General features: G+C 71.6%; 75 protein-coding genes and 1 other RNA gene. 65 read left to right on the forward strand and 11 right to left on the reverse strand.

Going from position 1 to position 53,322, the window contains the following annotated elements:
* Positions 1-87 precede the first annotated feature (87 nt).
* Positions 88-2,409 (reverse strand): immune inhibitor A domain-containing protein, encoded by a 2,322-nt coding sequence (locus ABC138_RS12500; protein WP_345913849.1) that lies wholly within the window; start codon positions 2,407-2,409, stop codon positions 88-90.
* A gap of 156 nt (positions 2,410-2,565) precedes the next feature.
* On the opposite strand from ABC138_RS12500, the gene panB reads away from it, so the two are divergent.
* Together panB and ABC138_RS12510 are read left to right on the forward strand one after the other, a co-directional pair.
* Complete coding sequence (gene panB, locus ABC138_RS12505; RefSeq protein ID WP_345913850.1) at positions 2,566-3,459, forward strand: 3-methyl-2-oxobutanoate hydroxymethyltransferase; 894 nt, start codon at positions 2,566-2,568, stop codon at positions 3,457-3,459.
* A 2-nt stretch (positions 3,460-3,461) separates the two neighbouring features.
* Positions 3,462-4,091 (forward strand): class I SAM-dependent methyltransferase, encoded by a 630-nt coding sequence (locus ABC138_RS12510; RefSeq protein ID WP_345913851.1) that lies wholly within the window; start codon positions 3,462-3,464, stop codon positions 4,089-4,091.
* Between the two features lie 56 nt (positions 4,092-4,147).
* Here ABC138_RS12510 and ABC138_RS12515 read toward each other — a convergent pair whose 3' ends face one another.
* The gene (locus tag ABC138_RS12515) at positions 4,148-4,345 is read right to left on the reverse strand and encodes a methionine aminopeptidase (RefSeq protein WP_345913852.1); all 198 of its coding nucleotides are present in this window, start codon (positions 4,343-4,345) and stop codon (positions 4,148-4,150) included.
* 79 nt (positions 4,346-4,424) lie between these two features.
* Between ABC138_RS12515 and map the strand changes: the two genes are divergently transcribed.
* The 4 genes from map (at position 4,425) to rnpB (ending at position 7,823) form a co-directional block, all read left to right on the forward strand.
* Entirely contained in the window at positions 4,425-5,288 is an 864-nt protein-coding gene (gene map / locus ABC138_RS12520; RefSeq protein WP_345913853.1) for a type I methionyl aminopeptidase, read from the forward strand.
* Positions 5,289-5,304: 16 nt separating this feature from the next.
* Positions 5,305-6,060, forward strand: coding sequence for an ROK family protein (locus tag ABC138_RS12525; RefSeq protein ID WP_345913855.1), 756 nt, complete (start codon positions 5,305-5,307; stop codon positions 6,058-6,060).
* 57 nt (positions 6,061-6,117) lie between these two features.
* Positions 6,118-7,377: an APC family permease gene (locus ABC138_RS12530; protein ID WP_345913856.1), complete on the forward strand. Its 1,260-nt coding sequence runs from the start codon at positions 6,118-6,120 to the stop codon at positions 7,375-7,377.
* 65 nt (positions 7,378-7,442) lie between these two features.
* Positions 7,443-7,823, forward strand: an RNA gene (gene rnpB, locus ABC138_RS12535) — RNase P RNA component class A.
* Between the two features lie 111 nt (positions 7,824-7,934).
* Here rnpB and ABC138_RS12540 read toward each other — a convergent pair.
* From ABC138_RS12540 to ABC138_RS12555, 4 genes are all read right to left on the reverse strand, one after another.
* Positions 7,935-9,071, reverse strand: a complete 1,137-nt coding sequence (locus tag ABC138_RS12540) for a site-specific integrase (protein ID WP_345913857.1) — start codon at positions 9,069-9,071, stop codon at positions 7,935-7,937.
* Between the two features lie 3 nt (positions 9,072-9,074).
* Positions 9,075-9,509 carry a hypothetical protein gene (locus tag ABC138_RS12545; RefSeq protein ID WP_345913858.1) on the reverse strand — a complete coding sequence of 145 codons (435 nt, stop codon included), beginning with the start codon at positions 9,507-9,509 and terminating at the stop codon, positions 9,075-9,077.
* A gap of 207 nt (positions 9,510-9,716) precedes the next feature.
* Positions 9,717-10,148, reverse strand: coding sequence for an ImmA/IrrE family metallo-endopeptidase (locus ABC138_RS12550; RefSeq protein WP_345913859.1), 432 nt, complete (start codon positions 10,146-10,148; stop codon positions 9,717-9,719).
* A gap of 38 nt (positions 10,149-10,186) precedes the next feature.
* Complete coding sequence (locus tag ABC138_RS12555) at positions 10,187-10,675, reverse strand: hypothetical protein (RefSeq protein ID WP_345913861.1); 489 nt, start codon at positions 10,673-10,675, stop codon at positions 10,187-10,189.
* A 269-nt stretch (positions 10,676-10,944) separates the two neighbouring features.
* On the opposite strand from ABC138_RS12555, the gene ABC138_RS12560 reads away from it, so the two are divergent.
* The 27 genes from ABC138_RS12560 to ABC138_RS12690 all read left to right on the forward strand — a co-directional run bounded on the left by ABC138_RS12560 (position 10,945) and on the right by ABC138_RS12690 (position 26,261).
* A complete protein-coding gene (locus tag ABC138_RS12560; protein WP_345913862.1) occupies positions 10,945-11,202 on the forward strand; it encodes a helix-turn-helix transcriptional regulator in 258 nt (85 codons plus the stop codon).
* The gene (locus tag ABC138_RS12565) at positions 11,202-11,399 is read left to right on the forward strand and encodes a hypothetical protein (RefSeq protein WP_345913863.1); all 198 of its coding nucleotides are present in this window, start codon (positions 11,202-11,204) and stop codon (positions 11,397-11,399) included. Before ABC138_RS12560 ends, ABC138_RS12565 begins: the two co-directional genes overlap by 1 nt.
* Before the next feature lie 78 nt (positions 11,400-11,477).
* Complete coding sequence (locus ABC138_RS12570; RefSeq protein WP_345913864.1) at positions 11,478-12,161, forward strand: hypothetical protein; 684 nt, start codon at positions 11,478-11,480, stop codon at positions 12,159-12,161.
* 3 nt (positions 12,162-12,164) lie between these two features.
* On the forward strand, positions 12,165-12,290 hold the full coding sequence (locus ABC138_RS12575; protein WP_345913865.1) for a hypothetical protein: 126 nt from the start codon (positions 12,165-12,167) through the stop codon (positions 12,288-12,290).
* 1 nt (position 12,291) lies between these two features.
* The gene (locus ABC138_RS12580) at positions 12,292-12,432 is read left to right on the forward strand and encodes a hypothetical protein (protein ID WP_345913866.1); all 141 of its coding nucleotides are present in this window, start codon (positions 12,292-12,294) and stop codon (positions 12,430-12,432) included.
* Positions 12,433-12,513: 81 nt separating this feature from the next.
* Entirely contained in the window at positions 12,514-13,449 is a 936-nt protein-coding gene (locus tag ABC138_RS12585; RefSeq protein WP_345913867.1) for a hypothetical protein, read from the forward strand.
* A 2-nt stretch (positions 13,450-13,451) separates the two neighbouring features.
* Entirely contained in the window at positions 13,452-14,531 is a 1,080-nt protein-coding gene (locus tag ABC138_RS12590; RefSeq protein ID WP_345913868.1) for a hypothetical protein, read from the forward strand.
* Entirely contained in the window at positions 14,528-15,295 is a 768-nt protein-coding gene (locus ABC138_RS12595; protein ID WP_345913869.1) for an exonuclease domain-containing protein, read from the forward strand. Before ABC138_RS12590 ends, ABC138_RS12595 begins: the two co-directional genes overlap by 4 nt.
* Positions 15,292-15,843: a single-stranded DNA-binding protein gene (locus ABC138_RS12600; protein WP_345913870.1), complete on the forward strand. Its 552-nt coding sequence runs from the start codon at positions 15,292-15,294 to the stop codon at positions 15,841-15,843. Before ABC138_RS12595 ends, ABC138_RS12600 begins: the two co-directional genes overlap by 4 nt.
* Positions 15,818-16,105 carry a hypothetical protein gene (locus tag ABC138_RS12605; protein WP_345913871.1) on the forward strand — a complete coding sequence of 96 codons (288 nt, stop codon included), beginning with the start codon at positions 15,818-15,820 and terminating at the stop codon, positions 16,103-16,105. The genes ABC138_RS12600 and ABC138_RS12605 overlap by 26 nt, the downstream gene beginning before the upstream one ends.
* A 102-nt stretch (positions 16,106-16,207) precedes the next feature.
* Positions 16,208-17,191, forward strand: coding sequence for a phage Gp37/Gp68 family protein (locus ABC138_RS12610; RefSeq protein ID WP_345913873.1), 984 nt, complete (start codon positions 16,208-16,210; stop codon positions 17,189-17,191).
* A 112-nt stretch (positions 17,192-17,303) separates the two neighbouring features.
* Positions 17,304-17,648 carry a hypothetical protein gene (locus ABC138_RS12615; RefSeq protein WP_345913875.1) on the forward strand — a complete coding sequence of 115 codons (345 nt, stop codon included), beginning with the start codon at positions 17,304-17,306 and terminating at the stop codon, positions 17,646-17,648.
* Positions 17,645-17,836 (forward strand): hypothetical protein, encoded by a 192-nt coding sequence (locus ABC138_RS12620; RefSeq protein ID WP_345913876.1) that lies wholly within the window; start codon positions 17,645-17,647, stop codon positions 17,834-17,836. Before ABC138_RS12615 ends, ABC138_RS12620 begins: the two co-directional genes overlap by 4 nt.
* Complete coding sequence (locus ABC138_RS12625; RefSeq protein ID WP_345913877.1) at positions 17,833-18,030, forward strand: hypothetical protein; 198 nt, start codon at positions 17,833-17,835, stop codon at positions 18,028-18,030. Before ABC138_RS12620 ends, ABC138_RS12625 begins: the two co-directional genes overlap by 4 nt.
* Positions 18,027-18,578, forward strand: a complete 552-nt coding sequence (locus ABC138_RS12630) for a crossover junction endodeoxyribonuclease RuvC (protein WP_345913878.1) — start codon at positions 18,027-18,029, stop codon at positions 18,576-18,578. Before ABC138_RS12625 ends, ABC138_RS12630 begins: the two co-directional genes overlap by 4 nt.
* Entirely contained in the window at positions 18,575-18,844 is a 270-nt protein-coding gene (locus ABC138_RS12635; RefSeq protein ID WP_345913879.1) for a hypothetical protein, read from the forward strand. Before ABC138_RS12630 ends, ABC138_RS12635 begins: the two co-directional genes overlap by 4 nt.
* Positions 18,841-19,806, forward strand: a complete 966-nt coding sequence (locus tag ABC138_RS12640) for a hypothetical protein (protein ID WP_345913880.1) — start codon at positions 18,841-18,843, stop codon at positions 19,804-19,806. Before ABC138_RS12635 ends, ABC138_RS12640 begins: the two co-directional genes overlap by 4 nt.
* Entirely contained in the window at positions 19,803-20,066 is a 264-nt protein-coding gene (locus ABC138_RS12645) for a hypothetical protein (RefSeq protein ID WP_345913881.1), read from the forward strand. The genes ABC138_RS12640 and ABC138_RS12645 overlap by 4 nt, the downstream gene beginning before the upstream one ends.
* Positions 20,063-20,440, forward strand: coding sequence for a hypothetical protein (locus tag ABC138_RS12650; RefSeq protein WP_345913882.1), 378 nt, complete (start codon positions 20,063-20,065; stop codon positions 20,438-20,440). The genes ABC138_RS12645 and ABC138_RS12650 overlap by 4 nt, the downstream gene beginning before the upstream one ends.
* A gap of 1 nt (position 20,441) precedes the next feature.
* Positions 20,442-20,810 carry a hypothetical protein gene (locus ABC138_RS12655; protein WP_345913883.1) on the forward strand — a complete coding sequence of 123 codons (369 nt, stop codon included), beginning with the start codon at positions 20,442-20,444 and terminating at the stop codon, positions 20,808-20,810.
* Positions 20,811-20,814: 4 nt separating this feature from the next.
* Entirely contained in the window at positions 20,815-21,639 is an 825-nt protein-coding gene (locus ABC138_RS12660; RefSeq protein WP_345913884.1) for a DUF2303 family protein, read from the forward strand.
* A gap of 94 nt (positions 21,640-21,733) precedes the next feature.
* Positions 21,734-23,287: a DnaB-like helicase N-terminal domain-containing protein gene (locus tag ABC138_RS12665; RefSeq protein ID WP_345913885.1), complete on the forward strand. Its 1,554-nt coding sequence runs from the start codon at positions 21,734-21,736 to the stop codon at positions 23,285-23,287.
* 209 nt (positions 23,288-23,496) lie between these two features.
* Positions 23,497-23,997, forward strand: a complete 501-nt coding sequence (locus ABC138_RS12670; protein WP_345913886.1) for a hypothetical protein — start codon at positions 23,497-23,499, stop codon at positions 23,995-23,997.
* Complete coding sequence (locus ABC138_RS12675; RefSeq protein WP_345913887.1) at positions 23,994-24,326, forward strand: hypothetical protein; 333 nt, start codon at positions 23,994-23,996, stop codon at positions 24,324-24,326. The genes ABC138_RS12670 and ABC138_RS12675 overlap by 4 nt, the downstream gene beginning before the upstream one ends.
* A gap of 172 nt (positions 24,327-24,498) precedes the next feature.
* On the forward strand, positions 24,499-25,131 hold the full coding sequence (locus tag ABC138_RS12680) for a hypothetical protein (RefSeq protein ID WP_345913888.1): 633 nt from the start codon (positions 24,499-24,501) through the stop codon (positions 25,129-25,131).
* Positions 25,128-25,517, forward strand: coding sequence for a hypothetical protein (locus ABC138_RS12685; protein ID WP_345913890.1), 390 nt, complete (start codon positions 25,128-25,130; stop codon positions 25,515-25,517). The genes ABC138_RS12680 and ABC138_RS12685 overlap by 4 nt, the downstream gene beginning before the upstream one ends.
* Before the next feature lie 3 nt (positions 25,518-25,520).
* Entirely contained in the window at positions 25,521-26,261 is a 741-nt protein-coding gene (locus ABC138_RS12690; protein ID WP_345913891.1) for a hypothetical protein, read from the forward strand.
* Between the two features lie 46 nt (positions 26,262-26,307).
* Here ABC138_RS12690 and ABC138_RS12695 read toward each other — a convergent pair whose 3' ends face one another.
* Positions 26,308-26,850: a hypothetical protein gene (locus tag ABC138_RS12695; RefSeq protein ID WP_345913892.1), complete on the reverse strand. Its 543-nt coding sequence runs from the start codon at positions 26,848-26,850 to the stop codon at positions 26,308-26,310.
* 43 nt (positions 26,851-26,893) lie between these two features.
* On the opposite strand from ABC138_RS12695, the gene terL reads away from it, so the two are divergent.
* Genes terL through ABC138_RS12710 form a run of 3 tightly spaced genes read left to right on the forward strand, consistent with a single transcriptional unit; the run spans position 26,894 to position 31,041 of the window.
* Complete coding sequence (gene terL / locus ABC138_RS12700; RefSeq protein WP_345913893.1) at positions 26,894-28,417, forward strand: phage terminase large subunit; 1,524 nt, start codon at positions 26,894-26,896, stop codon at positions 28,415-28,417.
* 18 nt (positions 28,418-28,435) lie between these two features.
* Entirely contained in the window at positions 28,436-29,971 is a 1,536-nt protein-coding gene (locus tag ABC138_RS12705; RefSeq protein WP_345913894.1) for a hypothetical protein, read from the forward strand.
* 5 nt (positions 29,972-29,976) lie between these two features.
* Positions 29,977-31,041: a phage minor head protein gene (locus ABC138_RS12710; RefSeq protein ID WP_345913895.1), complete on the forward strand. Its 1,065-nt coding sequence runs from the start codon at positions 29,977-29,979 to the stop codon at positions 31,039-31,041.
* Here ABC138_RS12710 and ABC138_RS12715 read toward each other — a convergent pair.
* Together ABC138_RS12715 and ABC138_RS12720 are read right to left on the reverse strand one after the other, a co-directional pair.
* Positions 31,038-31,208 (reverse strand): hypothetical protein, encoded by a 171-nt coding sequence (locus ABC138_RS12715; RefSeq protein WP_345913896.1) that lies wholly within the window; start codon positions 31,206-31,208, stop codon positions 31,038-31,040. The genes ABC138_RS12710 and ABC138_RS12715 overlap by 4 nt on opposite strands.
* Positions 31,198-31,389 carry a hypothetical protein gene (locus ABC138_RS12720; RefSeq protein ID WP_345913897.1) on the reverse strand — a complete coding sequence of 64 codons (192 nt, stop codon included), beginning with the start codon at positions 31,387-31,389 and terminating at the stop codon, positions 31,198-31,200. The genes ABC138_RS12715 and ABC138_RS12720 overlap by 11 nt, the downstream gene beginning before the upstream one ends.
* Positions 31,390-31,424: 35 nt before the next feature.
* Here ABC138_RS12720 and ABC138_RS12725 point away from each other — a divergent pair, with 35 nt between their 5' ends.
* The 27 genes from ABC138_RS12725 (at position 31,425) to ABC138_RS12855 (ending at position 51,597) form a co-directional block, all read left to right on the forward strand.
* Entirely contained in the window at positions 31,425-32,687 is a 1,263-nt protein-coding gene (locus ABC138_RS12725) for a hypothetical protein (protein WP_345913898.1), read from the forward strand.
* Positions 32,688-32,690: 3 nt separating this feature from the next.
* Positions 32,691-33,059: a hypothetical protein gene (locus ABC138_RS12730; protein WP_345913899.1), complete on the forward strand. Its 369-nt coding sequence runs from the start codon at positions 32,691-32,693 to the stop codon at positions 33,057-33,059.
* A gap of 14 nt (positions 33,060-33,073) precedes the next feature.
* Positions 33,074-34,174: a hypothetical protein gene (locus ABC138_RS12735; protein ID WP_345913900.1), complete on the forward strand. Its 1,101-nt coding sequence runs from the start codon at positions 33,074-33,076 to the stop codon at positions 34,172-34,174.
* A gap of 11 nt (positions 34,175-34,185) precedes the next feature.
* Positions 34,186-34,515, forward strand: coding sequence for a hypothetical protein (locus ABC138_RS12740; RefSeq protein WP_345913901.1), 330 nt, complete (start codon positions 34,186-34,188; stop codon positions 34,513-34,515).
* A 177-nt stretch (positions 34,516-34,692) separates the two neighbouring features.
* Positions 34,693-35,058 carry a hypothetical protein gene (locus ABC138_RS12745; RefSeq protein WP_345913902.1) on the forward strand — a complete coding sequence of 122 codons (366 nt, stop codon included), beginning with the start codon at positions 34,693-34,695 and terminating at the stop codon, positions 35,056-35,058.
* 2 nt (positions 35,059-35,060) lie between these two features.
* A complete protein-coding gene (locus ABC138_RS12750) occupies positions 35,061-35,534 on the forward strand; it encodes a DUF6093 family protein (protein ID WP_345913903.1) in 474 nt (157 codons plus the stop codon).
* Between the two features lie 89 nt (positions 35,535-35,623).
* The gene (locus tag ABC138_RS12755) at positions 35,624-36,004 is read left to right on the forward strand and encodes an HK97-gp10 family putative phage morphogenesis protein (protein ID WP_345913904.1); all 381 of its coding nucleotides are present in this window, start codon (positions 35,624-35,626) and stop codon (positions 36,002-36,004) included.
* Positions 36,001-36,519, forward strand: coding sequence for a hypothetical protein (locus ABC138_RS12760; protein WP_345913905.1), 519 nt, complete (start codon positions 36,001-36,003; stop codon positions 36,517-36,519). Before ABC138_RS12755 ends, ABC138_RS12760 begins: the two co-directional genes overlap by 4 nt.
* Positions 36,520-36,556: 37 nt before the next feature.
* Positions 36,557-36,874: a hypothetical protein gene (locus tag ABC138_RS12765; RefSeq protein ID WP_345913906.1), complete on the forward strand. Its 318-nt coding sequence runs from the start codon at positions 36,557-36,559 to the stop codon at positions 36,872-36,874.
* A 3-nt stretch (positions 36,875-36,877) separates the two neighbouring features.
* Complete coding sequence (locus ABC138_RS12770; protein WP_345913907.1) at positions 36,878-37,414, forward strand: hypothetical protein; 537 nt, start codon at positions 36,878-36,880, stop codon at positions 37,412-37,414.
* A gap of 121 nt (positions 37,415-37,535) precedes the next feature.
* The gene (locus ABC138_RS12775) at positions 37,536-38,189 is read left to right on the forward strand and encodes a hypothetical protein (RefSeq protein WP_345913908.1); all 654 of its coding nucleotides are present in this window, start codon (positions 37,536-37,538) and stop codon (positions 38,187-38,189) included.
* A 20-nt stretch (positions 38,190-38,209) separates the two neighbouring features.
* Positions 38,210-38,530, forward strand: a complete 321-nt coding sequence (locus ABC138_RS12780; RefSeq protein ID WP_345913909.1) for a hypothetical protein — start codon at positions 38,210-38,212, stop codon at positions 38,528-38,530.
* A 27-nt stretch (positions 38,531-38,557) separates the two neighbouring features.
* Positions 38,558-42,136 carry a phage tail tape measure protein gene (locus ABC138_RS12785; protein ID WP_345913910.1) on the forward strand — a complete coding sequence of 1,193 codons (3,579 nt, stop codon included), beginning with the start codon at positions 38,558-38,560 and terminating at the stop codon, positions 42,134-42,136.
* Entirely contained in the window at positions 42,133-42,579 is a 447-nt protein-coding gene (locus ABC138_RS12790) for a hypothetical protein (RefSeq protein ID WP_345913913.1), read from the forward strand. The genes ABC138_RS12785 and ABC138_RS12790 overlap by 4 nt, the downstream gene beginning before the upstream one ends.
* A 1-nt stretch (position 42,580) precedes the next feature.
* Positions 42,581-42,961, forward strand: coding sequence for a hypothetical protein (locus ABC138_RS12795; protein ID WP_345913915.1), 381 nt, complete (start codon positions 42,581-42,583; stop codon positions 42,959-42,961).
* A 25-nt stretch (positions 42,962-42,986) separates the two neighbouring features.
* Complete coding sequence (locus tag ABC138_RS12800) at positions 42,987-43,334, forward strand: hypothetical protein (RefSeq protein WP_345913916.1); 348 nt, start codon at positions 42,987-42,989, stop codon at positions 43,332-43,334.
* A 71-nt stretch (positions 43,335-43,405) separates the two neighbouring features.
* Positions 43,406-46,705, forward strand: coding sequence for a peptidoglycan-binding domain-containing protein (locus tag ABC138_RS12805; protein ID WP_345913918.1), 3,300 nt, complete (start codon positions 43,406-43,408; stop codon positions 46,703-46,705).
* A gap of 10 nt (positions 46,706-46,715) precedes the next feature.
* On the forward strand, positions 46,716-47,456 hold the full coding sequence (locus ABC138_RS12810; RefSeq protein WP_345913919.1) for a hypothetical protein: 741 nt from the start codon (positions 46,716-46,718) through the stop codon (positions 47,454-47,456).
* A 29-nt stretch (positions 47,457-47,485) separates the two neighbouring features.
* Positions 47,486-47,911 (forward strand): hypothetical protein, encoded by a 426-nt coding sequence (locus ABC138_RS12815; protein WP_345913920.1) that lies wholly within the window; start codon positions 47,486-47,488, stop codon positions 47,909-47,911.
* On the forward strand, positions 47,908-48,411 hold the full coding sequence (locus tag ABC138_RS12820) for a hypothetical protein (RefSeq protein ID WP_345913921.1): 504 nt from the start codon (positions 47,908-47,910) through the stop codon (positions 48,409-48,411). The genes ABC138_RS12815 and ABC138_RS12820 overlap by 4 nt, the downstream gene beginning before the upstream one ends.
* 3 nt (positions 48,412-48,414) lie before the next feature.
* Entirely contained in the window at positions 48,415-48,717 is a 303-nt protein-coding gene (locus tag ABC138_RS12825) for a hypothetical protein (RefSeq protein ID WP_345913922.1), read from the forward strand.
* Between the two features lie 76 nt (positions 48,718-48,793).
* Entirely contained in the window at positions 48,794-49,642 is an 849-nt protein-coding gene (locus tag ABC138_RS12830) for an N-acetylmuramoyl-L-alanine amidase (RefSeq protein WP_345913924.1), read from the forward strand.
* Entirely contained in the window at positions 49,639-49,797 is a 159-nt protein-coding gene (locus tag ABC138_RS12835; protein WP_345913925.1) for a hypothetical protein, read from the forward strand. The genes ABC138_RS12830 and ABC138_RS12835 overlap by 4 nt, the downstream gene beginning before the upstream one ends.
* A 2-nt stretch (positions 49,798-49,799) precedes the next feature.
* Entirely contained in the window at positions 49,800-50,006 is a 207-nt protein-coding gene (locus tag ABC138_RS12840; protein ID WP_345913927.1) for a hypothetical protein, read from the forward strand.
* A gap of 15 nt (positions 50,007-50,021) precedes the next feature.
* Positions 50,022-50,330 carry a hypothetical protein gene (locus ABC138_RS12845; RefSeq protein WP_345913928.1) on the forward strand — a complete coding sequence of 103 codons (309 nt, stop codon included), beginning with the start codon at positions 50,022-50,024 and terminating at the stop codon, positions 50,328-50,330.
* A gap of 201 nt (positions 50,331-50,531) precedes the next feature.
* Positions 50,532-50,771, forward strand: coding sequence for a hypothetical protein (locus ABC138_RS12850; RefSeq protein WP_345913929.1), 240 nt, complete (start codon positions 50,532-50,534; stop codon positions 50,769-50,771).
* 4 nt (positions 50,772-50,775) lie between these two features.
* Positions 50,776-51,597, forward strand: coding sequence for a DUF1524 domain-containing protein (locus ABC138_RS12855; RefSeq protein WP_345913930.1), 822 nt, complete (start codon positions 50,776-50,778; stop codon positions 51,595-51,597).
* Here ABC138_RS12855 and ABC138_RS12860 read toward each other — a convergent pair.
* Positions 51,594-51,941, reverse strand: a complete 348-nt coding sequence (locus tag ABC138_RS12860; protein WP_345913950.1) for a hypothetical protein — start codon at positions 51,939-51,941, stop codon at positions 51,594-51,596. The genes ABC138_RS12855 and ABC138_RS12860 overlap by 4 nt on opposite strands.
* 16 nt (positions 51,942-51,957) lie before the next feature.
* On the opposite strand from ABC138_RS12860, the gene ABC138_RS12865 reads away from it, so the two are divergent.
* Together ABC138_RS12865 and ABC138_RS12870 are read left to right on the forward strand one after the other, a co-directional pair.
* The gene (locus ABC138_RS12865; protein ID WP_345913947.1) at positions 51,958-52,149 is read left to right on the forward strand and encodes an excalibur calcium-binding domain-containing protein; all 192 of its coding nucleotides are present in this window, start codon (positions 51,958-51,960) and stop codon (positions 52,147-52,149) included.
* A gap of 10 nt (positions 52,150-52,159) precedes the next feature.
* Positions 52,160-52,528, forward strand: a complete 369-nt coding sequence (locus ABC138_RS12870) for a hypothetical protein (protein ID WP_345913931.1) — start codon at positions 52,160-52,162, stop codon at positions 52,526-52,528.
* Positions 52,529-52,734: 206 nt separating this feature from the next.
* Here the strand turns inward: ABC138_RS12870 and ABC138_RS12875 are convergent, their stop codons facing one another.
* The gene (locus tag ABC138_RS12875) at positions 52,735-53,319 is read right to left on the reverse strand and encodes a TMEM165/GDT1 family protein (protein WP_338537971.1); all 585 of its coding nucleotides are present in this window, start codon (positions 53,317-53,319) and stop codon (positions 52,735-52,737) included.
* Positions 53,320-53,322 lie beyond the last annotated feature (3 nt).

Here is a 53,322-nt window from a genome sequence, read left to right on the forward strand (position 1 = left end):
GGGGGGCCTGTGCGGGCACGCGCCGCGGGCCCGCCCGCCCCCGGTGAAGGGGGGACGGACGGGCCCGTGTGCGTCAGGCCGACGGCCTCACTCGCCGGCGCGGACGTCGAGCTTCATCTCGTCGCCGTGCTGCGCCTTGACCGTGATCCTCGTGCCGGACCCGGCGACCTTGGTCGAGCTCCACGGGTTGTCCGCGGACCAGTAGCGGTCCGGGTCGGAGTCGTCGAAGGTCGCGATGCCCTTGCTCGACGGCACCGTCTCGGCGATGCCGTTGTTGTGGAAGGTCACCGCGTCGGTGCGCTGCTTGCCGAAGGTGGCGTCGAAGGGCTGACGGCGGTTGCCGAGCAGCCGGCCGTTCTCGAAGGTGACCGGCGCCGGGCGGGCGTCGACCGGGAGGGCCAGCCCACCCCCGGGGTGGGAGCTGGTGTTGTTGTCCTTGTACTCGCCGTTGGCGAACCAGACGAGCAGACCGTCCTGGTAAGGGAACCGCTCGACCCAGTCCGGCCGGGTGGAGGCCCAGCCGAAGTTGTACGGACCGGTCTTGAGGTTCTCGTCGTAGCCGGAGTACACGCGGTTCTCCGCCAGGTAGTAGTCCTGGACGGCCTCGGTGGTCGACCCCGTCATCCGGGTGAACCCGTCGGCGGTCCAGCCGTTGTCACCCGACTCGACGTCGTCGGTGAGGACGGCCCGGCCGTCGACCGTGATGGTGATGTCGTCGATGAAGGCGCCGGTCTTGGCGAGTCCACCGTCGGTCTGGTAGCGCCAGCGGAAGAGGACCTTGTCGCCCGCGTAGGCAGTGAGGTCCGTGGTCTCCGCGTGCCAGGTCATGTCCTCGGTGTCGTCGGCCGCGAGCTCGGTCCACGTCGAGCCGCCGTCGGTGCTCACCTCGGTGTAGAGGAAGTCGTAGCCGGTCTCGATGTCGGTGGCCATCTGGGCCGTGACCGAGGCCGACGAGGCGCCGGTCAGGTCGATCTCGCGGGTGAGCGAGTTGTTGAGGTCGTCACCGGACCCGGACCACCACTCGTAGCTGCCGGAGTGCGGCGTGTTGTAGTCCGTGGTGACATCGCGCTCGGGGAGCACGACACCGAGGGCCTGCGGCAGCTTGGCGCTGTCCCGGTCGGCCGGGCCGAGGTCGACCTTGGCCCGCTCGCCGGGCTGCATGGCCTTGACGTCCAGCCAGCCGAGCTGCAGCTTCTCCCACGCGCCCATGTAGCCGGGGCTGGAGCCGATGTCCTCGGTGCCGTCACCCAGCCACGAGCCGCCCGACATCAGAGTCCAGAAGCCGGTGCCGTTGTCACCACCGGCCGTGTCGTACAGGTCCGGCAGGCCGAGGTCGTGGCCGAACTCGTGGGTGAAGACGCCGAGGCCACCGTTCTCGGGCTCGGTGGTGTAGTCACCGATCCAGATGCCGGAGTCGCCGAGGGGTACGCCGCCGAGCTTGTTCTGCTCCGGGCCGGCCTTGCCGAGGTTGTTGGAGAAGGCGTACCAGCGGTGGCTCCAGATGGCGTCCTCGCCCTCCGCGCCGCCCCCGGCCTCCTCCCCTTCGCCGGCGTGGATCGCCTGGAAGTGGTCGATGTACCCGTCGGGCTCGTTGAAGTCGCCGTCACCGTCGAAGTCGTACCGGTCCCAGACGTCGAACTGGGCCAGGTACTCCTTGATCTCGGCGTCGCTCTTGCCCTGGGCCTTCTGGTCGTCGTACCAGGCCTGGGCGGTGTCCTTGATGTAGTTCCAGTAGCCGTCGGCCTCGCTCGTGCCGTCGCCGGCGACGGGGTTGTGGCCGTATCGGGCCTCGTTGTACGGGACCCTCACCCAGTCGGAGACGTCGCCCGTGGTGAGGAAGCGGCCGTTGGACTGCTTGAGGTAGAAGTCCTTGAAGGACTCCTTGCCCTCGGCGAACATCAGGTCGGTGTAGTGCTCGCGGCCGAAGTCCTCGTCCCAGATCGTCGTGTTGTTCTCGGTGCGGTCGGGCTCGGGGATCGAGTTGTTGACCGGCCCGGGCGCGCCACCTGTCGCGGGCAGGGTCTGGTCGCCGAAATCGGTGAGGATCGTGAAGATCGAGGCCTCACGGTTGACGTCGTACTGCACGTACTTGGTGCGCGGGGGCTTCTTCGCCGTGCCCTTGGCGTGGCGCTCGGGGGCGTCCTCGCTCTTGACCTCGATGACCTTGGTGCCGTTCTTGGTCACGACCTTGGCCTCGCCGCGCATGAGCTGGTCGACCGCGGCCCGACGCAGCTCCCGCTGCGCGTCGCCGAGCGGGTTCGGCAGGTCGTCGGGCCGGGCCGTCGATGCGGCCCTGTCGTCGGGTGCCACGCCGGCCGTCGTCCCAGCGCTCGCCGACAGCGGGGCGAGGGTGAGGGCGAGGGCGCCAGCGGCGAGTCCGGACACGACATGGGTGTGGCGTCTCTTCACGGATCCTCCTGAGATGTTGTGGCGTCTGCCACAAGCGGTGAGCGCACTCAATCAAGATCTGACGGCACATGGGGGGGTTCGCAGGACTTCCTGAAGGAATCCTTACCCTCGCCGGGACGTCTCCGTGCCCGGGGCCCCGCGGCCTAGCATGTGGCCATGAGCTCGCCCTCCACGCCCGACGCCCCCACCCTCCCGGCCGACACGGCCGCCCCGTACGGCTCGGGGTCCGCCGCCGCACCCGCCGCCCCGCGCCGGCGGGTCCGCATCCCCCACCTGCAGGCCATGAAGGAGAAGGGCGAGCGCTGGGCGATGCTCACCGCCTACGACATGTATGCGGCACAGGTCTTCGACGAGGCCGGCATCCCCGTGCTGCTCGTCGGCGACTCCGCCGGCAACAACGTCTACGGGTACGAGACGACCGTCCCGGTCACGCTCGAGGAGATGATCCCGCTCACCCGGGCCGTCGCCGGCGCGGCCTCCAGCGCGCTCGTCGTGGCGGACCTCCCCTTCGGGACCTACCAGGCCTCCCCCGAGCAGGGCTACCTCTCCGCGGCCCGCCTCATGAAGGAAGGCCTGGCGCACGCGGTCAAGCTCGAGGGCGGCGTCGAGATGGCGCCGACGATCGAGCGGATGGCGAAGGGGGGCATCCCCGTCATGGCGCACATCGGCTTCACGCCGCAGAGCGAGCACACGCTCGGCGGGTACCGCGTCCAGGGTCGCGGCGACGCCGCCGACCGCCTCCTCGAGGACGCTCGCGCCGTGCAGGAGGCCGGCGCCTTCGCCGTCGTCATGGAGATGGTGCCGGCAGCGTCCGCGGCCGCCGTCACCCGTGAGCTGCGCATCCCGACCATCGGCATCGGCGCCGGTCCCGACTGCGACGCCCAGGTCCTCGTCTGGCAGGACATGGCCGGGCTGCGCTCGGGCCGGGCCCCCCGCTTCGTCAAGCGCTACGCCGACCTGTCCACCGTGCTGGGCGACGCGGCCCGCGCCTACGCCGCCGACGTCGCGGCCGGCAGCTTCCCCGCGACCGAGCACTCCTTCGAGAGCTGACGATGGCCACCGGCGAGCTGCCCGAGATCCGCACCCGGTGGTCGGAGGTGTCGGGAGGGATCGACGCGGCCTACGCCTACCAGCGGCGCTTCGACGAGCTGGCCGCCCAGGGCGTCGACCTGGACGGTGAGGCGCGTTTCGTCCACGCCCTCCACGCGCCCCCCGCCCGCATCCTCGACGCCGGGTGCGGGACGGGTCGCATCGCCTCCGCCCTCACCGCCCTCGGCCACGACGTCGTGGGTGTCGACGCCGACGGGGCGATGATCGAGGTGGCCCGTGAGCGCGACGACGTGACCCGCTTCGTGCACGCGGACCTCGCGACGCTGTGGCTCACCGCGCAGACCTTCGACGTCGTCGTCCTCGCGGGCAATGTCGTGCCCTTCCTCGCCGACGGGACCCTCGTCGACGTCCTGCGCCGCATGCGCGCGCACCTGGCCCCGGACGGCCGGCTGGTCTGCGGCTGGGCGCTGCCCGGCCACCAGCCGCCGGGTGCCGCCGCGGTGAGCGCCGAGGACTTCGAGCGCGCGGCCTTCGCCGCGGACCTCTCGCTCGTCACCCGCTACGCCTCGTGGGACGCGCAGCCGTGGCCCGGCGACGGGTCCTGGGCGCTCACGCTCCACCGTCCCCGCTGAGCGCGCGAAGGGAGCCGCCCCGGTCACCGGGGCGGCTCCCTTCGTCATGGTGCGGGTCAGGCGCCGGCGTCGCCGGTCTCCCACTCGCGGTCCTTGCGGTCCTGCTCGTCCCAGGCCTCCGTCTTGGCGCGGGCCGTGGCCAGCGCCGCCGCCGCCTCGGCCTCGGTCCCGTAGGGGCCCATGACGTCCTCGCCCTGGGAGCGGTTCTCGTCGGACTCGACCTGACCGGTCTCGATGTTGAACCAGTACGCCATCGTCTGCCGTCCTTCCTCGCGGGTCGCACCCGCAGACCGGAGCGCATCGGCCACGCTCTCGTTGCCTAGACTTCACCGCATGCACGCCCCCGTCGCAACCGTGACCCCCGGCGCCGTGTCCCCGCGCCGCCCCGTGCCGGCGGCGATCACGCGCCCCGAGTACGTCGACCGACCGGCTCCCGAGCCGTGGTCCGGCAGCGAGATCAAGGACCCGGAGACGATCGAGCGGATGCGCCACGCCTCGCGGGTCGCCGCCCAGGCCCTCGCCGCGGCCGGGGCCGCCGTCGCTCCCGGCGTCACGACGGAGGAGGTCGACCGGGTCGGCCACGAGTTCCTCCTCGACCACGGCGCCTACCCCTCGACGCTCGGCTACCGCGGCTTCCCCAAGTCGCTGTGCACGTCCGTCAACGAGGTCGTCTGCCACGGTATCCCCGACAGCCGGCCCCTCGAGGACGGCGATCTGGTCAACATCGACATCACCGCCTACGTCGGCGGCGTCCACGGCGACACCAACGCGACCTTCTTCGCCGGCGATCCGGACGAGGAGTCCCGGCTGCTCGTCGAGCGGACCCACGAGGCGATGATGCGCGGGATCAGGGCCGCGCTGCCCGGACGGCAGGTCAACGTCATCGGTCGGGTCATCGAGAAGTACGCCGAGCGCTTCGGCTACGGGGTCGTGCGCGACTACACCGGCCACGGCATCGGCAGCGCCTTCCACTCCGGGCTCGTCATCCCCCACTACGACGCGGCGCCGCAGTACGACACGGTCATCGAGCCGGGCATGACCTTCACGATCGAGCCCATGCTCAACCTCGGCACCCCGGACTGGGAGCTGTGGGACGACGGGTGGACGGTCGTGACGCGGGACCGTCGGCGGTCCGCGCAGTTCGAGCACACGATCCTGGTCACCGACTCCGGCAACGAGATCCTCACCCTCCCCTGAGCTGGAAGGCACGACGATGAGCAAGAAGTTCGACGCACTCGGCATCGACATCGGGGGATCGGGCATCAAGGGCGCCCCCGTCGACCTCGACAAGGGCGTCTTCACCGACGACCGGCTGAGGGTGGCCACCCCGGAGGAGTCCACCCCCGAGGCGGTGTGCGACGTCGTGGAGCAGATCGCCGAGCACTTCTCGGTCAAGACGTCGGTGCCCCTCGGCATCACCCTGCCGGCCGTCGTCACCCACGGGGTCGTGCGGACGGCCGCCAACATCGACAAGTCGTGGATCGACACGGATGCGCGCGCGCTCTTCGCCGACCGGCTCGGGCGCGAGGTGCACATCGTCAACGACGCGGACGCCGCGGGCGTCGCCGAGCGCCACCACGGTGCGGCGAAGGGGGTCGACGGCGTCGTGCTCGTGACGACCCTGGGCACCGGCATCGGCAGCGCCCTCCTCGTCGACGGCCACCTCGTGCCCAACACCGAGCTCGGGCACCTGGAGATCGAGGGGCACGACGCGGAGTCCCGCGCGGCCGAGTCGGTGCGCGAGCGCGACGCCCTCACCATGGAGCAGTGGGCCGAGCGGCTGCAGACGTACTACTCCCACCTGGAGTCGCTCTTCTGGCCCGACCTCATCGTCGTCGGCGGTGGCGTCAGCAAGCAGGCGGCGAGCTTCCTCCCGCTGCTGGACCTGCGCACCGAGATCGTCCCGGCCAGGTTGAAGAACAAGGCCGGCATCATCGGTGCCGCCCGTCTCGCGGCGCGGGGGAACTGAAGCCGCCACGGGACGCGTCACCTGCGGCGGCCACCGAGGGTGGGGCAGTCTGGAGCCATGACGACCGCACCGGGTGGGAGCACGGGCACGCTGCGGCGCGGCCTGGGGCTGCTCGATGCCGTGGGCATCGGGATCGCCGCGATGGTCGGCGCGGGGCTCTTCGTCGTCTTCGCCCCGGCGGCCGCTGCTGCCGGTGACGGCCTCCCCTTCGCCATCCTGCTGGCCGCGGCCATCGCCGTCGCCAACGCCGTCTCCTCCGCGCGCCTGGCCGCGGTCCACCCGCAGTCCGGGGGGACCTACGTCTACGGGCGCGAGCAGCTCGGGGTGCCGTGGGGGCACCTCGCGGGCTGGGCCTTCATCACCGGCAAGACCGCCTCGTGCGCCGCCATGGCGATGACGATCGGGGTCCATCTCTTCCCCGACGCGTCGAGGGTCGTGGCCGTCGTGACGGTGCTCGCCGTCCTCGCGCTCAACCTGCAGGGCGTGCAGCGCTCGGCCCGCGTCGCCCTGGCCATCGCGGTCGGCGTCCTCGCGCTCGTCGTGACCTTCGCCGTCGTGCTCCTCGTCAGCCCTCCTGCGCTGGCCGAGGCGCCGCTGGTCGACCCGGTGGTGCCCGGCGGCCCGGTCGGCATCGCCCAGGGCGCCGGGTTCCTGTTCTTCGCCTTCGCCGGGTACGCCCGCATGGCCACGCTCGGCGAGGAGGTCGCCGACCCGCGCCGGACGATCCCGCGGGCCATCGCCATCGCCCTGGGCATCGTGCTGGCCGTCTACGTCCTCGTCGCCGTCGCCCTGACCCAGGGCTTCGGCGTGGGGTGGCTCGCGGCCCGGCAGGCGCCGCTGGCCGAGGCCGCGGAGATCTCGGCGTGGCCCTGGCTCGGCCCGGCGCTGCGCATCGCCGCGGTCGTGGCCGCCGGCGGGGCGCTCCTCGCCCTCACCCTGGGGGTCTCGCGCACCGTCCTGGCCATGGCGCGGGACAGGCACCTGCCGCCCGTCCTCGCCCTGGTCGACGGTCCGCACGCGGTGCCGCGCCGGGCGGAGGCGGTGGTCACCGCCGTGGTCATCGTCCTCATCGTGCTCGGGGACCTCGACGGGGCGATCGGCTTCTCGAGCTTCTGCGTCCTCGTCTACTATGCGATCGCCAACGCCAGCGCGTGGACGCTCGAGGGGGGCTGGGTCCACCGGGTCATCCCGACGCTCGGCCTGCTGGGCTGCCTCGGCGTCGCCGTCCTCCTGCCGGTCCCCTCGGTGATCGCCGGCGTCGTCGTGCTGCTCGTCGGGGCGACGACCGGGTGGGTGCGGCACACGACCCGGGAGTGACGCCCGTCTTGGCTCGACCCACCCGGCGCGAAGGGTGCCGATGCACCCGTAGACTGCTCGGCGGATGAGTCGGCCGGACGGCTGCGTCACCACCTCGGTGGTGTCGAGGAAAGTCCGGGCTCCACAGGGCAGGGTGGTGGCCAACAGCCACCCGGGGTGACCCGCGGGACAGTGCCACAGAAAGCAGACCGCCACGACCGCCTCGGCGGTCGCGGTAAGGGTGAAACGGTGGTGCAAGAGACCACCAGCGATCCGGGTGACCGGATCGGCTCGGTAAACCCCACCCGGAGCAAGTCCAGACAGTGTGCGTCCGAGGGCGGCCCGCCCGAGCACACGGGTAGGACGCTGGAGGTCGTCGGCAACGGCGACCCGAGATGGATGGCCGTCACCCCGGCACCGGCGACGGTGCCGGGGGACAGAACCCGGCTTACAGGCCGACTCATCCCCCGCCGCCCGCCGATTGGCGGGCTTTCCCCCGGCATACCGGGGGAAACTGGGTAGTCACGGGACGTCACCGGGAGTCGCTAGAAGCCGCGAGATACGGACCAGACGCGGACCTAGGCGGCCTCGGACGGACCTGAGACGGACCCAGAAACCGCCCCGTGCGCACCCTCGATCGCTGCCAAGATCGACGACTGATCCGACGGCCACAGATGGGCATATGTACGCAGGGTCTCCGACGGGTCCGCGTGCCCCAACCGGTCCGCCACCGCCCGCGGCGACAGGCCCGCCGAGATCAGCAGGCTGGCGTGATGGTGCCGCAGCTCGTGCCACCCCTCCCCCTTCGGCCGGCCCGCAGCCTCACGCCACGCGTACTGCAGGTGGCTCCTGCTCAGCGGGCCACCCGACCGGGCCGTGAACACCAGACCCGACGGCCCAGGCGGACGAGCCTCCAGATGCTCCTGGAGGATCCGCGCCGTCGACTCCGCGAGCGGCACCCTCCGCCGCGACCCGGGACGCTTCAACGGCCCCCACACCAGCCCCTCACGCGTCGACCCCACGGCGAGCTGCCGGTCCACGACCAGCACCCCGCCAGCAACCCGGTCAACCGTCAACGCGCGCAGCTCCCCCGGCCGCAGCCCCGACCCCGCACCGAGCCACACCATCGCCCGCAGCGCGCCCGGGACCGCGTCCGCGACCTGCGCGACCTCCTCCACGCTCATCGGCGTGACCGCCTCGGTCTCCGCGCGGGGCATCGTGATCCGCCGGCACGGCGTCACCGCGATCAACCGGTCCTCGACCGCGCTGTCGAAGACCGCGGACACGTAGGTGTAGAGGACCCGCACCGTCGACGGCGCGAGCCCCGACCCCGCGACGAGGTCCTGCACCATCGCCCGCGTGACCTTCGCCAGCTGCACGTCACCGAGCGCCGGGTACGCGTGGTTCTGCAGCCTCGAGCGGACCTGGTCGGCCGTGCTCGGCGCGTGATGCACCTGCCGCCGCCGCCACGCCTCCGCGTACTCGCGGAAGGTGACCGTGGACGGGGTGACGTAGGTGCCGGCGCGCTTGTCGGTGTCGACCTTCGCGAGCACCGCCAGCGCTTCGTCCTTCGAAGCGCAGGCCTGGGACCGCTCTCGGCCGTCGGGCTCGACCCACCGCGCGAGCCACCGCTTCCCCCGGCCGTGGCGCGGGCCCTTGAGCCGGCGCCCACCGTCGGGGTTGGGGACGGTCCACCTGTCGACGACGTGCCCCACGGGTCACGCCCTGTCGATGAACGTGATCTGCAGGCCGTCGTCCGGGTGGTAGGTCCACCGCGCCTCGATGTCGTCCCACTCGTCGGTCTGCTGGCCGTCGAGCGCGCGAGTGGTGCTGATGTGCTGCGTGACGTAGTCCGGTGCCTCGAGCTCCCCGAGCACGCACCCCACGTCCTCCACCGTTTCGCTGATCACGCCGGTCCCGTCCTCGGACCCCTTCGTGTCCAGGGTGATGGACGTCCCCTCGTCCTGGGTGATGTGCCCGACCATGCACGCGTTCGCGGCGAGCTGCACCCGCTGCATGGCCGCCTGCGTCGTGGTGCTGCTCGTCGAGGTGCTCGTCTCTGTCGGCGTGGTCGGCGCGATGCCGCACCCGCCCAACCCCAGCACGGCCCCCACCAATGCCGCAGTCGCGGCCACTCCCCTGACACGCTTCATGCTGCCCGCCTCACCCTCGAGTCCCTGAGCCGCCGCAACCTTGCAACGGTCACCGGATCGTACTGGTACGCCGCCGGTTCCGACAGGAGACGGTTGACGACCTGCACCGCCCGCGTCTCCGACAGGCCCACCTCCCGGTAGGCGTTCACCCGCCGATCCCGCTCATGATCGTGCGGCCACCGCCGCCAGACATCCAGCAGCGCCCGGTCAGTGTCCGTGAGCTCGCGCGTCATCCGCCCACACCTCCATCAGCTTCGTCCTCTCGCTCGGATGCAGGTGCCGCAGCCGACACTCCGCCGTCGCCTCGTCCACCCACAGCTCCTCGGCGAGCTCCTCGAGGGTGCGAGCCCACCGGCACGCATCGACAAGCACCGGCCACGGGATGAGCCACCTCGCGGCCACCGCGTCCACGTCCCGTTCCTCCCTCGCCTGCAGCCAGGGCGGGACGGGTCCGCGCTCGGCGTGCACGATCTCGTGCGCGACCGTGGATCGTCGCTGTGCCTGCGTCATGCCTGTGGTGAGCGTCACCGACTGCTCGTCAAAGTCGGTCACGCCGAGCACGTCGTCGCCGAGGTCGCGCCAGTGGAGCGTCCAGTCGGTCAGGGCGCGGAGGGCGCGCCACGGGTGCGGGTGGTGCATGCCGGTGACCTCATCACGGGACACCGACAGCCCGGGCGCTAGGCGCCGTCGCCTGGCTCGTCGACGATCTGCCGGCGGCCCTTGCGCGCCGCCTTGCCGTAATCGCTCTTGGCCCCGCTCCCCGGGGCCTGTGTGTTGGCGGCGGAACGCTCATCGTTCCCCACGTCCTCTCGAGCATCGACGATCGACCGCACCATCGCGGCGACTGCCCTCTGCACGCCCTCATCGAGATGACGAGTCCCGGCCGGCAGCATCAGTCCGAGCGTCGACTCATCACGCTGGACGTCCAGACCGAACGAGCACGCGAAGGCGAGAACCACGAGCCGCTCGGGGACGTCGAGTCCCTCCGCGAGCGCTTGGATCGTCTCGGCCCTCTTCGGCCACTCCTTGGGCGGGGTGGTCGCGAGGTTCGCGATGGTCTGGAACTTGATGTGCAGGCCAGCACGCGCCGCGCGCTCAGCCATCTCCCGGTAGGAGAGGCCGGAGTCGCGGCGCTGTCGCTCGATGAGCTCGCTGATCGTGGGCACGCCAGAACTCTCCGTCCTGGACTGCCGATCCTCAACCACGCCCGCCAACCTTCCGTCTACCACCACATGACACGCCGACAGTAGCCCCGCGTCTACTAGTTCGTCGGCACAAATCCCGCGTGTTTACAGGCCCTAAGGAACCACACGCCTGTCATTTGCTTGACAACCGTCTAGCAGTAGACGCATCATCGTCCCGTACTACTTGACAGATAACCGTCTAGCAAGGGACAGTGATGACACGCAGAAACCGATGGCCGAAGGGGGCCTACATGAAGCTCAAGAGCGCGGACACCCTCCGCGCACTCATGGAGCAGGACCAGTTCAGCCTGGCGCGACTGGCCCGGTACGCCGGCTGCTCCAAGGGATTCATCTCCCACCTCCTCTCAGGCCGACGCTCCTCCTGCACCACGGAGCTCGGCGACAAGATCGCGGAGGCCCTCGGGGTCCCCACGACGGTCCTTTTCGAGGTCCGCGTGTCCCCCAGCAGCGGGTCGATCGACAACCAGCAGATGCGAAGGGCGTCCTGATGAGCGCCCGCAGGCCGCTGGCGACCGCGGACGAGATCGCGGAGGTCCTGGCCGAGTCCCTCACCACGGTCCGCCGGAACACGCGCCGCGGTGAGTACAAGGCCTTCGCCGTGAACCTCGGCACCGACCAGCGCCCGAAGTGGCGCTACGACCTCCAGCGCCTCGAACGGTGGCTCGACCTCCGCCGCTCCGCCTGACCCACCCCCAGACATGCCGAAGGGCCGGCCCAACCGCCAAGTCAGAACCGGCCCTCCAGATCACAGAAAGGCTATCCGATGAGCATCGACGGATACCGCATTCGACACCTCACCCCGGACGAGCTCGCCGCCCGCCGCGCCCAAGACCACGACCTGACCAACTGCCACGACATCCGCCACAACGGACTCGACTGCCCCACCTGCGACGGCGTGAAGATCGCCTGCCGCACCCACCAGACCTCCTCCACGGCAGCTACCGCTCCCCCGCTGGCTGCTGCGGAGGCCGGGACGACGAGCGGGGGTAGCAGCCGGACTTCCCCCCACGGCTCCCCCCGCTCGGACGTCAACCCCGAAGACCGCGTCACCCTCAACGCGCCCTTCACCATCGAGCAGACCATCACCCGCGACAACATCCACCTCGTCACCGTCCGCCTCACCGACGAAGCCGCACGGCAACTCGCCCGCGACCTCACCCGCCGCCACATGGCCGACCTCGTCCTCCTCGCCCGCCTGCAGACGATGATCCGCCGCCCCCACGCCAGCACGGAGACCGTGCAGGCCCACCACCGCGTCATGGACCGCATCGCCGGCGCCCTGGCCGCGCACGCCACCACCGCGTGGGAACTCACCCTCCCCCAGGCCGAGCAGCTCCTCGAAGACCTCGAGTCCGCCGCCACCGAACCGGCGATCTGCATCGTCGGGACCTGCACGAGCTACGCCGACGCCGGGTCGTACTGCGGCCCCCACGCGGACGGGATCTAGGCCATGGGCGCCGCACTCGTGGTCATCGCCGCCTACGTCATCGCGGGCCTCATCGCCCTCTCGTTCCACCACGACCACCCCGCCGGCCAGACGTGCGGCTGGTCCGGGTGCCAGGCCAAGGAGGCGTGACGTGGACGCGTACTTCGACCCCGAGACCTACGACCCCGAGATCCCGTGCCGCTCCTGCGGCCGACACCAGGGCGAGTGCGAGCACGCGGGCATGTGCTGCCGCCACTGCACCCACGACGACGCCCTTCCCGAGGCGGTCTGACGTGGCCCTCTTCATCACCGGCTGCGTCTTCGCCCTCATCGCCCACCGAGCCGGATGGCTCGACGACCCCAAGGACCCGTCATGACCAGCCCCCGCCACGCCGAAGCCACCGCCCAGGGCCGCTACTACAACCACCCCCAGACCGGGCAGCAACTCATCTCCGTCACCAACGCCCTGTCCGTCGGCTGCGCCAAGCCCGCCCTCGTCCCCTGGGCCGCGAAGATCGTTGCCGAGGAAGCCATCGAGCAGCTGCCCATCCTCACCCACCGGCTGCGCACCGAGGACCCCGAGACCGTCCGCAAGGACCTCTCCCGATCGGTCACCGTCGCCCGCGACAAGGCCGCCGACATGGGCTCCCGAGTCCACGCCCTCGCCGAGGCCCACGTCCTGGGCGTCGACCTGGCCTACGAGGACGGCGACGAGGACTGCGCCCCGTTCGTCGAGCAGCTCCTCAAGTTCTTCACCGAGTTCGACGTCGACCTGCAGCGCGACGTCGAAGCGACCGAGCTGACCGTCGCCTACCCCGGACTCGGGTACGCCGGCACCCTCGACCTCCTCGTGCGCCTGCCGCTCGACGGGCACATCCCGGGCATGCCGACGAACCGCGTCGACGACCCTGCCAAGCGCGGCCTCTGGCTCATCGACTACAAGAGCAGCGCGACCCGAGCCGCCACGTCGGTCTACGGCGAGTACGCCCTGCAGCTGACCGCGCTCCGCCGGGCACGGGAGGCGTGGACCCCCGACGGGGACATCGTCGCGATGCCGAAGGGGATCGTCGGCACCGCCGTGCTGAACCTGCGGCGCCGCACCTACGAGCTCATCCCGCTGCCGTCCGGTGACGCCGAGTGGAACGCGTTCCAGGGCTGCCTCTCCATCGCGAAGTGGATGCACTCCACCGGCGCGGACGTGGCCCGGGGCGATCACCGCCCCATCACCCCCAGCGGCAAGGCGAAGCCGAAGCGCACCCGCAAGACCGTCACCCCGAAGACCACCACCGAGACGACGAAGGCGGCCTGACCATGCCCATCCTCACCATCCAGCGCCGGCACGCCGAACACGGGCGCATCCGCATCGGCCAGAAGGTCGCGACCCGATCGGGCAAGACCCGCCCGGACAAGCTGGACCGGTTCCGGTTCACCTCCGGCAACCGCGACCACATCGAAGCCCTCGCCACCCTCTACGGCGGCACGGCCAGCGAGTGGAAGAACGGGTCGAAGACCGAGTACGAGGTCGTCACCGACGCGCGATCCATCCCCGTCATCGCGGTCAAGGGCGGCATCTCCCAGTGGATGGAGACGTGGTCCGGCGGTGGCTGCACCCACCGGTGCGACGGCTACACCAACGTCCTGACCGACACCCCGTGCGACCCTGACGACCCGGCGCACGCCAACGCGAAGCCCACCACCCGCCTGTCCGTCATGCTCCGCGACCTCGAGTCTCTCGGCGTGTGGCGCCTGGAGACTCACGGGTGGAACGCCGCGGCCGAGCTGCCGAACATGGTCGAGCTGTCGAACTTCGTCGGGGACTACGTGCCCGCGAACCTCGTGCTGCAGCAGCGCACCAGCGTCAGCAACGGCGAGACGAAGCAGTACGTGGTGCCCGTCCTCGACCTGGCCATCACCAAGCAGAGGCTCAACGAGGTCATGGCGGCGGCCGCCCCGGCAGGAGCGACCGAGCTGGAGGCTGGCAGCGGTGGCGCGCTGCAGCTCGAGCAGGGCCCGGCCGTGGAGCGCCCGGACTACGAGCAGATGCTCGCCGATGCGGTCAGCGTGGAGGACTGCCAGAACGTGTGGCGCGCAGCGGGCGCGTCCGGGCACCTGGACGACGACCTCAAGGCCCTCATCACGGGACGTGCCTCGGACATCAAGGCCGCCGCCGACGCCGACCTCGACCCCGCCCCCACCGACGGCGAGATCGAGCCCGAGCCGGGCGGGTCCTCGTGGCAGGACGTGGTGGCCGCAGCGGGCGCCAAGGGCATCACCACCAGCCAGCTCGCGGAGCTCGCCGAGCAGCAGTTCGCACAGCCCGTCGCCGACCTGACCGGTGAGCAGCTGGCCGAGCTGCGGTCCGCGATCGAGTCCGGGGCGGTGGCGGCATGAGTTGGCACACCGGGCCCCTGGCCCTCTTCGACCTCGAGACCACGGGCGTCGACCCGCACCGCGACCGCATCGTCACCGCCGCCATCATCCACGTCATCCCCGGCCAGAAGCCGATCACCCACGAGTGGCTCCTCGACCCCGGCATCCCCATCCCCGACGGAGCAACCGCAGTGCACGGGATCTCGACGGACTTCGCCCAGCACAACGGCCGGGCTGCAGCCGTCGGCGTCTTCGACATCGCCTCGACTCTCGTCGCGCTCTCCCTGCACGACGTGCCCATCGTCGGCCACAACGTCACCTACGACCTGACGATGCTTTGGGCCGAGTGCATGCGCCACGGCCACCGCGAGGAAGTCACCGCCCTCGAGGACCTCGCCACCGAAGGGTGCGTCGTCGACACGTTCGTCCTCGACAAGGCCGTCGACACCTACCGCAAGGGCTCCCGCAAGCTCGTCGACGTCGCCGCCCACTACGGGATCGCCCTCACCGAGGCCGAAGCCCACGGCGCAACCGCCGACGCCCTGGCCGCAGGACGCATCGCGTGGGTCATCGCCCAGCGGCACCCCCACCTCGTGCAGCGCGCCGCGAAGGACCTGCACGCGTGGCAGGTCATGGAGAAGCGGGGCCAGGCCGAGTCCTTCGGCCGGTACCTGCGCAAACAGGGCAAGCCCGACGACGTGGCCCGTGAATGGCCCATCCAGAACCCACCCGCGGACTGGTCACCGGACCAGCTGCCGGCACCTCGAGAGGACACCGCAGCATGAGCAACGAGACCCCTATCACCGTGATCGGAAACCTCACAGCCGACCCTGAGCTCCGGTTCACCCCGAGCGGCGCGGCTGTCACCAACTTCACCGTGGCGTCGACACCGCGGAAGTTCAACAAGCAGACCAACGAGTTCGAGGATGGCGAGACGCTGTTCATGCGCTGCAGCGTGTGGCGCGAGCAGGCCGAGCATGTTGCCGAGTCCCTGGCTCGCGGGATGCGTGTCGTCGTCACAGGCGGCCTCGTCCAGCGCAACTGGGAGGACAAGGAGACCGGCGCCAAGCGGTCCGTGATGGAGATGCAGGTCGACGAGGTCGGCCCGTCGCTGCGGTACGCCACCGCCAAGGTGACGAAGACCCAGAGCGGCGGCGCTCGGCAGGCTCCGCAGGACGACGGGTGGGGTGGTCAGCAGGCGCAGCAGTACCGCCAGCAGGCAGCCCAGCCACCAGCGCAGCAGCAGTCCCGCCCGGCCGCGCAGCAGCCCGCAGCTGCCCAACAGGGATGGGGCGGGGGTGGTTCCGGTGCCTACGACGAACCCCCCTTCTGACCCCTCGCGCACCGAGTCGCTGGACGCGGTCCGCACCGCCGCGTGGGACGACCTGCGGTTCATCGCCGCGTGGGCAGGCGAAGGGATCCCGGGCCATGAGGAGGGCCGCCGCATCCTTCGCGCCGCAAGCCGGCACGCCAAGGAGTGCATGAGCGGATGCCGCTCTCGTCTCGACAGGGCCGTGGACGTCGTCGACCCCACCGGTAAGGCCTTCCCCGTCGTGATCGACCTCGTGTGGGCCGCACGGAAGGCCAACGCCTGACGGGCCACCCCCCGGAGCACCCGGACCCCACGACAGTGCAGGACACGACACCCGCCCCGGGTCCGGGGCACACCACCGATCCACCTACCGAAGGAGACGACGATGAGCGACAAGACCAAGATCGAGTGGACCGACGCCACGTGGAACCCCGTCACCGGCTGCGGCAAGGTCTCTCCCGGCTGCGACCACTGCTACGCCGAGACCATCGCCCACCGCTTCGCCGGGACGAAGGCCTACCCCGACGGCTTCGCGGTCACGCTGCACCCCGAGCGCCTCGACCAGCCCCTGCGCTGGCAGCGGCCGCGCCGCGTCTTCGTCAACTCCATGTCCGACCTGTTCCACAAGGACATCCCCGACGAGTACATCGCCAAGGTGTTCGCCGTCATGGCCCTCGCCGGGCAGCACACCTTCCAGGTGCTCACGAAGCGCCACGGCCGCATGCGATCCCTGCTCTCGAGTGACGCCTTCCTCGACCTGTTCGGGGAGGCGGTCTACACCACCGAGCACCCACGGGGAGAGGAAGTGGCGGAGCCCGTAACGCAGTGGCCGCTGCCGAACGTGTGGCTCGGCGTCTCCGTGGAGGACCAGCAGCGCGCCGACCTGCGCATCCCCGCGCTGCTCGACACCCCCGCCGCCGTGCGCTTCCTGTCCTGCGAGCCGCTCCTCGGACCCGTCGACCTCGGCCTCACCGAGACGTGCGATCACCGCCGCCGGACATGCGAAGACAACGGCTGCTGGAGCGCGCTCGACTGGGTCATCGTCGGTGGCGAGTCTGGCCACGGCGCTCGACCGATGCACCCCGAGTGGGCGCGCTCCCTTCGCGACCAGTGCGAGGCCGCCGGTGTCGCCTTCCACTTCAAGCAGTGGGGCGAGTACGCGACCCACCACCGCGAGCACGACCCGTGGGCATGGACCGACCCTGCGGGCTGGGTGAACGCCAAGTCCGGCGCGTTGGTCACCGGGGACGAGGCCGAGGCCGATGGCTCGATCGGCAGCTACACCGCCGTCTGGCGCGTGGGTAAGAAGGCCGCCGGCCGCGAGCTCGACGGCCGCACCTGGGACGAGTTCCCGGCGGTGACCCAGTGAACACCGCACGCACCCTCATCGCCGGCGCGGTCGCCACGGCCGCCGGGATGGCAGCGGCCACGACCTTCCTCGCGATCGTCGGCGTCGCGGCCCGCGCCCTCGGGATCATCCAGTGAGCGCCGAGCGGCTGCGTCAGGCAGCGACCGTCCTGCGCGAGCGGGCCGAGGCAGCGACGCCCGGACCGTGGAAGGCGGACCGGAGAGGTGGCGTCACGGGCCGGTTCGAAGGCATGACGGAGGTCATCTCCGAATCGACGGACCAAGTCCACGCCGACTACATCGCCACCATGCACCCCGGCGTCGCGCTCGTAGTGGCTGAGTCGCTCGACAACACAGCCGCGTGGCTGGACGAGGGGCTCGGCACGTCCGGCCTCAACACCAACTACGGCGACGCATGGGACGACACCGTGCTCTCCGCCACGCGCCTCGCCGACCAGATCCTCGGTGACCAGGCATGACCGCCGAGATCCCGACCACCGGCCTGCAGCCCGGCGACATCGTCCGCTCTCCCGCCGGGCGCCTCTGGCGCGTCGCCACCGTCACCCGCGACATCGTCCACGCCGTCGAGCTCGAGACCGGCGTCAAGGCCCACCACGACGCCGACACCCTCACCATCCACGAACGCCACCCCGGAGGACCCCGATGAGCATCACCCTGCAGCAGGCCAGCGACCAGATCGGCGCAGGCGTCACCTACCGCCCCGACCCGACCGCACCCCCCGAGGACGGGGTCATCACCGAGGTGCGGGGCCGGTACGTGCTCGTCCAGTACCGCGGCGACATCCACGCGAAGGCCACCGCACCCGAGCTCCTCTCCTTCCTCACCGGCGGTGCGGCATGACCCGCGTCCTCGGCATCGACCCGTCCCTGACCGGCACCGGCCTCGCGCTCCTCGACACCGACGACCACCTCGTCATCCCCACCGAGACGATCACGACGAAGGGGGCCGCCGGCGCGACCTTGGCCGAGCGCCGTGACCGCCTCGAGCGGATCGTCGACACGATCGTCATCAAGGCGATCAACCACGACACCGAGCTGGCCGTCATCGAAACCCCCGCCCTGTCGAAGGCCAACACGGGCACGTCAATGCTCAACGGGCTCTGGTGGATGCTCGTCACCCGCCTGGACGCCGTCGACGTCGACGTCATCGAGGTCGGCGCTGGGCAGCTGAAGACCTACGCCACGGGCAAGGGCAACGCCAGCAAGGACGCCGTCCTCCTGGCCGTAGCCCGCCGCTACCCGCACGTCGACGTCCGCGACAACAACCAAGCGGACGCGCTCGTGCTCGCCGCGATCGGCGCCCGGCTCGTCGGCCACCCCGTCGACGAGTTGCCCGCCACCCACGTCCGGGCACTCGCCAAGGTCGCCCGACCAGGGATCGCGGCATGAACGACACCCTCTTCGGCGACATCCCCACCGAAGGCGACACCCTTGCCCTCCCCGGCGGCGCCACCGTCCCCGCCCGCATGGTCGACGCCGTCCCCGCGACCGGCGAAACCATCGTCGTCCTCGGCATCGAATGGGACGACGACACCCCCCGCGGCGCCTTCTACGGCGTCGTCACCATCGACGAGCTCGGCATCATCACCGGCACCCTCGACGGTCTCCTGCCCTGCCCCTGCCGCCCCGGCGATGCCCTCGAGGTCGTGGCATGAGCACCCGACACCGCGCCGAATGCGACTGCGGATGGGCCGGCACCTACGACACCCCCGCCAAGGCCGCCTACGCCCTCCGCCGCCACTCCTGCGACGCCCACCGCGCCCGCCAAGACCGCGCCGCACGCGTCGCAGCACGCAAGGCAGCATCCGGCCCCGCCCGCGACTGCACCCACCTCGACGAGCACGGACAGCCCCGCCACCAGCACGGCGAGCGCAACGCCTACGTCATCGACAAGTGCAGGTGCCGCTCCTGCCGCGACGCCGCCAGCACCTACGAACGACGCCGCGCCAAGGACCGCGCCTACGGCCGCGACGCCTACATCGACGCCGCCCCCGTGCGCGCCCACGTCCAGCAGCTGCAGGCCCAAGGCATGGGCTGGAAGCGCGTCGCCGACGCCGCCGGCCTCGAACGCTCCGTCGTGTGGAAGCTCATCTACGGCGACCCCACCCGCGGCCTCGCCCCCACCAAACGCGTCATGCCCAAGACCCGCGACGCGATCCTCGCCGTCACCCTCGACCTCGCGCCCGGACGCATCATCGACGGCACCGGCACCCGACGCCGCCTCCAAGCACTCGTCGCCATCGGCTGGTCCATGGGCGAGCTCGCCCGGCGCCTGGACATCCGCCCGTCGAACATCGGCGCCACCATCCACGGCCACCGCGAAGTCACCGTTGCCACCGCCACCCGCGCCCGCGACCTCTACGACGAGCTGTGGGACACCCCCGCGCCCCCGTCCGGTCGCCACGGATCCGTGCCCACGCGGGCACGCGCCTACGCGGACCGGATGGGATGGGTCCCGCCGCTCGCGTGGGACGACGAGACCATCGACGACCCCGACCTCGCCGGCCAGCTGCGCGCCGCGTTCCACCGCAACGCCATCGCCCAGGGCCACGATCAGCCCACCCGCGACGGCCTGCCGCCCCGCGTGCGTGACCGAGGCCGCAGGAGCGCCGCATGAGCACGCTCAAGCGCCCGCTCCTCGCCCCGCTGCCCGGGCACACGCTCACCGTCACCCGGATGCCATGCGCCCGCGTCCACGTCGAATGCACCTGCAGCGACCTGCGCCTCGTCGTGCACGCCTCCACGAAGTCCGCCGAACGCGCCGCGCTGCGGCACTACATCGACCACGCCCCCGACGGACCCGAGAAGGCCCGCGCCCAGCAGCTGCTCGCCCCGCCCACCACCAGCACCACCACCGAAGGAGAGAACCCAGCATGACCGAGCCACACTCCCGCCCGTTCGCGGACTTCATCCGCGAGCAGAACCGCGGGCGCACCCACGACGAGCTCAGCGACGGACTGCGCGACCTCGTCTCCCGCGTCGAAGACACCGGCAAGAAGGGCACCATCACCCTGACCGTCACCGTCGAACCCCTCAAGGGCAACGAGTCCTGCCTCCAGGTCTCCGACGAGATCAAGCTCAAGCTCCCCGAGCACGACCGCGGCTCGAGCATCTTCTTCCGCGGCCGCGACGGCAACCTCCAGCGCGACGACCCCAACCAGGTCACGTTCGACTTCCTCCGCGAGGTCACCCCACCCCCGGGCGTCGACCCGGCCACCGGCGAAGTCCGTGACACCGGCACGGGCGCCTGACATGGGCTGGGCCATCGGGCAAGACCCACATCGCCGCCGACACATCGGCTACGGCGTCCCCGCCGCCTGCGACCACCCCGACTGCGACGCGGCCATCGACCGGGGGATGTCCCACGCCTGTGGCGGCGGAGTGACCGGTGAGGCCGACAACTGCGGCCTCTTCTTCTGCGAGGAGCACCTCGCCTACGAGATCGAGGGCGAAGCCGTGTGCGAACGCTGCGCCAACGACCAGCCCCCCTTCGAGCCCTCATCCGACAGCGCCGAGTGGGCGCAGCACGTGCTCACCGACGACAGCTGGGCCCCCTTCCGGGAGGCCGAGCCCGCCTGGACCGAGCACTACCGAACCCTCACCACAGCACAGAAGGACTGAACCGATGCCCGACACCACCGAGAACCACGACCTCATCACCACCGCCCAGGAAGCCGTCGAGCCCTACCTCGTCGACACCGGCCTCTACATCGACCGCGACAACAACATCATCGACCTGCGCGACGAGCTCGAGCAGCAACAGGCCCACCCCAACCGCAAGACCGGCAACCACACCGTCACCGACGTCGACTCCCTCGTCTCCTACCTCACCAAGCACGGCCTGCCGCAAACCGAGCTGTGGGGCAAGGCCGACCCCAGCCACATCAAGGCCGTCATCAACGCCCACGTCGACTCCACCACCGGCGGCGGCATCGACGGCCACGGCATGCCCGAGTGGGGCGACCACACCATCACCCTCACCCTGGCCCCCTCCAAGGACTGGACCGACTGGATCAAGCGCGACGGGCAGCTCATGCCCCAGGTCGAGTTCGCCGAGTTCATCGAAGACCACCTCCCCAACTTCGTCACCCCCTCCGGCGCCGACATGCTCGAGCTCGCCCAGACCTTCCAGGCCACCACCCGCGTCGACTTCGACACCAGCCAGCGCCTCAAGTCCGGCGAGACCCAGGTGACCTACAAGGAGCACACCGACGCCGCCGCCGGCAAGAAGGGATCCATCGCGATCCCCGACACCTTCGACATCGGCCTCCAGGTCTACGAACGCGGCACCGCCTACAAGATCGGCGCCCGGTTCCGCTACCGCATCAACGGCGGACAGCTCGCCCTCGGCTACCGCCTCACCCGCCCCCGCGACGTGCTCCTCGCCGCGTTCGACGACGTCGTCACCAACGTGCAGGCACAGACCGAACGCACCGTCTGGCTCACCTGACCGCCCCCAGGCGACCCGGACCCCACCACCCGGCCCGGGTCGCCGAGAGGCAGCCAGCACAGCCCCCCTCCCCGCCACACCCCCAGCAGGAGCCATGACCACCGTGAGCGACCGCCGACACCTCACCCCCGTCCCCGACAACGGGACCACGCGCGACCTCACACCCCCCAACAACCAAGACGCCGAACGCGCCGTCCTCGGCGCCCTCCTCACCGGCAACCACACCGCGCTGACCGACGTCACCACCACCATCGCCGCTCGCGACCACTACCGACCCGGCCACGAGCTCATCCACGACGCCATCGAACACCTCTGGTCCCGCGGCGAACCCGTCGACCCCGTCACCGTCGGCGACCACCTCGAGCGCACCCAGCAGCTCGACCGCACCGGCGGACGCGCCTACCTCCACGACCTCCTCACCAACGCCCCCATCCCCGAAACCGCCGGCTACCACGCCCGCATCATCGCCGAGCACGCCACCCGCCGACGCGTCCTCACCCTCGCCGACCGCCTCCGCGCCACCGCACTCACCCCCGGCGACCTCGACCTCGACGAACTCACCAACCGCACCACCACCGAACTCACCCACCTCCCACCACGGATCCCCGGCGTCGACCCAGACGCACCCGACGACCCCTGGGCACCCATCGACCTCGCCGACCTCATCGCCCACGGCGACATGGCCGGCCCCACCGCCACCCTCGTCACCCGCCGCGACGGGAAGAACCTCCTCTACCCAGGCGCCATCCACTCCATCAGCGGCGAGCCAGGCTCCGGCAAATCATGGTTCGCACTCGTCGCCGTCGCCCAAGAAATCACCAACGGCCACGACGTCCTCTACGTCGACTTCGAAGACCGACCACAGACCCTCATCGCCCGCCTCCGCTCCCTCGAATGCCCCGACCAGCTCATCACCCGCCACGTCCGCTACATCCGCCCCCACGTCGCCCTCGACCCAGCCGCAGCCACCCGCCTCGACACCCACGCCGCCGGCACCACCCTCGCCATCGTCGACGGCATCACCGAAGCCATGACCCTCCACGGCCTGTCCCTCATGGACAACGAAGACGTCGCCCGCTGGCTCGCGCTCATCCCCCACCGCCTCGCCGCCCACGGCCCCGCCGTCCTCCAGATCGACCACGTCGTCAAGAACAGCGACTCCCGCGGCCGCTACGCCATCGGCGGCCAGCACAAGCTCGCTGGCATCACCGGCGCCGCCTACAAGCTCCTCACCGTCAAGTCCTTCGGCAAGCAAGCACACGGCCACGCCAAGCTCGTCATCGACAAAGACCGCCACGGCGACATCGGCCCCAACGGCACCACCGTCGCCGAGCTCCACATGGACGCCACCGACCTCCGCGAGAACGCCCCCATCCGCGCCTGGCTCGACCACCCCACCCAGTCCATCGACGACGACGGCCACTTCCGGCCCACCACCCTCATGGCCCGCGTCAGCGACTTCCTCGCCAAGTCCAACGGCGTCTCCGGCAACGCGATCCGCACCGGGGTCCGCGGCAAGAAGGACTCCATCGACGACGCCATCGCCGCACTCGTCGCCGAAGGCCACATCCGACTCGAAGACGCACCCCGAGGTGGCTCCTTTCACTACCTCGTAACCCCCTTCACCGACAACCGAGACGAGGACTGACCCCTGTGGACAACCCTGTGTACAACAACACGACCGACTGTCCCCCCACCGTCCCCCCGACTGTCCCCCCGGACCGGGTCCCGGACGACTGTGTCCCGTCCCCCTCCCCTACGGGGGACGGACACAGTCCGACCGTCCCCCAGGACACGGTCAACCACCCGGGGGACAGTCACCGCTCACCCATCGACACCAGCCAGGACGACCCACCCATGAACCACCCGACGCCCACACACATCGACCGCACCGCCGACGAGATCAGCGGCATCCAGGTCGGGACCGGCTACGAGTCCGTGACCATCGGCATCGACGCGGCGCGCGAAGCCGCCCGAGCCCTCGACGCCGCTGGCCTGCTCGCCTCCCCCTCCCATGACGCGGCGGTCGCTGCCCGTGCGCTGCGGGAGGCGGCGGACGAGATGAGGCACATCTTCCTCCACAAGGGGACCACGCTCGGAATGCCAGCCGACGACTGGCTGCTCGACCGCGCGGACAGCATCGACCGCATCGAGCGCCCCGCCACCTGTTGCGGCAAGTGCCCTCCCATCGCGGGTGGTGGCTACGACTGCACTTGCGAGGGCAACCCGAGGTGCAAGTGCCTCAGCGTGCGCCCCGGATATCAGGACTGCATCTGCACCAAGCCGAGGGGCCACGACGGCGATCACGGCTATGGGGGCGTGTTCTGGGCGCAGTCCGAAGCGAAGGACCAGTCGTGAGCGGCATGACCCCGGAGCGGCTGGCGGACATCCGGGAGCGCCACAGCACCGGGCTGGGACTGGAGCGCCCCGGCGACGTGGCGGCCCTGCTCGCCGAGGTTGAGCGCCTGCGGGATCTCATCCGCGCCCGTGACGCCGAGGTGCGGGCCGAGACGCTGTCGGAGTTCACGCGCGAGGACCGCAGACCGTTCTTCGGCCACGACTTCACCGAGCCCGGCTACTGGCGCCTCGTCGGCCCCAAGCACTACAAGCCGATCCCCACGGCCGAGCAGCTGTCCGACGAGACCCTCGCGATGCTGCGACGGCGACTGGGCGGTGAGCGGGCGTGAAGCACCCCGACTGCGCCCGCCTCGACCGCGAGCTCGCCGTCCTCAACGCCATGCCCCACATCACCAAAGCCGACCGGCGCCAACGAATCCGCGACCACGCCAGGTGGCACCGCACCTGCCCACACGACTACGACCCCGGCCACCTCCCCCGCGAACCAGAGAGGCCAACCCCATGACCACCCCCACCCCATGCGCCCGCTGCGGCCAACCCCACCCCGCCTGCACCGCCCACACCAGCGCCGGCCGTCCCTGCAAGAAGCGCGCCGTCACCGGCATGACCGTGTGCGGCACCCACGGCGGCCGCGCACCCCAAGCCATCAGGAAGCGCGACGAGCGCCAGCAGGAAGAGCAAGCCCGCGCCGACGCTGCGCGGTTCGCCGCCCGCACGGACATCCACCCCGCCGACGCGCTCCTCGAGCTCGTCCACTACCAGGCGGGGATCGTCACGTACTGGCGCGCCCGGGTCGAAGACGTCACCGACGACGACCTCGTGTGGGGCGTCACGAAGCACGAGGACGGGTTCGGCGCCGAAGGGCCCATCGACAAGAAGACCCACGAGGCCGGCCCGCACGTCGCGTACCGGCTCCTCACCGAAGCCCAGGACAAGCTCGCCGCCTACGCCGCGGCCGCGCTCAAGGCCGGCATCGACGAGCGGCGCGTGCGCATCGCCGAGTCCCAGGGCGCCGCGATCGCCGGCGCGATCCGCGCGATCCTCGACGCGCTCAACCTCACGCCCGAGCAGGCCGAGCTCGTGCCGCAGGTCGTGCCCGCGCAGCTGCGGCTCCTCGCCGGAGACCCGTCATGACCGGCCGCCCGCCGCTCACGCCCCGCCGCTGGCTCGCCGGGCTCATCGAGATCACCGCCAGCACCCTCGAGCACCTCGGGTACCTCTTCGCGCACCTCGGCGACGGCGCCCAGGCGATCGCGGACCACCTCGACCCGGGCCCGCCAGCGACCCACGACGAGGACGACGAGCCCGGCACCGACGACCCGCGCGCACCCGTGCCGGCCTGGGCTTGCGTCGTCGACGGCGACCACATCCACTACGTCCCCCTAGACGACGCCATCGACCACGACCACTCCGAGAGCTGCCCCTGCGGGCCCGCGACCCGCCTGCAGATGACCGGCCGCGGCGACATCTGGCACATCGCCCACCACCGCCTCACCCCCACCCCGACCGAAGGAGCCTGACCCGTGACCTCCACCCGCCCACCCATGCTCGCCGCCGACCACATCCGCGAACTGGTCCGCACCCACACCACCACCTCGGTGATCCACCGCGACAACGGGCACCGCGAGCTCCACCACGTCACCGAACCCCCGCTCCTCGAGCAGCTCGCCGGCGTCACCGGAACCACCGGCCTCTCCGACACCGATGCCGCCAAGGGAGGATTCGCGTCCAAGCCCGCCGCCCACCTCGGCGCCACCGACGCCCTCACCCGCATCGACCGCCAAGCACGCGCCCTCGCCGACGACCACGGCGTCGACAACACCGGCCCCCTCCCCGCTGTCTTGTCCCGCCTGTCCGGCGCCCTCGGACACGAACCCCACCGCCGCGTCCGCTCCTGGTGGGCCACCGCCCGCCTCCTCACCCAGCACGACACCCCCGCCTACCGCCCCCACGGCGTGCCCTGCCCCCAGTGCTGGGACACCGACACCCTCCGCATCCGCATCGACGACGAGCTCGCCACCTGCACCGGGTGCGGCGAGACGTGGGACCGCACCGGCGAACCCGACCACGGCAGCCTGGACGTCCTGGGGCAGCACGTCGCGTGGTGCGCTGAGCACGAGGTCACGAAGGCCCGCCACTGGGACATCGACGACCAGGGCTACCCGATCGAGTGCGTCGAGTGTCTGGCGTTCCGGGTGGCGTGGGCGGAGTGGCGACTCGCCCACGCGGCCGGTGTGGACGTGGCCGCGCGGGCGAGTGCATAATGGGCTCAGCGATTCGTCATGCCCACGGGCAGGTCGGGTCGCTTCGCTACTTCGTGAGGTCCTCCAGCAGCGAAGTCATGAACTTCGGTCCCTCGCTGGTGCTGAACTTCTCGGACAAGCGGCCGTTGACCGTCACGACCATCCCCCCGCGATAACGAAGCTCGATCGGGGCATTGAACCGCGGCCAGGGCTCGCCATCGAAGAAGTCCTGGCTGATCCACACGTACGGGGCGTTCGCGCGCGGGTCATCCCCTTCGGCATCCGACAGCACGGATATCTGCTCCAAGTCGCCTCGCGAGATCACCTTCACGTCAGTGCTGCCGCTCGGAGCCCCCTCCGTGTAGTCCTGCCAGCGGAGCTCATTCGTGAGCGTGGCCACCGCGACGTGGCGCTCCGTGAAGACGATGACCTGGCCAGACGTACGCATCCCTTCCTCCGTAAGATCCCCGTCAGCCCAGACCACCTCAGCGTGCTGCAGCAGGACCGCGAGGCGGCTCCACACGTGGCGATGAGGGCCGGACAGGCCCGTGGCCTGCGTCTTCTCCCAGACTGACCGGACCCACTGCTCGTGTCCCTCAGCGTCGACCATGAGAACTCCCCTTCATCAGCGCCCCCTCCGGTGAGGAGGCCTCATGACAAACATCGTCCACGACAGCACCGACAGCGCCTTCGAGTTCGCCGCCCGCCTGTTCGAGCCCCCCGCCCGCGCGTGGGACACCCCCGGCGACCTCGCCCAACACCTCGACCCCCGCACCGTCCAAACCCCCGCGCTCGACCTCATCGACGCCGAGCTCGCGCGGCTCCTCGACACCCCCGACGGCCGGCTCATCATCACCATGCCCCCACAGGAGGGCAAGAGCACCCGCGCCGCCGGCGACTTCCCCGTCTGGGCCCTCACCCAGAACCCCGACCTGCGGATCGTCACCGCGTCCTACGCCCAGTCCCTGGCCAACCGCAACGGTCGCGCCATCCGCCGCCGCATCACCGAACACCCCGACCTCGGCCTGACCATCGCCCCCGACAACGGCGCCGTCTCCGACTGGACCCTCGACGGCCACACCGGCGGCGTCCTGTCCGTCGGCATCGGCTCCGGCCTCACCGGCCGGCCCGCCGACCTCATGGTCATCGACGACCCCATCAGCAACCGCGAGCAGGCCGACTCGAAGGTGTACCGAGACCGAGCCTGGGACTGGTGGACGGACGTCGCATCCACGCGCCTCGCCCCCGGAGCGCCCGTCGTCCTCATCCTGACCCGCTGGCACCACGACGACCTCGCCGGACGGCTCCTCGCAGCCGAAGACGGACACCTCTGGCGCGTGGTGAACATCCCCGCCCAGTGCGTCGACCCCGACACCGACCCCCTCGATCGTGAACTCGACGAGTTCATGGCCTCAGCGCGTGGCCGCACCCTCGCGCAGTGGGCCGCGGTCAAGGTCCGCGTCGGCTCCCGCACCTGGGCCAGCCTCTACCAGGGCAACCCCACACCCGACGAGGGCAACCTCTTCCCCGTCGACGCGTGGGCCCGCTACGAGCTGCCGCTGTGGGTCGAACGCGAGGACGGGTCCCGGATCGTGCCCGAGGTCGGCCGAGACCCGAACCTCGAGCTGGTGCAGTCCTGGGACTTCACGTTCAAGGACACCAAGGCCAGCGACTACGTCGTCGGTCAGGTCTGGCTCCGCCGAGGCGTCCACGCCTACCTCCTCGACCAGGTCCGTCGCCGGGCTGGCTTCACCGAGTCCGTGCAGATGATGCTCGACCTGTCCGCGCGGTGGCCGCAGGCGATCGCGAAGCTCGTGGAGGACAAGGCCAACGGGCCCGCCATCTTGAACGCGCTCCGCTCGCGGGTCGGTGGCCTCATCCCCGTCGAACCGGAGGGCAGCAAGTACGCCCGCGCGGCCGCGGTCACCCCGTTCGTGGAGTCGAAGAACGTGGTCCTGCCCGACCCGCTCAAGGTCGAGGGCACCGCGTGGGTCACCACCCTGACGGAGGAAGCGCGGGAGTTCCCGGCCGGCGCGAACGACGACACGGTGGACGGGATGTCGCAGGCCGTGCACCGGCTGCTGCTCGTGCCCCTCCTCGGTGACGGTGACGTGCACGACTGGACCGAGCTGCTCGACGAAGACGAAGGCGCCCTCTCCTGGGCGCCCAGCTACTGATACCTCGAAGGGGGCGACGTGACCGACACCGTGACCCTCCCCCGCCACGAGCTCGCCCAACTCGAGCACCTCGTCGAGTCCCTCGAAGAGGCCGCCCTCGACGCGCAACGACTCCTGTCCGCGGAAGACCGCGGCTGGGCGAAGCTCACCGCCGGCGACGGCACAGACGTCATCGACCGCGCGTCGATCATGCAGGTCGCCGCCGTCGCCCGCATCAACGTGGCCGCCGACCCCCTCATCAAGCGCGGCGTGAACCTGCGCATCGCGTACCTCGGATCCCCGTCCGTGTCCGCGCCCAGCAGCGATGACGGGCAGGACCTCAACGCCGTCGTCCAGGCCTTCTGGGACGACCCGGAGAACGCGGAAACCTTCACCAGCGTGCAGGCCTGCGCCGAACGTGAGCGCGCCCGCAACACCGACGGCAACACGTTCCACGCGCTGCCGACCGACCCCCGCACCGGCCGCGTGCGGGTGCGCGTCATCCCCCCGTCGCAGGTCACTGACATCATCACCGACCCGGAGGACGCGGCCACGCCGTGGCTGTACAAGCGGCAGTACACGGCCAAGCGCGTCACGCAGAACGCGCTCGGCACCACGAGCACCGTGACCGAGTCGCGGACCGTGTACTACCCCGACGTGAACTTCCGCCCAGCCACCCGCGCCAGGTCGATCGACGGGCACCCCGTCGAGTGGGACAAGCCCGTCGTCCACACCGCCGTCAACCGCCCGAGCGAGTCCCGGTGGGGCATCCCCGACGTCCTCGCCGCCCTGCCCTGGGCCGCCGGGTACAAGGACTTCCTGCAGGACTGGGCGAAGCTCCACAAGGCCCTCGCGACCGTCGCGTTCCGTGCGACCGCGAAGACCCGCCGTGGGGCCGCGCAGGTCCGCGAGAAGTTCGCGAGCGTCCCCACCGACGGGCAAGGTGTCGGCCAGGTCGCAGTCACCGGTGAGGGCCAGACGTTCGAGGCCGTGTCCAAGTCCGGCGCGACCATCGACGCCGGCTCGAGCAAGCCCCTGGCCGGGATGGTCGCCGCCGCTCTCGACCTGCCCGTCACCATGCTCCTGTCCGACCCGGGCGTCACCGGTGCCCGCGCCACCGCGGAGACCCTCGACCGGCCCCTCGAACTCGAGCGGCAGCTGCGCCGCGCCGTCGACTCCGACCTGATCCGCACCGTCCTCGGGCACGTCATCCGCGAAGCGGTCCGCGCACCCGGCGGCCCCCTTCGCGGCACGATCCTGCGTGACCCCGGCTCCCAGCGAGAGGTCATCGACCTGGCGGGCGACCAGCAGCACGACATCACCGTGGACTGGCCGTCATTGGAGAAGGTCGACGTCAAGACCGTCATGGAGTCCCTGGAGATCGCCGACGGCCTCGACGTTGTCGACCCCCTGACGATCGCGCGGCTCGTGCTCGTCGCGCTCGGCGTCGACGACATCGACGGGGAGCTCGACGCGGTCAAGGACGACAACGGGAACTTCGTGCCTCCGTCCTCCCGTACCGCCGTGGCCGCGCAGGACCCGGGCTATGACGGCGCCGGCAACCCCCAGGGTTGATCTTCGTGGCAATCAACGAGGAGACCCTCGTCCTGCTCGACGGGATGCGCACCGGTGTCGGCACGCACGTCGACCAGGTCACCCAAGACCTCACCCTCGCGTGGTCGAGGGCGTGGAACGAGGTCGCCGCTGAGTGGGAGGCCGCCATCGCGGACCTCGTCGCCGCCAGCAAGGACGGGAAGTGGCCGCCCGCATCGAAGGTGCGCCGTGCTCGTCGGGCGTTGCGTGCTCGCGACGCGACACGTGAGCTCCTCAAGGACCTGCAGGGCCTCGTGCCGGTGCGGGTGGTGCAGGACGTGGACGCGCTCCTCGAGGACGTCACGGAGTGGCAGCGCCGCCTGACCGCAAGCCAGTTCCCGCCGCAGGCTGGCGGGACCGCGGTGGTCGCGTCCGGGTTCGACCTGGTCGACAAGGACGCGATCCGCGCGATCGTGGACCGCACCTCGAAGGATGTCGTCGCGCGGTCGCGGCCGCTGTCCGCACAGGCCGACGCCGCGATGCGCTCCACCCTCGTCAAGGGCGTCGCCGTCGGTGACCACCCCGAGACCGCGGCCCGGGAGATGGTGGCCCGCGTGCAGGGCGCGTTCGACGGCGGGCTGCAGCGGGCGAAGGTCATCGCTCGTACCGAGCTGCTCGACGCGCACCGTGCAGCGTCCCGCGCCCAGCAGGACCGCCTCGCCGGTCAGGGCGTTGTCACCGGCTGGCAGTGGATCGCGACCCTCGACCAGCGCACGTGCCCGTCCTGCCTGTCGATGCACGGCACGCAGCACCCACCGACCGTGGCCGGCCCCCTGGACCACCAGCAAGGCAGGTGCGACCGGCTCCCGGTCGCAGCGTCGTGGAAGGACCTGGGCTTCCCCGACATCGAGGAGCCCGAGCCGATCCTGCCGGACGCGCGGGCGTGGTTCGACGGGCTCCCGCAGTCGCAGCGCGTGCAGATCATGGGCGCGCAGCGTCTGGCGCTCCTGGACTCTGGGCAGGTCGGGTGGGCGGACCTGGCGAAGCGCCGCGACACCGACGGGTGGCGGCCGAGCATCGTGCCGACCCCGGTGCGGGACCTCGCGTCCTAGACCCAGCCGCCGAGCTCGCGGGGCGTCACCATCGTGACGGTCTCGCAGAGGCGGCACACCTGCTCGACGTAGGCCCCATCGTGCGTGAGCACGGACTCGACGACTCGCCAGTCGTGGCCGGGGCACTCGCGGGGTGCGGGCCCGGCGTTGGCGTCGTCAGCGCCCACGCAGCAGCCGCCACACCAGGCCCGCTGCGCACGCGATCGCAAGCAGCAGGAACGCGGCGCCGACGTTCTCCTGGCCTGCAGCTACTGCGACGGCACGCAGCACCCAGAACCCGAGGATCAGCAGCAGCCAGGTCCGCGCCGACCAACCATCCCGCTGGGCGGGTTCCTCTTCGACAGTCATGCCCAACACGATCCCACGCCGAGGAGGCGACCGCCATGCCCAAGCGCATCACCGAGGCGTCCACCCTGACCGTCACCGAGTCCCCCACCCCCGGACGCATCAGCCTGCAGCTGATCGACGCAGGCTGGGGCTCCTCGGGCTACTACTCTCCCCAGGTCCTCGAGAACGCCGCCAACGAGCAGGTCTTCCCCGCCGGCACCCACATCTTCTTCGACCACCCCTCCGAGTCCGAGCGCCACGACCGCCCCGAGCGGTCCGTGCGCGACCTCGCCGCGGTCCTCGACGAGGACGCCACCTACGCCGACGGCGCGCTCGTCGCCGAAGCCAAGGTCATCGGCCCCTACCGCGACCTCATCACCGACCCGGTGTTCATGGAGTCCGTCGGCATGAGCATCCGCGCCGCCGCCGACACCACCGTCGGTGAGGCTGAGGGCCGCAAGGGCACGATCGTCACGCAGCTCATCGAGGGCGTGTCCGTGGACCTCGTGACCCGCGCCGGCCGCGGCGGGCGGATCCTGGCCGCGGTCGAGTCCGCGCGCCGTGACCTCGTCGAGGCCACCACCGACGAGGTCCGGTCCGCGCTCAACGCGGCCGCCGCCGACCATGGCGACGCCTACGTCCACGACCACGACCCCGACACCGGCGTCGCCTACGTGTCGGTCTACGTCGAAGGGCAGCGCTCCAAGGTCTGGGCCGTGCCCTACACGTACGACGCGCCCAACGCCGTCATCGACTGGGACGACCCCACCGAGGTCCGCCCCACCACCAGCTACGTGCCCGTCGTGCCCGACGACAGCCCCGCCACCGACACCGTCGGTGAGGGCCACCAGCCCCCGGTCATCCCGGCCGGGTCCACCCAGGAGTCCAAGGAGGACACCATGCCCCAGATCGAGGAGAGCCGACTGGCTCAGCTCGAGGCGGACGCCGGCCGGGCAACCACGGCCGAGTCCGAGCGCGACGCCGCCACCGCCCGCGCCCAGGCCGCCGAGGCCCGCGTCGCCGCGTTCGAGCGCCGCGAGGCCATCGACCGCGTCGTCAACAGCGTCGAGGGACACGACACCCTCAACGCGCTCGAGCGTCGCGGCATCACCGCCGACGCACTCCAGGCCGACGAGCTCGACGAGGACGCCCTGCGTACCGCCGTCGAGTCCGCCGTCGCCGACCGCGCCGCCGCCCAGGGCGCCGGCCGCATCACCGGCTTCGGCGCCACCGTCATCGACACCGACACCAGCAAGGTCGTGGAGTCCGCGGACGACGCCGTCGCCGCAGCCTTCGGCCGCACCATCAAGGAGGCCTGAGCCATGCGCAACGAGTACATGCGCCCCGCGACCGAGCTGTCCCTCCCGGTCGTCGCCGGCACCAAGTCCGGCGACCCGGTCCGTGTCGGCGCCGTCAACGGCGTCGCTGCCACCAACATCGGCGAGGGCGGCAACGCCGCTGGCAACGCGTCCGTCGTCACCGACGCCCGCTCCTACACGTACGAGGTCGGCGGCGCCATCGCCGGCCCGTTCACCCCGGTCTACCTGACCGCACGCGCCGGCGCGACCGCCCCGGTGCTGTCCACCACCGGAACCGGCGCACCGTGGGGCTACACCGTCCCCAAGGTCGGCGAGACCGGCCAGCGCGCCGGGACCTCCGGCGTCGCCGTCGTTCGTCCGGCTCAGGTCTGAGGAGGCCACCCACCATGAGCAGCAACAGCCAGATCCTCGCCCTCGCCGGCTCCCTCGGCGTCACCGAGCGCGACCTCACCAACGGGATCCGCCGCGGCGTCGTCTCCGAGGCCGAGATCGCCAACACCGCCCGCCTGCTCGCCGCCGCGTGGCAGGGCAACGACCGCGTGCGCTTCGCCGTCAACGAGGCCATCACCAGCAGCGACCTCTTCCGGTCCGCCGCCGGGGACGTCCTCGACCGCGAGATGCTCGCGCAGTACACGCAGATGCCGCGCCAGTGGGACAAGTTCTCCACGCGCACCACGGTCAACGACTTCCGCCCCAAGAAGCTCATCGACCTGGCCGGCGCCCGCACCGTCCTGCCCCGCGTCCCCGAGCACAGCAACTACCCCGAGGCCGGCTACAGCCTGTCCGAGCGGGAGATCAGCGTGCACAAGACCGGCGAGCAGTTCGGGTACTCCTTCGAGGCCCGCGTCAACGACCAGCTGAACGAGCTGCGCAAGGTCCCCGAGTCGTGGGCCGGCAAGGCCGTCGCCACCGAGGACTTCGCGTCCCTCGAGGCGCTCGCCAACCCGCTCACTGGCGTCCCGAACACCGCCATGTTCAACGCCGGCAACGGCAACCTCGGATCGGTCGCCCTGTCCGAGAGCGCGCTCGAGGCCGCGATCGTCAACGTGACGACGCAGACCGACGCCGAGGGCAACCTGCTCTACCCGGGTGCGCTGCAGCTCGTCGTCGGTCCGGCGCTGCAGTTCACGGCGCGGCGCATCCTCAACGCGGTCGAGGTGCGCCACACCACCGGCGACACCACCACGGTCGGGCCCAACCCGTACTCGGGCATCACCCTCACCGTGCTGGACAACCTGCCCGGGACGGCGTGGTTCGTCCTGCCGCTCACGACCACCCCGCGGCCGGCCTTCTACACGGCGTTCCTCGTCGGGTACGAGCAGCCGGACGTGCGGGTCAAGAGCGACCAGGGCAAGTCCGTCGGCGGCAGCGACCTGGGCATCGACTCCGGCTCCTTCGACGACGACACCTGCTACTGGCGGGTCCGTCACATCGTCGGTGCCGCGGGCGGAGACCCCCGCTTCGCCTACGCCAGCCAGCCCGCGTGAGAGGGGATGCCATGAGCAACGGCAAGGTCATCCTGTCCGAGTCCGACTTCGTCGACGTGGTCGACGCGGCGGGCAACATCTCGTCCGTCCCGGAGGTGTGGCTCAAGAACGAGCGACTCCTCCCCAAGGGCACGAAGAAGGCGACCGCCGCGAACGTCCGCGCGGCGAAGGCCAAGACGGCTGCCGCGGCCGGCGAGAGCGTCGACGTCGAGCAGGTCCGTGCCGACGTCGAGGAGTCCCTGCGTGAGGAGCACGAGGCCGCTCTGGCCTCGCGTGACAAGCGGATCGCGGAGCTCGAGCAGCAGCTCGAGGACGCCACGAAGGGCACCGACCCGAAGTGACCCGCTTCTCTCACCCCTCGGCCTGACCGGTCGGGGGGTGGGGGTGGCGCGTCAACACGGGACCCCGCCCGACTGGACATCACCGACTCGTGAAGGTCCGTTCGGGGCGCTTCCTTTCCGCCCTGCCATGAACGTGTCCTGCGCGCCAACCCCTTCCACCACGAGAGGAGCCTCGCCGTGGGTGACATCGACGACGTCCGCTTCCTGATCGCCGACCTCGACCCGACCGACCAGCTCCTGCCCAACTCGAGCCTCGAGGCCGCGCTGACCGCGGAGGGCGGGTCGGTGTTGCTCGCCGCGGCCCGCTGTCTCGAGGCGATCGCCGTGTCCGAGGTGCTCGTCGGGAAGAAGATCCGCACGCAGGACCTGCAGTCCGACGGCGTGGCCGTCGCGCGGGAGCTGCGCGAGCAGGCGGCCACGTTGCGCGCCCGGGCCCGCGACGAGGACCCCGACCTGGGGGGCTTCGACGGGTTCGACCTTGCGCCTGTGGTGCGTGACGGGCGCCGGCCCGAGCGCACGAACGACACCGTGTGGGGCCTGTAGCCATGCCCTTCCCCGGTACGCGTGTCGTGCCCACCGGCTGGTCCCGCCACCACCAGCCCGTCGCCTCCGGCGGCATGAACGCCTCCTGCACCATCACCGACCCCGCCCGCGCCACCCCCGGCGCGTGGGACGACGACGCCGGCCAGTACGCCCCGTCCACCCCCTTCGTGCTCCTGCCGCCCCCCGCCGCCCCCGACGAGGACGGGTGGCCCTGCCGCGTGCAACGCATCCTCGGCGACCAAGGCGCCGAGCAGGCCGGCCAAGAGTCCACCACCCGCCGCTACCTCGTGCAGCTCCACGACCCCGACCTGGCGACGCTCCCCGACCTCGAGCAAGGGCACGTCGTCACGATCGTCACCGCGACCAATGACCCACACCTGACGGGCCTGGACCTCGTCGTCGAGGACGTCCAGCACGGCAGCGAGCGGTTCACCCGCGACCTCGTCTGCACGCACAACCAGCAGCCCCCGGCGTAACACCCCCGCATCCCCGCCCAGAACGGCCGGACGCGCAACGTGGGGCCCGAAACGACCTACCACCCACCCGAGCATCTGGGAGGCGCACAGTGGCGACCACAGACGGCCTGACGCAGTACCAGGGCGCGATGCGGCTGGCGTCCGCGACCGTCGGCGCCCGCGCCGCGACCGCGACCCGCAAGACCGGCGCGGCCATCACCCGCGACGCGAAGATCGGCGCGCCCGTCGACACCGGCAACCTTCGCGCCAGCCTCGGGATGCTCGTCACCGGCGACGGGCGCACCGGCCGCATGGCCGTATCCATCGGCCCCACCGCCGCCTACGGCAAGTACGTCGAGCAGGGCACCTCCCGGATGGCCGCGCAGCCCTACCTGGCCCCGGCGACCGCCCGGCACGTCCCCGGCTGGCACGCCGCGCTCACCCGCATCAACACCCCCGACGGGGACCTGCCGATGGGCGGCACCGCGTGACCGCCCCCACCACCGGCGCGCGCCTGCACGCCGCCCTCATCGACGCACTGGCTCCCGTCACCCGGTGGCGCCACCCCTTCCCGGGTGACGGGCAGCCCGTGCGCGTCAACGACACCGGCCTCGACGTGTGGGAGAACCACGTCGGCGACGCCCGCATCGACCCCGACGGCCCCGGCGGGACCCCCGGCACCGCCCACGCGTACCTGTTCCTGCAGACCGGGCCCGGCGGCAACGCCCACACCCGCGCGACCCGCGCCGCGTCCCTGACCGTCTGGCGCCCCATCCTCACCTTCGCCGGCGGCACCCCCCGCAAGGTCCAGTGGGGACTCGACCGCGCCCGCCCCCTCCTCGACGGCCTCGTCCTGACCGACGCGACCGGCCGGCCCATCACCTCCCCCTTCCATGAGGGCCTCCTGCCCTCCGAGCAGTACGACCCCGGCCCGCTCCAGGTCGACACAGACCCCAGCCCTCCGCGCTGGTTCGTGCCCATCCAGCTCGCCTGCCAGGCGCGCTGACCACCCCCACCCCCGACGCCCTGAGGAGGGCTCCCCCATGAGCAACACCAAGAACCTGCTCGAGGTGGTCCGCATCCGCGACGGCCGCTCCGAGCGCAACGCGACCCGCGCCGAAGCAAAGCGCATCGGCGCGGAGGTCATCGACAAGCCCACCCGGGACCGCTACGACCGGCCCGTGCCGGCCAAGCCCCTCACCGACCTCGCCGGCCAGCCCGTCGACCAGGGCCCCACCGCCGTCAGCGAGAAGCTCACGCACGACGAGCTCGACGCCGTCGCCGCCGAGCGGGGCGTGGACCTGACCGGTGCCACGACCAAGGCCGACAAGGTCGCCGCCATCACCACCAAGGAGAACTGACCCATGGCCCTCAACCAGCCCGTCGGCGTGCCCGCGCTCGGCACCCTGTCCCTGACGATCATCCCCGTCTCCGGCGTCGCCAACATCGCGGCGCTGACCGTCACCGAGGCCACCGCCCTCGGCGCGATCAACGCGTCTTGCCACAACCTGTCCGACGGGTGGGGGCGCTCGCGCACCCAGCAGTCCGCGACCCGCCGCCGCGCCTGCTCGACCACGACCTACCAGGTCGCCGGCCAGCAGGACATCAGCTTCGACGCGGCCCGGTTCGTGTACGACCCGCAGGACCCCACCGCCGAGGTGTCCAAGGTCTACGCCGGCCTGACCGAGGGTGAGGAGTACTACGTCATCGAGCGGATCGGCGTCTCCGGCTTCACCGAGCTCGCCGCCGCCGACTACTACGACGCGTACCACGTGCGCCTCGACGTCAAGGACAAGCTCGTCCCCGGCGACGAGGGCGAGCTCGAGTTCACGGCGCAGTTCTCCAACCTCTCCCCGAAGGTCGTCGACGCGCAGATCGCCGCCGCCGCCGCCGCCGCCTGACCGGCCCCCACACGCCGGTGGCGTGCCGTTGGGCACGGCGGCACGTCACCGGTCCGGCCCCACCCGCTCCACCCCCCTCGTGCCCACCCCGTGCCCCCACCCCCCTTCCAAGGAGTACCCCGTGCCCAACGACCTCCCCACCACCGACCGGCCCGCCGACACCGCCCAGCAGGAGGGCGTGCCCGCCGCGGACCTGGACGCGTTCGACCTCGACGACTTCCTCGCCGGCGTCGTCGCCCCCACCCGCACCGTCGCCGTCAGCCAGGACCGCACCCTGGGTCAGCAGGCCCGCAAGCAGATGGCCCTCATCGAGGAGCTCGAGCGCGACGCCGTCACGGCACGCGCGGAGGGCCGCAAGACCACCCGCCGCGCGGCCGCGACCCGCCCCCCCGAGCTGGAGGCCGCGCACCAGCGCCTCGCCGAGCTCGAGCGCGCGGCCGAGGGCACGTTCGTGTGGGTCCGCGTCGAGGCGATCGACCCGCCCACCCAGAAGCAGGCCGCCCGCGACGCGTCCGGCGGCACGAAGGACGACTACAACCGGGCCGTGATCGCGCTGACCGCCCGCGTGCACAAGCGCGACCCCCGCGCGTACCCCGACGCGCCCGGCGCGGTCCTGAGCGCCGAGCAGTGGGAAGCGTTCTCGATCGCCGTCGGGTTCGTCCAGTGGCAGGCCATCGTCGACGCCACCATCGAGGTCAACGCTGAGGGCGTGATGCCGGGTTTCTCGCAGCAGCCCTCGCACTCCCCCGGTGGGGGCACGTCCTCCGAGAGCTGAGGACCGCCCGCGCGCACGGCGTGCCGCTGTCCGTCCTGCGCGGGCAGCGGCGCCCCGGGCGGGCGTGGACGCACCTGGACCGGCTCGCGGCGCTCGCGCTGCAGGCCTACGAGGACGGGTTGTGCGGCTCCTGCGGCACCCCCCGCGTGTACGGCATGGACCCCGACGCGCACCGGCACTACACCGCGCCCGCGGAGACGTGCCACGCGTGCGCGGCCCGCGACCGCGCCAACGACACCGACGCGAAGCGCCCCCCCGGTCAGCACCGCTACGTCACCCCCGACGAGGTGCAGACGTACTCGATGACGCACCCCATCCACGTGCCCCCCTTCCACGCCTGAACCCCCGCACCTCGAGGAGGGCCGCCCGTGTCCCAGGTCATCAGCACCACGCTCGAGGTGAACGCCGACAAGGCCGTCCAGGGCTTCGACAAGGCCGGGCGCGCCGCCGGCCGGTACGGCAGCACCGTCGACAAGGTCAGCGGGCAGGAGAAGAACCTCGCCCGCTCCGGTGGGGCCCTCAACGCCCTGTCCCGCTCCGTGCGCGACAACCGGGCCGAGATGGACCGGATGGGCACCACCGCCCTCGTCGCCGGCGGCGCCGTCGCCGCCGGGCTCGGGCTGGCGACGAAGGCCAACATCGCGTGGGAGTCCTCGTGGGCGGGCGTCACCAAGACCGTCGACGGCTCCTCCGAGCAGATGGCCGACCTCGAGGAGGACCTGCGGGGGCTGGCGAAGGAGCTGCCCGCGACGCACACCGAGCTCGCCGCCGTCGCGGAGGCCGCCGGGCAGCTCGGCGTGGCCCGCGAGGACATCATCGGGTTTACCGAGACCGCCGTCGCGCTCGGCGAGTCCACGAACCTGTCCGCCGACGAGGCCGCCACGTCCCTCGCCAAGTTCAGCAACGTGATGGGCACCGCGGCCCGCGACGGCGTCGAGGGGTACGAGCGGATGGGCGCGGCCCTGGTCGCGCTCGGCAACGACGGCGCGTCCACCGAGGCCGACATCATGCAGATGGCGCTGCGGCTGTCGGGCGCCGGCAAGCAGATCGGCGCGTCCGAGGCGGACGTCCTGGCCCTCGCCAACGCCCTGTCGTCTGTCGGCATCGAGGCTGAGCTCGGCGGCGGCGCCATGTCCCGCGCGCTGCTCGAAATGAACAGCGCCGTGATCGGCGGCGGTGAGGAGCTGGAGGCCTTCGCGGAGATCGCGGGCGTGTCCGCGTCCGACTTCGCGGCCGCGTGGCGCGCGGATCCCGTCGAGGCCACCAACATGTTCATCGCCGGCCTGGGTCGGATCGGCGAGTCCGGCGGCGACGCGGCCAGCGCCCTGTCCGACGTCGGCCTCAAGGGCACCCAGAACGCGCAGGTGCTGCTGCGCGCGGCTGGCGCGTCCGACCTGGTCACCGAGTCCCTCAAGCTCGGCGCGACCGCGTGGGAGGAGAACGCGGCCCTGGCGGAGGAGGCCGGCAAGCGGTACGAGACCACCGAGTCCAAGCTGCAGATCGCCAAGAACACGATGACCGACGCGGCGATCGACCTGGGCGCCGTGTTCGGCCCGGTGCTCGCCGGCGGCGCGGAGAAGCTCGCCGGGATCGCCGACGCCTTCGTCAAGCTCCCCGAGCCGGTCCAGAAGACGTCCGGTGCCCTGGCCGGGGTCGCCGCGTCCGGGCTGCTCATCGGCGGCGCGGCCGTCAAGATCGTCGGCTGGTCCCAGGACATCGGCGACGCCTTCGACCGGATCACCACCCGCGGCGCCGACGCGGACGGGCAGCTGACCCGCACCGGGCGGACCGTGCGCGGCATGGCGAAGTGGGGCGGGTACGCGGCCGGCGCCTACGCGGTCGCCACCGCCATCGGTGCCCTCGCCGAATCCGGGTACGACGCCGTCCCCAGCATCGAGGACACCACGAAGGCAATCCTGGGTCTGCGCGACGCCCAAGAGGGCGAGGAGCTGTCCGGGTTCTTCGACGGGATCGGCGACAACAAGTGGATCGGCAACCACGTCGGCGACGTCGACAACCTCGCCGACGCCTACGCCCGGCTCGAGAACCCCGCCCTGTCCGACCAGCTCGTCGACTGGAAGGACAACCTGTTCCCGGGCATGTCCTCCGGCGCGGAGCGCGTCGAGGCCGGGTTCACGCGGCTCGGCGAGTCCCTCGCGGCGATGCCCGCCGACGACGCCGCGATGCGCTTCGAGCGCATGGTCGACGCCCTGGGCGGCACCCAGACCGCGCACGACCGGCTCCTCGAGCTCATGCCCGCCTACCGCGACCAGCTCACCGGCACCGCCAACGACGCGCAGATGACCGGCGACGAGACGGCCGGGATGAACGCGGAGCTGACGGAAACCGAGGAGGTCGCGGAGGACGCGGAGACCGCGCTCGACGACCTCGCCAAGGCCATCGACGACCTCGGCGCGACCATGATGGACGTCGAGGCGTCCCACGACTCGTGGATCAACTCCGTCAAGGACGTCGACAAGTCCTTCAAGGAGAACGGGCGCGTGCTCGAGGGCAACAGCGCCGCGGCCCTCGCCAACCGTGGCGCGCTGCGTGACCTCGTCGAGGAGACCCAGCAGTGGGCCGCCTCGACCCTCAAGGCCACCGGCGACACCGAGAAGACGCAGGACGTCCTCGACCGCGGCCGCGAGAAGTGGATCGCGTACCGCGACGCGGTCGGCCTCAACGAGAAGGAGACCCGCGAGCTCGCCGACGCCCTGTTCTCGCTCCCCGAGGACGCCGTCACCGACGTCAAGACCACGGGCGCCGCGAAGGCCAAGAAGGACGCGGAGAACGTCAAGGACGCCGTCGACAAGCTCCCCCCGTCCAAGCTCATCGACATCAGCGAGTCCGGCGCGAGCGGGTCCATGCACCGCGTCATGGCCCTCGACGAGTCGATCACCACCCTGGACGGCAAGACCGTGCTCGTCGGTGAGGACGGCGCGCAGGACGCCCGCGGCAACGTCGTCACCCTCAACGGGTCCATCCTCGGCCTGTCCGACCGCACCGTGCAGGTCACGGAGGTCGGGTCGACCGCCGCCGGTGGCCGCGTCGTCCGCTACAAGGGCCAGATCTACGAGATCCCCCCGGCCCGGGAAACGATCTTCTACGCCAACACCACGCCCGCGACGACAGCCCTGGGCGGGCTGCAGCAGATGATCGACGGGATGAGCGGCCGCACCATCGACATGACGTTGCGCGCCAAGGGCATCGACATGGGCACGGCCCGCGCGAAGTGGGCCGGCGGCATCGAGGAGCGGGGCGTCACCCGCATGGAGTTCGGCGGGATGCGCCCCGGCGGGAGCGTCGCGCCCGGGTTCTACCCCACCAGCGAGCAGGGCATCCTGATGGCCGAGGACACCCGCGCGCCGTGGGAGCTGTACGCCTCCGGCCGCGCCGACCTCAAGGACCGTTCCCGCGACATCATCGGCGAGGGCGCGGCCCGCCTGGGCGGGTCCGTCACGTGGGACGACGAGGTGAGCGAGCTCATCCTCATGGCGACCGGCGGCGTCTACTCGCGCTGGCAGTCGCAGCTGCGGAACGTGCGCGCGCTGGCCGATGACCGCCGGTACCGGTGGGAAGACGGATCCCGGATGATCTCCGTCTTCGAGGACGGCACCGCCCGGTGGGGCGGCTGGTCGGCCGCGCCGCAGTCGGTGACGGCCGCCATCAACGCCCTGAACACGGCGCAGGACGCCTACGAGGACGAGTTGCGCCGCCCCAAGCCGAAGCGCACCCCCCAGGGTGGGCGCGGCGGCAGCGAGGACCGCGACTCCCGCACGTACCAGCGCACCCCCCGCCCCAGCGAGGTCGCCACCGTGTACGGCGGCGGCGGCAACACCTACGCGACCGCGCACATCGAGAACCTGCACGGCATCAACCTCGACGACGCGATGCGCGAAGCGCACGTCGTGGAACGTCGGGCGGCCCTATCGAGGAGGAACACGTGAGCGAGTGGATCGAGACCCGGCACCTGGACGGGACCCTGCGCAAGGCGTGGACCTACCCGGCCGGGTACGTCCTCAACGGGCCCCTGGAGGAGCCACAACCTTCCTTCGAGCGGCAGACCGTCCACTCGCCCCTCGTCGACGGGGAGTTCCAGACCCACTCGAGCATCGGGGCCCTGCGGTACCCGATGCACGTCATGGTCCAGGCGGCCAACCCCGCGCAGCTGGAGGCGCGGGTGCAGGCCTTCATCGCCGACGTGACCGCCACGCACGCGCTGCTGCTGCGGGTGGTGCTTGGGCCGATCGCCACGACGTGGCGCGCGTACCGGCCCGACGTGGTCTCTACCGCCGACGTCGGCATCGCCCTGAGCGCCGGCGCGTGGCGTGAGGTCGAGCTGGACTGGCCGGTGCTGCCGCACCCCGAGATCGTCGGGGCGGTGGCCTGACGTGGCGACGAGCACCGCGGGCGCGCACACCGTCCTGGCCGCCGTCACCGCCGACGACCTGTGGCTCGGCATCGCGCTCGAGGTGGGCGCGTCCCTGTCCACGGTCACGCAGGCCGACGCGACCTACCTGGGCACGCCGCGCGTGCTCATCCCCGGCGGGTCGGGCTGGCAGGCGCCCGCTGGCCGGCACGTCGTCGCCGCGGCCGGCACCGACCACGGGCAGGCGCTGCAGGACTTCACCCCCGAGTGGATCGTCTGGTGGACCGCGCCGGCCGGCGGCTCACCCCTGTTCGCGCGGCGCGTGACCGACACGAGCGTCGGGGTCGGCGACGCGGTCCTCGTGCCCGCCTCCACCATCCGCCTCAGCTACCACGGCTTCTGACCCACCACCCCCAAGGAGAAACACCATGCCCCTCATCGACGCGACCCTCGACAGCATGGCGACCCACCTGGGCTCGCTCATCACGCACGTGTCCCTGCACACCGCCAACCCGAGCACGACCGGCGCCAACGAGTCGACGGCGGCCCGCCAGCCGGTCACCTGGGGCGCGTCTTCCGGCGGCGACATCGCGGCCACGGCTGCCATCGCCTTCACCGGTGGTGCGGCGTCCGGGCCGGTCACGCACGTCGGGTTCTGGTCCGCAGCGACGGGCGGCACGTTCCGCGGGTCCGCGGTCGTGACGGGCGACGGCACGTTCTCGTCGGCGGGCGCGTACTCAGTGACGGCCCTGACGATCGCCGGCTCCTCCACCTGACCCGGAGGAGCTTCACCCCCGCGCCTGCTCGTGCCCGCTGCCTGACCTGACCCGATAGGGGGTGCCCGCCCGTGGCACGCATCCTGCTGATCTCCGCGAACCTGACCGGCCTCGCGTATACGCGCACGAAGGCGGCGCTGGAGGGCCTCGGGCACACCGTCACGGGGTCGGCCGAGACGATGAGCGAGATGACGGCCGCGTGGGGCTCGGGCAAGGACCTGATCGTCACGGCGGGCGTGACCTTCGACCGGTTCGCCACACCGCTGGACTCGACCACCTTTGTCATCGACAAGTGGACGTCTGGCACGCCGATCCTCCTCGGCCACGGCGTGGGGTCCGTCGGCACGCCCGAGCGGACCGCGTGGGCGCGGACAGGGCTCGGACGTGAAACTAGTCTGGCAGGCAGCACGGGCACGACGAGTCGGATGGACTCGGTCACCACCGCGCACCCCATCGTCGGGTCGTACAGCGGCAACGTCACCGTCCTCACAGCCGCGCAGGAAGGCTCCCACGCCGTGGCGGCCACCGGCGCGGTCCCCGGGACCATCCTCGGCAGGTGGGGCGATCGGACGTACCTCTACATGGGAGCCGTCGAGGTCGGCGACCCCCTCGATACTGATCGCATCCACGCCCACGCCACGGCGCCAGCTCGCGCCGTGTATTGCGGGTGGCTCTACGGCGGGGACGCGGACTACACGATCGACGGCAAGGCGATCCTGGGGCAGGCCGTGCAGTGGCTCGCCCCGGCCGGACCGCCCCCTGGCCCGACCGGCACCGCCGCCACCGCGCACGCGTGGGCGGGCTCGAGCGTGGGCACCAGCCCCCGCCAGGGCACCTCGACCATCGCGCACACCTGGACCCCCTCGAGCTCGGGCACCGCGCCCCGCCAGGCCACCGCCGCCGCCGCGCACGCGTGGGCCCCCACCGCGGCCGGCGCGGTCCCCGTCGCTGACCCCGAAGGCACCGCCACCACCGGGCACACCTGGGTTCCCGCGGCGGTCGGCGACGACACCGAACCCACCTACGGCACCGCGGCCACCGCGTGGACCGTCACGCCCACCGCGACCGGGACCAACGGCGACGCCGTCGGCGGCACCGCGGGCACCGGGCACGCGTGGCTGCCCGAGGCCGACGGGCAGACCGCCGGGGAACGCCAGCTGCAAGGGTGGGACCTCGACCACTCCCAGCAGGTCGTCCTCGACGTCACCGGCCCCGACGACATCACCACCGGGCCCCTCGACGTCGAGCGCGTCGTCGTCGACCCTCCCCCGACGATCAAGCTGCGCCGCATCACCCGCCACTCCCCCCAGAACGGGCCCGGCGACTTCACCGTCAACCCGGACGGGTCCGTCCACTCCCGCGGGCTGTGGGACATCACCGACGGCGACGTCGGCTCCCTGCGCGTGTGGGTCAACGGCAAGGACGTCACGTGGTTCCGCGGCGTGCCCACCCTCCCCGGCAACGCCGTCGCGTCCGAGCCCTTCGGGTGGGAGTCCCTCACGCTCACGTTCCCGCAGATCAGCGCCTTCGAGGAGCCCGGCGTCGGCGACCTCTACTGGCTCAAGCCCGACCACCAGGTCGAGGTGTACCTCATCGCCCCCGACAAGACCCGCGTCCTCGAACTGTTCCAGGGGCACCTCGTCAACGACGCCGCGCGCATCACCGACTCCGAGACCGCGACGACGTGGGAGTGCGCCGGCGACATGGCGACCGCCTCCTACGCGCTGCACCGCGCGCCCATCACCCTCGAGCCCACCGACATCGGCACGCTCATCGCCCGCGCCCTGTCCGGCGTGATCTCCCGCCGGTACGGCACCGTCCAATCGGTCACCACCGGCATCGACTCCCTCGTGCGCGGCGACGGCGACGACTACGTCACCGAGTACGTGTCCGAGCTCCTCGCGCACGCCTGGACGTCCGACGGGCGGCAGTGGACCGTCGCCCGCACCCGCACCCCCCGCGTGTACGGCATCGAGCTGAAGGACATCACCACCCGGCACTGGACCATCACCCCCGGCACGCCCGGCGTGACCGTCCGCCTCGACGCCGACCAGGCCTCCCGCACCGACGCCATCATGGGCCGCGGCGTCGGCCCCGACGGGTACGCGTGGTCCGGCCGGCACTGGCCGGCGCTGCTCAACTACGACCCGCCGGACTTCCCCAACGCGTCCGCCGGGGACGTGCTCATGCCCGGCGCGACCGACGCGTCCACCGGCACCGGCAGGGGCGTGTCCACGTGGCAGGAACGGGCCCGTGACCTCGGGTACGCCGTGACCGTCGACGGCGTCATCGGCGCCGGCGACGTGGCCGTCATCCGCGCGATCCAGGCCCGCATGGGGCTGCTCGTCGACGGCATCATCGGCCCGCAGACGTGGACCGGCACGTGGGAGGTCGGCGTCGACGCGGCCGCCCTGCAGTCCATCCGCCTGCCCATCGCCTACCGCCCGATCGTCGAGCCCAACCTCTACAGCGCGGTCGGCGCCGTCACCGGCAAGAACCCGGCCTACGACCGGTACGTCATCCGGCGGGAGCGGGCCGTCGACTACGGCGCGCACATCACCAAGGCCCTCGGCACCCTGTCCGCGCGCCGCGAGGTCGCGCAGTCCCAGGACGTCGGCTGGTTCGGGGACGTCACCCTGGACGTCGACCCCCGCGAGGGCTCCCGCTGGCTCATCGAGGAGGGCCAGAACATCGTCGTGAAGGGCTGGCGCGGCGCCGACCAGCTGTGCCACATCGCCAAGGTCACCCGGGACCTGCTCACCGGGCGCGTCACCCTGGCCGTGGACACGAAGGCCCGCGACGCGATGACCCTGGCGTCGCTGCGCCGCCGTGACCGTGAGGCGCAGATCGACCCGGCCCGCCGCCCCGGCAACGTCAACCGCAAGTCTCGCCAGTCGCAGGACCTGCGCGTCGCGTTCGAGGGCGACTCACCCGCGGGCCGGATCTACCGCCGCGCGCTGTACCGCGGGCTGTGGTCCGTCTTCCCCGTCCCCGTCTCCGAGGCCGGGTCGATCGTCAGGCTCGACGCGTCCACCGACTCGCCGCGCTCCGAGTTCGCGCTCGGCTTCTTCGCCCGGCCCATCCAGCCGTCGCACCTCCTGCGTCTCGTCGGCAACCCGTCCGCGGACTCGGAGGCGTGGCGCCGGCGACTCCCGCAGCTCGAGGACGCCGGCCTCATCGAGGCGTGGGGTGCCGGGGAGTCGATGGCTGGTCACTGGCCCACCCAGGACGGGCCGACCACGGGCCGGCTCATCGACACCGGCGGGTGGTCCTTCCACTCCGACATGGGCGGGTGGGTCTGGGTCGCCGCGTGGGCGCCCGTCTCCTGCTGGATCAGTGGGCGCGTCTACCCCGCGCCCCTCGACGGGTAGGAGCGGCATCGTGGCTGGCGAGATCATCGTCCCGTGGCGCGTCACCGGCGTCGAGGATGGCCCAGTGTGGGACGCAATAAATGGCGTCGACTACCTCGGCCCAATGCTGCCACCTGCGACCTTCGTCCCGGTGCGGGCGTCGAGCATCCTGCGGGACGGCGACCCGAGCACTTACGTCCAGTTCACCGACGTGGCCGGATCCGGCCCGGACGGCGTGGTGTGCGGGCAGTTGGAGCCGACGCGCACCCCACCCAAGGGAGACCCGCTCTGGCTCCGACTGACCGTGCAGGGCGAGGTGGTCGGGCCAGCGCCTGGCCACTGGACCCTCCGACTGACTTCATTTGTCAACGGACGCCCAGAGTTCGGGAATAGGTGGGCCGCCCTGGAGCCCGAGGCGAGCGCAAGTCATCCAGTCGGCGGGTTCACGGACGTCGGCCGCGTCTACCACCTCGACTCAGCGCCGAGCGAGGGCTTTACGTGGTGGAACGTGTCGCAGGAGCTGGACCACAGGGACCTGACATTCCTGCGCGGTGACCGCACCCGGCCCGTCTGGCTCAGCTTCCTTCTCCCCTACTCCGACGGCGGCAGCTCCACCGTCCGCCTTAGCGACGTGCTCGTCGAGGTCGCCTACCCGGGCGACCGGCCCCTGCGGCAGCGGCAGCGCGACGACCACCTCGCCCCCGGCGGGGCGATCCGCGCCCGCGGCGCCAACAGCCGGCAAGGCTCGATCCGAGCGAAGGCCTACGAGTGAACCGCCCACCCACCTACAGGAGAGTCTCCGTGAGTCCACGCCTGCGCCACGCCGCCCACCTCCTCGACCGCCACCAGGTCCCCGAGACCGCCACCGCGATCCTGTGCGTCGGCCTCGCGCTCCTGGGCGCCGACCTGATCGCCTTCCCCGACCCGTACCTGGACCGGCCGACCTTCCACGTCGCCACCACGTGGGCCGCGCCGCAGCTGTGGGGCGGGCTGCTACTGCTGCCCGCGCTCGCCACCCTGGCCGCGTTGACGATGCGCCGCCGCGACATCTTCTGGCCCCTGACCGGCCTCGTCGTGTGGCTCACCGCGTGGTCCGCCGCCGCGCACCTGTCCACCGTCATCGACGGCAACGTCGTCCGCTCCGCGTCCATCACGTACACCACACTCGCGTGCCTGGCCGCGCTCCTGGCTGCGGTCTACATGCGCGAAGGGCGACGCCAGCCATGACCGAGCACCACGCGCACACCCCCGTCGCCACCATCACCAGCCCCGGCCACGCCATCGGCGTCGGCGCGCTCATCACCGTCGCCGTCCTGTCCGTGCAGCTCCTCGCCGGCATGGCGACCCCCCACGCGCTCGGCGCGACCATCGGCGTCGATGCCGCGTCCACCGCCGTGCCCGCCGTCATGCTCGTCGCCGCCCTCGGGTCCCTCATCGCCGTGTGGGTCGTCCCCCGGCTGAACTACCCGGCCCGCGCGATGCGCGTGGAGGCCGCGTGCAAGGCCACCCTCGCCGCGATGCTCCTGCTGTACGGGTACAGCTTGACCAGCTTCCACGGGTGGAGCTCCGGCCCGGCCACGCAGACCTTCACGTGGGGACTCGGGTGGGCGTTCGTCGCTCGCACCGTTCAGATCCTCCACGACGCCCGCACCGCTTCCCGCGCGACCGCCGCGCAGCTGCCCGCCTGCCCCACGCCCCTCGGAGACCCCGACCGCACGGAGGGTTGACTCATGCCGGACGTCGTGTGGACCGCGATCCTGGCGCCCCTGGCGCTCCTCCTGGCCGGCTTCATCCTCAACGAGATGGTCCGCCCCTACCTGACCCGCCGCCGCGGCGACGCGCCCTCCTCCGTGGTGGGCGCCACGATCCCGGCCACGGTCGACGCCGGCGAGCCCTGGCGGCTCGCCCACGACGCCGTGATGCGGGAGCGCGACGACGCCCTGGGCGACTTCGCGCGATACCGGCGCGTGCACGACGCGTGCCACCGGCTGCTGCGCGACCACGGCCTGCGCCCACCCCACGACGAGGACTAGCACCCGCCTCGAGCCACGACCCCCCGCCCGGCCTCCGCACCTGCGGGGGCCGTTGTCCTGCCCCTAGGAGATTGCCATGCTCGTGCCCATCCCCCGCGACGTGTGGCGTGCGCGCTACGCCGACGGGTTCGGTGACCGGCCCCTGCCCATCAGCGAGTGGTGGCTCCACCACTCGGTGACGATCGCGCCCGACCTCGTGCCCCCCTTCGACGACGACGACGAGGCCGTGCGGACCCTCGAGCGGATCGGCCAAGCCCGCTTCGGTGGCGGGATCAGCTACACCTACCCGGTCACGCCGGTCGGCCGCTGCTACCAGGGCTTGTCCCTGCACCGCCGTGGCGCCCACACGAAGGGCCACAACACCGTGGCCGCCGCGTTCTGCCTCGTCGGCAACTACGACGTCCAGGAGCCGACGGCCGCGCAGTGCCGGGCGATCGCCGAGGTCATGGTCCTCGAGCACCGGTCGGGCCGCGCGACCCGCCACACCCTCAACGGCGGGCACCGCGACGTCGGCTCCACCTCCTGCCCCGGCGCGAACGCCTACGCCGCCATCGGGAAGATCAATGCGCTGGCCGAGCAGCTGTGGCGCGGGGAGCTCCCCCCGACCGTCGGCACGTACACCCCCGCGGACGTCAAGCGCCTGCAGCGGGTCCTCGGCCTCGAGGCCGACGGCGTGTGGGGGCCGCTGACGGAGCGGCAGGCCCAAGCCCTGCGCCGCGCCCTCAAGCCCGGCCTGCGCGCCGGCGTGTGGGACCTCGTCCGGTACTGGCGTCTGCGCCGCTCCCGGCCCGAGGGCAGGCAGTCCAGCGACTCGATGCGCAAGGGCCACCAGTGGGCCCTGTCGGTCAAGGCCGACGGCGTGTGGGGCCCGGCCACGGACGCCGCGTGGCACGTCCTGCGCGCCCAGCACCGGGTGACGTCGTGACCGCCCACCGCGGGCTGTTCGCCCGGGTCGCCGACTACCTGGCCGTCCCGTCGCATGACGCCGTGATCGTCCAGGCCCTCGGCGTGCTCGCGGCCGGTGCCTTCCTCGCGCTGTACGGCGCCCTGCGCCTCCTGCCCAAGAAGATCGGAGCCTGACCGTGCGTACCTTCACCCTCGAGCGAGACACCGACGTGTCCGGCGTCTCCGGCACCGGGACCGTCGCCGACGGCGTCGTCTTCCCCGACGGCGTGACCGTCATCCGCTGGCGCGGCGACCGCCGGTCCACCGTCGTCTGGCCGTCCATCGAGGACGTCGAAGCGATCCACGGCCACGACGGCGCCACCCGCGTCGTCTTCCACCACTGAGATCGGAGCTTGACCATGACTGTCCCCACCACTCGTGCCGCCCGCCACGCCCTCAAGACCGACGCCCGCAACCGCGCCGCCCGGACCCTCCTGCAGGGCCTCGCGTTCTCGGCCGCCGCAGCGCTCGTCGTCGCCCTATTCACCGCGGTCACAACGGCCGCGTCGTGGAGCGAGCTCGGCGCCACCCTCGTCGGGTTCTCGTTCTTCCAGTCCATCGCAGTGGCCGGCCTGTCCTGGCTCATGCGGACCTACCTCGACCGATCGAGCCTGCCTACACCGCTGCCGCCGGCCGACCCGGGCGAGCCCGACGACGACACGCCCTGACATCTCGTCGGTGTCCTAGGCTGTCGGCCGTCACCCGTGCCCCCGAACGGGTGACGGCGGTCGAGCACAGGCAGAGGGGACCCGACCGCCAGCAGCACCCCCGCCTCCTCCCCCCGATGGCGGGGGTGCTGCGCCTCTCACCCAGACCTTTGAGCGCCCCCTTCGCCACTACGGCGGAGGGGGCGCTCTTGTCGTACCCGCGTGCAACGATCCCACCTCATGTGGCGCTACACCCTCCGCGACCTCCACCCCGGCGACGACCCCGAAGCCTGGGCCCGAGAGCTCGCCGACGAAGGATGGCGCCTGTGGATCCCCGGCAACACCGGCGCCGACACGGTCATCAACGGCCGCGCGGTACGCCGCTACAGCCTCCGCAAGTGGACCGGATCCGGTGAGCCGCCACCCAACGACTGGGACTGTCACCGCCCGGTGGCATCCTGACCGCATGACCAAGGGGATCGTGGGGGCAGCGGTGGCCATGCTCGCACTCAGCGCGTGCGCTGCCCCAGCCGGGAGCGAGCCCGAGACGATCACGACCACGGTCACCGCCACGCACGAAGTCGTGGTCGTCGTCGAAGAGCCCCCCATCACCAAGACCGAGACGGTCACCGCCACAGCGACGCCCAAGCCCACCCGGCCCAGCGCCCCGAAGCCCACGAGCCCACCCGCGAGCACCTCGCCGGCACTGACTGCCCTCTCGCAGCTGCCGGTGAAGGGCCGCGCCCCGAAGACCGGGTACGACCGCGCCATGTTCGGGCAGGCCTGGTCCGACGACGTCACAGAGCAGTACGGCCACAACGGGTGCGACACCCGCAACGACATCCTGCGACGTGACCTCACCGGCGTCGTCATCAAGCCCGGCACCAACGACTGCGTGGTCCTCTCCGGCACCCTGCACGACCCATACACGGGACGCAGCATCCCCTTCGTCCGCGGCCAAGCCACCTCGAGCGCGGTACAGATCGACCACGTCGTCGCCCTGTCCAACGCCTGGCAGACCGGCGCGCAGCAGCTCATGCCCGAGCAGCGGCAGAACTTCGCGAACGACCCCCTGAACCTGCTCGCGGTCGACGGGCCGACGAACGCGCAGAAGGGCGACGGGGACGCCGCGACCTGGCTCCCACCCCGCAAGCCCTACCGATGCGACTACGCCGCCCGCCAAGTGGCCGTGAAGAAGAAACACAACCTGTGGGTCACCCCGCCCGAAAAGGACGCTCTGAACCGGATACTCTCCGGCTGCGGGGGCACGCCACTGCCGACCCGCTAGGCATCTTCGGGGAGGAAGACCATGGCTCGCATCACCACGACCCAGCGTCGTCGCAACAAGGCCCAGAACAAGCTCCTGGCGATCGGCGGCGGCATCGTCGGGTTCGTCATCCTGATCTGCTGCTGCTTCGGCGCCATCGGCAGCGTGTTCGGTGAAGAGGAGGACACGGACCCGCGCCCGCTGGTGTCGACCAGCACGACCACGACGACCCGCACCTCGAGCACGACGACCAGGTCGACGACGACGAGCACGACCACCACGACGAAGAGCTCGAGCTCGTCCAAGTCGTCGTCACCGCGCTCGTCGAGCTCACCGAAGCCGAAGCCGACATCGTCGTCGACCACCCGGGCGCCGCAGCCCCTGACGACCCAAGCCCCGAAGACGACCACGCAGGCGCCCCCGCCGCCGCCTCCGCCGGCGGCACCGCCGGCCGCGTACTACGACAACTGCAGCGACGCGAAGGCCGCGGGAGCCGCACCGGTCTACCGTGGCCAGCCTGGTTACGGCGACCACCTGGACCGTGACGGCGACGGTGTGGGCTGCGAGTCCTAGAGTCACGGTCATGGCGCGCTACCCCTCCGGCATCACACCTCTGCTCGGCGAGCACGTGGACGACGTCCGGGTCCGGGCCGCGCGGATGGCTCTCGAGATGGACGCTCATCCCGTCGGGGCGACCGCGCCGTGCATGAACCCGGAGTGCGCCGGACCCGTCGACTACGTCGGCACCGGCCATCTCACGCTCTACTGCTCCACCACCTGCCGCAACCGCACCTCCTACCTGCGGACCCTCATCACCGAGGAGCTCGAGCTCCTCGAGCGCACCCTGGACGAAACCAAGCACAAGCAGGGCATTCCCCGCCAGGAGTACCTTCAGCGGGCCCGGATGCTCCGCTGGTGGGCCGCGCGCCTCGGCCCGATCGACGACCGCTGACCGCGGGACTCTGGGCAGATCGTCACGGACCAGTGACGGACCGGCGGGACTGCAGCCCGCTATCTACAGGAGTCTTCCGGGTACCCGGCTTACAGGCCGACTCATCCCCCGCACGGCTGTGCACACGAGGTCGTGCTGGTGCATCTGGTGGCGTCACGAGCCACGAGATGCACCAGCACGACCTTTCGTGCACACGCGGGCGTCGGTCAGCCGAACCAGCCCAGCCCCTCGGCGATGAGCACCAGCCCGAAGATCGCGAAGGCCGCCGCGGCGCCGTACGTGATGACCTTCTCCGGGAGCTTGCGTCCGAGGATCGCGCCGGCCGCGATGGCCAGGGCGTCCGCGGCGACCATGCCGATCGTCGAGCCGATCCACGTGCCGAACCAGTCCTCCCGCACCGCGAGGGTGATGGTGGCCAGCATCGTCTTGTCACCGAGCTCCGCGAGGAAGAAGGCGACACCCACGGCCAGCAGCGCGGACCCCTTCGCCTTGCGGGCCTTCTGCGCCTCCTCGTCCGTGAGTTCGTCACCGCGCAGGGTCCAGGCGGCGAAGGCCAGGAAGGCCAGGCCGGCCACGACGGCGATGGCTCCTTGGTACTTCTCGAAGCTCGCGCCGATGAAGTACCCGATGCCGACGGACGCCAGGTGGACCACGGCGGTGGCTGCGGTGATGCCGATGATGACATCGCGGGCCCGGTAGCGGGTCGCGAAGGTCATCGCCATGAGCTGGCTCTTGTCGCCGAGCTCGGCGACGAAGATCACCACGGTGCTGAGCACCAGTGCAGAGAACATGAA

The sequence above is a fragment of the Janibacter sp. LM genome (assembly GCF_039631275.1).
GTDB lineage: Bacteria > Actinomycetota > Actinomycetes > Actinomycetales > Dermatophilaceae > Janibacter > Janibacter terrae.

What these genes read in the sequence shown, in the direction of transcription:
- panB (WP_345913850.1), top strand. Translation starts at nt 2,566, where the DNA reads ATGAGCTCGCCCTCCACGCCCGACGCCCCCACCCTCCCGGCCGACACG.
- ABC138_RS12510 (WP_345913851.1), top strand. Translation starts at nt 3,462, where the DNA reads ATGGCCACCGGCGAGCTGCCCGAGATCCGCACCCGGTGGTCGGAGGTG.
- ABC138_RS12515 (WP_345913852.1), bottom strand. Translation starts at nt 4,345, where the DNA reads ATGGCGTACTGGTTCAACATCGAGACCGGTCAGGTCGAGTCCGACGAG.
- map (WP_345913853.1), top strand. Translation starts at nt 4,425, where the DNA reads ATGCACGCCCCCGTCGCAACCGTGACCCCCGGCGCCGTGTCCCCGCGC.
- ABC138_RS12525 (WP_345913855.1), top strand. Translation starts at nt 5,305, where the DNA reads ATGAGCAAGAAGTTCGACGCACTCGGCATCGACATCGGGGGATCGGGC.
- ABC138_RS12530 (WP_345913856.1), top strand. Translation starts at nt 6,118, where the DNA reads ATGACGACCGCACCGGGTGGGAGCACGGGCACGCTGCGGCGCGGCCTG.
- ABC138_RS12545 (WP_345913858.1), bottom strand. Translation starts at nt 9,509, where the DNA reads ATGAAGCGTGTCAGGGGAGTGGCCGCGACTGCGGCATTGGTGGGGGCC.
- ABC138_RS12550 (WP_345913859.1), bottom strand. Translation starts at nt 10,148, where the DNA reads ATGCACCACCCGCACCCGTGGCGCGCCCTCCGCGCCCTGACCGACTGG.
- ABC138_RS12560 (WP_345913862.1), top strand. Translation starts at nt 10,945, where the DNA reads ATGAAGCTCAAGAGCGCGGACACCCTCCGCGCACTCATGGAGCAGGAC.
- ABC138_RS12565 (WP_345913863.1), top strand. Translation starts at nt 11,202, where the DNA reads ATGAGCGCCCGCAGGCCGCTGGCGACCGCGGACGAGATCGCGGAGGTC.
- ABC138_RS12570 (WP_345913864.1), top strand. Translation starts at nt 11,478, where the DNA reads ATGAGCATCGACGGATACCGCATTCGACACCTCACCCCGGACGAGCTC.
- ABC138_RS12575 (WP_345913865.1), top strand. Translation starts at nt 12,165, where the DNA reads ATGGGCGCCGCACTCGTGGTCATCGCCGCCTACGTCATCGCGGGCCTC.
- ABC138_RS12585 (WP_345913867.1), top strand. Translation starts at nt 12,514, where the DNA reads ATGACCAGCCCCCGCCACGCCGAAGCCACCGCCCAGGGCCGCTACTAC.
- ABC138_RS12590 (WP_345913868.1), top strand. Translation starts at nt 13,452, where the DNA reads ATGCCCATCCTCACCATCCAGCGCCGGCACGCCGAACACGGGCGCATC.
- ABC138_RS12595 (WP_345913869.1), top strand. Translation starts at nt 14,528, where the DNA reads ATGAGTTGGCACACCGGGCCCCTGGCCCTCTTCGACCTCGAGACCACG.
- ABC138_RS12600 (WP_345913870.1), top strand. Translation starts at nt 15,292, where the DNA reads ATGAGCAACGAGACCCCTATCACCGTGATCGGAAACCTCACAGCCGAC.
- ABC138_RS12610 (WP_345913873.1), top strand. Translation starts at nt 16,208, where the DNA reads ATGAGCGACAAGACCAAGATCGAGTGGACCGACGCCACGTGGAACCCC.
- ABC138_RS12620 (WP_345913876.1), top strand. Translation starts at nt 17,645, where the DNA reads ATGACCGCCGAGATCCCGACCACCGGCCTGCAGCCCGGCGACATCGTC.
- ABC138_RS12625 (WP_345913877.1), top strand. Translation starts at nt 17,833, where the DNA reads ATGAGCATCACCCTGCAGCAGGCCAGCGACCAGATCGGCGCAGGCGTC.
- ABC138_RS12630 (WP_345913878.1), top strand. Translation starts at nt 18,027, where the DNA reads ATGACCCGCGTCCTCGGCATCGACCCGTCCCTGACCGGCACCGGCCTC.
- ABC138_RS12635 (WP_345913879.1), top strand. Translation starts at nt 18,575, where the DNA reads ATGAACGACACCCTCTTCGGCGACATCCCCACCGAAGGCGACACCCTT.
- ABC138_RS12640 (WP_345913880.1), top strand. Translation starts at nt 18,841, where the DNA reads ATGAGCACCCGACACCGCGCCGAATGCGACTGCGGATGGGCCGGCACC.
- ABC138_RS12645 (WP_345913881.1), top strand. Translation starts at nt 19,803, where the DNA reads ATGAGCACGCTCAAGCGCCCGCTCCTCGCCCCGCTGCCCGGGCACACG.
- ABC138_RS12650 (WP_345913882.1), top strand. Translation starts at nt 20,063, where the DNA reads ATGACCGAGCCACACTCCCGCCCGTTCGCGGACTTCATCCGCGAGCAG.
- ABC138_RS12655 (WP_345913883.1), top strand. Translation starts at nt 20,442, where the DNA reads ATGGGCTGGGCCATCGGGCAAGACCCACATCGCCGCCGACACATCGGC.
- ABC138_RS12660 (WP_345913884.1), top strand. Translation starts at nt 20,815, where the DNA reads ATGCCCGACACCACCGAGAACCACGACCTCATCACCACCGCCCAGGAA.
- ABC138_RS12665 (WP_345913885.1), top strand. Translation starts at nt 21,734, where the DNA reads ATGACCACCGTGAGCGACCGCCGACACCTCACCCCCGTCCCCGACAAC.
- ABC138_RS12670 (WP_345913886.1), top strand. Translation starts at nt 23,497, where the DNA reads ATGAACCACCCGACGCCCACACACATCGACCGCACCGCCGACGAGATC.
- ABC138_RS12680 (WP_345913888.1), top strand. Translation starts at nt 24,499, where the DNA reads ATGACCACCCCCACCCCATGCGCCCGCTGCGGCCAACCCCACCCCGCC.
- ABC138_RS12685 (WP_345913890.1), top strand. Translation starts at nt 25,128, where the DNA reads ATGACCGGCCGCCCGCCGCTCACGCCCCGCCGCTGGCTCGCCGGGCTC.
- ABC138_RS12695 (WP_345913892.1), bottom strand. Translation starts at nt 26,850, where the DNA reads ATGGTCGACGCTGAGGGACACGAGCAGTGGGTCCGGTCAGTCTGGGAG.
- terL (WP_345913893.1), top strand. Translation starts at nt 26,894, where the DNA reads ATGACAAACATCGTCCACGACAGCACCGACAGCGCCTTCGAGTTCGCC.
- ABC138_RS12720 (WP_345913897.1), bottom strand. Translation starts at nt 31,389, where the DNA reads ATGACTGTCGAAGAGGAACCCGCCCAGCGGGATGGTTGGTCGGCGCGG.
- ABC138_RS12725 (WP_345913898.1), top strand. Translation starts at nt 31,425, where the DNA reads ATGCCCAAGCGCATCACCGAGGCGTCCACCCTGACCGTCACCGAGTCC.
- ABC138_RS12730 (WP_345913899.1), top strand. Translation starts at nt 32,691, where the DNA reads ATGCGCAACGAGTACATGCGCCCCGCGACCGAGCTGTCCCTCCCGGTC.
- ABC138_RS12735 (WP_345913900.1), top strand. Translation starts at nt 33,074, where the DNA reads ATGAGCAGCAACAGCCAGATCCTCGCCCTCGCCGGCTCCCTCGGCGTC.
- ABC138_RS12740 (WP_345913901.1), top strand. Translation starts at nt 34,186, where the DNA reads ATGAGCAACGGCAAGGTCATCCTGTCCGAGTCCGACTTCGTCGACGTG.
- ABC138_RS12750 (WP_345913903.1), top strand. Translation starts at nt 35,061, where the DNA reads ATGCCCTTCCCCGGTACGCGTGTCGTGCCCACCGGCTGGTCCCGCCAC.
- ABC138_RS12765 (WP_345913906.1), top strand. Translation starts at nt 36,557, where the DNA reads ATGAGCAACACCAAGAACCTGCTCGAGGTGGTCCGCATCCGCGACGGC.
- ABC138_RS12770 (WP_345913907.1), top strand. Translation starts at nt 36,878, where the DNA reads ATGGCCCTCAACCAGCCCGTCGGCGTGCCCGCGCTCGGCACCCTGTCC.
- ABC138_RS12800 (WP_345913916.1), top strand. Translation starts at nt 42,987, where the DNA reads ATGCCCCTCATCGACGCGACCCTCGACAGCATGGCGACCCACCTGGGC.
- ABC138_RS12820 (WP_345913921.1), top strand. Translation starts at nt 47,908, where the DNA reads ATGACCGAGCACCACGCGCACACCCCCGTCGCCACCATCACCAGCCCC.
- ABC138_RS12825 (WP_345913922.1), top strand. Translation starts at nt 48,415, where the DNA reads ATGCCGGACGTCGTGTGGACCGCGATCCTGGCGCCCCTGGCGCTCCTC.
- ABC138_RS12830 (WP_345913924.1), top strand. Translation starts at nt 48,794, where the DNA reads ATGCTCGTGCCCATCCCCCGCGACGTGTGGCGTGCGCGCTACGCCGAC.
- ABC138_RS12845 (WP_345913928.1), top strand. Translation starts at nt 50,022, where the DNA reads ATGACTGTCCCCACCACTCGTGCCGCCCGCCACGCCCTCAAGACCGAC.
- ABC138_RS12855 (WP_345913930.1), top strand. Translation starts at nt 50,776, where the DNA reads ATGACCAAGGGGATCGTGGGGGCAGCGGTGGCCATGCTCGCACTCAGC.
- ABC138_RS12870 (WP_345913931.1), top strand. Translation starts at nt 52,160, where the DNA reads ATGGCGCGCTACCCCTCCGGCATCACACCTCTGCTCGGCGAGCACGTG.
- ABC138_RS12875 (WP_338537971.1), bottom strand. Translation starts at nt 53,319, where the DNA reads ATGTTCTCTGCACTGGTGCTCAGCACCGTGGTGATCTTCGTCGCCGAG.